This window comes from Mannheimia indoligenes, assembly GCF_036880405.1.
In the GTDB taxonomy this organism is placed as follows: Bacteria; Pseudomonadota; Gammaproteobacteria; order Enterobacterales; family Pasteurellaceae; genus Mannheimia; species Mannheimia indoligenes.
The window spans coordinates 171,491-229,161 of record NZ_JBAJJM010000001.1 but is presented as its reverse complement, the minus strand read 5'-3'; the positions used below and the strand labels follow the sequence as shown (position 1 = coordinate 229,161).

At 39.5% G+C, this 57,671-nt stretch carries 55 protein-coding genes (2 of these 55 running past the window's edge); 22 read left to right on the top strand and 33 right to left on the bottom strand.

Annotated elements, in window-relative coordinates; all coding sequences use genetic code 11:
• A protein-coding gene (gene purD, locus V6W77_RS01190) for a phosphoribosylamine--glycine ligase (RefSeq protein ID WP_334253536.1) crosses the window boundary here: on the top strand, positions 1-943 show its 3' portion. Its footprint begins 344 nt before the window's first position; only the last 943 of its 1,287 coding nucleotides appear in the window; its start codon lies beyond the left edge, outside the window; it ends in the stop codon at positions 941-943.
• 107 nt (positions 944-1,050) lie between these two features.
• A complete protein-coding gene (gene malQ, locus V6W77_RS01185; protein ID WP_334253535.1) occupies positions 1,051-3,069 on the top strand; it encodes a 4-alpha-glucanotransferase in 2,019 nt (672 codons plus the stop codon).
• Between the two features lie 58 nt (positions 3,070-3,127).
• Here malQ and pnuC read toward each other — a convergent pair whose 3' ends face one another.
• Together pnuC and cysZ are read right to left on the bottom strand one after the other, a co-directional pair.
• Positions 3,128-3,868: a nicotinamide riboside transporter PnuC gene (gene pnuC, locus V6W77_RS01180; RefSeq protein ID WP_025236536.1), complete on the bottom strand. Its 741-nt coding sequence runs from the start codon at positions 3,866-3,868 to the stop codon at positions 3,128-3,130.
• Between the two features lie 78 nt (positions 3,869-3,946).
• Positions 3,947-4,825 (bottom strand): sulfate transporter CysZ, encoded by an 879-nt coding sequence (cysZ, locus tag V6W77_RS01175; protein ID WP_334253534.1) that lies wholly within the window; start codon positions 4,823-4,825, stop codon positions 3,947-3,949.
• 114 nt (positions 4,826-4,939) lie between these two features.
• Here cysZ and zipA point away from each other — a divergent pair, with 114 nt between their 5' ends.
• The 5 genes from zipA to adk all read left to right on the top strand — a co-directional run bounded on the left by zipA (position 4,940) and on the right by adk (position 11,225).
• The gene (gene zipA / locus V6W77_RS01170; protein WP_334253533.1) at positions 4,940-5,839 is read left to right on the top strand and encodes a cell division protein ZipA; all 900 of its coding nucleotides are present in this window, start codon (positions 4,940-4,942) and stop codon (positions 5,837-5,839) included.
• Between the two features lie 65 nt (positions 5,840-5,904).
• On the top strand, positions 5,905-7,962 hold the full coding sequence (ligA, locus tag V6W77_RS01165; protein ID WP_334253532.1) for an NAD-dependent DNA ligase LigA: 2,058 nt from the start codon (positions 5,905-5,907) through the stop codon (positions 7,960-7,962).
• A gap of 76 nt (positions 7,963-8,038) precedes the next feature.
• The gene (galE, locus tag V6W77_RS01160; protein WP_334253531.1) at positions 8,039-9,055 is read left to right on the top strand and encodes a UDP-glucose 4-epimerase GalE; all 1,017 of its coding nucleotides are present in this window, start codon (positions 8,039-8,041) and stop codon (positions 9,053-9,055) included.
• 122 nt (positions 9,056-9,177) lie between these two features.
• Entirely contained in the window at positions 9,178-10,476 is a 1,299-nt protein-coding gene (locus tag V6W77_RS01155; protein ID WP_334253530.1) for an AmpG family muropeptide MFS transporter, read from the top strand.
• A gap of 104 nt (positions 10,477-10,580) precedes the next feature.
• Positions 10,581-11,225, top strand: coding sequence for an adenylate kinase (gene adk / locus V6W77_RS01150; protein WP_334228845.1), 645 nt, complete (start codon positions 10,581-10,583; stop codon positions 11,223-11,225).
• Between the two features lie 117 nt (positions 11,226-11,342).
• Here the strand turns inward: adk and V6W77_RS01145 are convergent, their stop codons facing one another.
• Both V6W77_RS01145 and V6W77_RS01140 read right to left on the bottom strand, forming a co-directional pair.
• Positions 11,343-13,613, bottom strand: coding sequence for an NADP-dependent malic enzyme (locus V6W77_RS01145; protein WP_334253529.1), 2,271 nt, complete (start codon positions 13,611-13,613; stop codon positions 11,343-11,345).
• 121 nt (positions 13,614-13,734) lie between these two features.
• Complete coding sequence (locus V6W77_RS01140; protein ID WP_334253528.1) at positions 13,735-14,571, bottom strand: dihydroorotate dehydrogenase; 837 nt, start codon at positions 14,569-14,571, stop codon at positions 13,735-13,737.
• 186 nt (positions 14,572-14,757) lie between these two features.
• On the opposite strand from V6W77_RS01140, the gene V6W77_RS01135 reads away from it, so the two are divergent.
• The gene (locus V6W77_RS01135) at positions 14,758-14,973 is read left to right on the top strand and encodes an HP1242/YdcH family protein (RefSeq protein ID WP_025236545.1); all 216 of its coding nucleotides are present in this window, start codon (positions 14,758-14,760) and stop codon (positions 14,971-14,973) included.
• Between the two features lie 40 nt (positions 14,974-15,013).
• On the opposite strand, the gene uvrD is transcribed toward V6W77_RS01135, so the two are convergent.
• The 3 genes from uvrD to argR form a co-directional block, all read right to left on the bottom strand.
• Positions 15,014-17,212: a DNA helicase II gene (gene uvrD / locus V6W77_RS01130; protein WP_334253527.1), complete on the bottom strand. Its 2,199-nt coding sequence runs from the start codon at positions 17,210-17,212 to the stop codon at positions 15,014-15,016.
• Positions 17,213-17,256: 44 nt separating this feature from the next.
• Positions 17,257-18,153: a TIGR01777 family oxidoreductase gene (locus V6W77_RS01125; protein ID WP_334253526.1), complete on the bottom strand. Its 897-nt coding sequence runs from the start codon at positions 18,151-18,153 to the stop codon at positions 17,257-17,259.
• 80 nt (positions 18,154-18,233) lie between these two features.
• A complete protein-coding gene (gene argR, locus V6W77_RS01120) occupies positions 18,234-18,695 on the bottom strand; it encodes a transcriptional regulator ArgR (RefSeq protein ID WP_334253605.1) in 462 nt (153 codons plus the stop codon).
• Positions 18,696-18,893: 198 nt separating this feature from the next.
• On the opposite strand from argR, the gene mdh reads away from it, so the two are divergent.
• Both mdh and V6W77_RS01110 read left to right on the top strand, forming a co-directional pair.
• Positions 18,894-19,856, top strand: coding sequence for a malate dehydrogenase (gene mdh / locus V6W77_RS01115; protein ID WP_334253525.1), 963 nt, complete (start codon positions 18,894-18,896; stop codon positions 19,854-19,856).
• A gap of 73 nt (positions 19,857-19,929) precedes the next feature.
• Positions 19,930-20,226: a hypothetical protein gene (locus V6W77_RS01110; RefSeq protein ID WP_025236550.1), complete on the top strand. Its 297-nt coding sequence runs from the start codon at positions 19,930-19,932 to the stop codon at positions 20,224-20,226.
• A gap of 38 nt (positions 20,227-20,264) precedes the next feature.
• On the opposite strand, the gene V6W77_RS01105 is transcribed toward V6W77_RS01110, so the two are convergent.
• The 3 genes from V6W77_RS01105 to serB form a co-directional block, all read right to left on the bottom strand.
• A complete protein-coding gene (locus tag V6W77_RS01105; protein WP_162621155.1) occupies positions 20,265-20,432 on the bottom strand; it encodes a DUF5363 domain-containing protein in 168 nt (55 codons plus the stop codon).
• A gap of 79 nt (positions 20,433-20,511) precedes the next feature.
• Positions 20,512-21,003 (bottom strand): YajQ family cyclic di-GMP-binding protein, encoded by a 492-nt coding sequence (locus V6W77_RS01100; RefSeq protein ID WP_025236551.1) that lies wholly within the window; start codon positions 21,001-21,003, stop codon positions 20,512-20,514.
• A gap of 13 nt (positions 21,004-21,016) precedes the next feature.
• Positions 21,017-21,880 (bottom strand): phosphoserine phosphatase SerB, encoded by an 864-nt coding sequence (gene serB / locus V6W77_RS01095; RefSeq protein ID WP_334253524.1) that lies wholly within the window; start codon positions 21,878-21,880, stop codon positions 21,017-21,019.
• A gap of 85 nt (positions 21,881-21,965) precedes the next feature.
• Here serB and V6W77_RS01090 point away from each other — a divergent pair, with 85 nt between their 5' ends.
• Both V6W77_RS01090 and infA read left to right on the top strand, forming a co-directional pair.
• A complete protein-coding gene (locus tag V6W77_RS01090; RefSeq protein WP_283386305.1) occupies positions 21,966-22,625 on the top strand; it encodes a YtjB family periplasmic protein in 660 nt (219 codons plus the stop codon).
• Between the two features lie 105 nt (positions 22,626-22,730).
• Positions 22,731-22,949, top strand: coding sequence for a translation initiation factor IF-1 (infA, locus tag V6W77_RS01085; RefSeq protein WP_025217878.1), 219 nt, complete (start codon positions 22,731-22,733; stop codon positions 22,947-22,949).
• 63 nt (positions 22,950-23,012) lie between these two features.
• On the opposite strand, the gene V6W77_RS01080 is transcribed toward infA, so the two are convergent.
• From V6W77_RS01080 to V6W77_RS01065, 4 genes are all read right to left on the bottom strand, one after another.
• Positions 23,013-24,206 carry a BaiN/RdsA family NAD(P)/FAD-dependent oxidoreductase gene (locus tag V6W77_RS01080; protein ID WP_334253523.1) on the bottom strand — a complete coding sequence of 398 codons (1,194 nt, stop codon included), beginning with the start codon at positions 24,204-24,206 and terminating at the stop codon, positions 23,013-23,015.
• The gene (locus tag V6W77_RS01075) at positions 24,206-24,574 is read right to left on the bottom strand and encodes a DsrE/DsrF/TusD sulfur relay family protein (protein ID WP_334228835.1); all 369 of its coding nucleotides are present in this window, start codon (positions 24,572-24,574) and stop codon (positions 24,206-24,208) included. The genes V6W77_RS01080 and V6W77_RS01075 overlap by 1 nt, the downstream gene beginning before the upstream one ends.
• Before the next feature lie 75 nt (positions 24,575-24,649).
• On the bottom strand, positions 24,650-25,951 hold the full coding sequence (locus V6W77_RS01070; RefSeq protein ID WP_025236556.1) for an NCS2 family permease: 1,302 nt from the start codon (positions 25,949-25,951) through the stop codon (positions 24,650-24,652).
• 103 nt (positions 25,952-26,054) lie between these two features.
• Positions 26,055-27,041: an oxidoreductase gene (locus V6W77_RS01065; RefSeq protein WP_334253522.1), complete on the bottom strand. Its 987-nt coding sequence runs from the start codon at positions 27,039-27,041 to the stop codon at positions 26,055-26,057.
• Between the two features lie 253 nt (positions 27,042-27,294).
• Here V6W77_RS01065 and ybfE point away from each other — a divergent pair, with 253 nt between their 5' ends.
• The 8 genes from ybfE to dnaN all read left to right on the top strand — a co-directional run bounded on the left by ybfE (position 27,295) and on the right by dnaN (position 36,454).
• The gene (ybfE, locus tag V6W77_RS01060) at positions 27,295-27,570 is read left to right on the top strand and encodes a LexA regulated protein (protein ID WP_025236558.1); all 276 of its coding nucleotides are present in this window, start codon (positions 27,295-27,297) and stop codon (positions 27,568-27,570) included.
• 5 nt (positions 27,571-27,575) lie between these two features.
• Positions 27,576-28,100 (top strand): flavodoxin FldA, encoded by a 525-nt coding sequence (gene fldA / locus V6W77_RS01055; RefSeq protein WP_025236559.1) that lies wholly within the window; start codon positions 27,576-27,578, stop codon positions 28,098-28,100.
• Between the two features lie 31 nt (positions 28,101-28,131).
• Positions 28,132-28,572: a ferric iron uptake transcriptional regulator gene (gene fur / locus V6W77_RS01050; RefSeq protein ID WP_006250413.1), complete on the top strand. Its 441-nt coding sequence runs from the start codon at positions 28,132-28,134 to the stop codon at positions 28,570-28,572.
• An 89-nt stretch (positions 28,573-28,661) separates the two neighbouring features.
• The gene (locus tag V6W77_RS01045; protein ID WP_334253521.1) at positions 28,662-31,331 is read left to right on the top strand and encodes a PqiB family protein; all 2,670 of its coding nucleotides are present in this window, start codon (positions 28,662-28,664) and stop codon (positions 31,329-31,331) included.
• A gap of 17 nt (positions 31,332-31,348) precedes the next feature.
• Entirely contained in the window at positions 31,349-31,858 is a 510-nt protein-coding gene (gene luxS, locus V6W77_RS01040) for an S-ribosylhomocysteine lyase (RefSeq protein WP_025236561.1), read from the top strand.
• Between the two features lie 71 nt (positions 31,859-31,929).
• Positions 31,930-33,777 (top strand): ABC transporter ATP-binding protein, encoded by a 1,848-nt coding sequence (locus V6W77_RS01035; protein WP_334253520.1) that lies wholly within the window; start codon positions 31,930-31,932, stop codon positions 33,775-33,777.
• Positions 33,778-33,976: 199 nt separating this feature from the next.
• On the top strand, positions 33,977-35,326 hold the full coding sequence (dnaA, locus tag V6W77_RS01030) for a chromosomal replication initiator protein DnaA (protein WP_334235817.1): 1,350 nt from the start codon (positions 33,977-33,979) through the stop codon (positions 35,324-35,326).
• A 24-nt stretch (positions 35,327-35,350) separates the two neighbouring features.
• Positions 35,351-36,454: a DNA polymerase III subunit beta gene (gene dnaN, locus V6W77_RS01025; protein ID WP_025236564.1), complete on the top strand. Its 1,104-nt coding sequence runs from the start codon at positions 35,351-35,353 to the stop codon at positions 36,452-36,454.
• A gap of 68 nt (positions 36,455-36,522) precedes the next feature.
• Here the strand turns inward: dnaN and V6W77_RS01020 are convergent, their stop codons facing one another.
• The 14 genes from V6W77_RS01020 to V6W77_RS00955 form a co-directional block, all read right to left on the bottom strand.
• The gene (locus V6W77_RS01020) at positions 36,523-37,143 is read right to left on the bottom strand and encodes a YfgM family protein (RefSeq protein WP_334253519.1); all 621 of its coding nucleotides are present in this window, start codon (positions 37,141-37,143) and stop codon (positions 36,523-36,525) included.
• 8 nt (positions 37,144-37,151) lie between these two features.
• A complete protein-coding gene (gene hisS / locus V6W77_RS01015) occupies positions 37,152-38,423 on the bottom strand; it encodes a histidine--tRNA ligase (protein WP_334253518.1) in 1,272 nt (423 codons plus the stop codon).
• A gap of 10 nt (positions 38,424-38,433) precedes the next feature.
• Positions 38,434-39,543 (bottom strand): flavodoxin-dependent (E)-4-hydroxy-3-methylbut-2-enyl-diphosphate synthase, encoded by a 1,110-nt coding sequence (gene ispG / locus V6W77_RS01010; RefSeq protein WP_025236567.1) that lies wholly within the window; start codon positions 39,541-39,543, stop codon positions 38,434-38,436.
• Between the two features lie 95 nt (positions 39,544-39,638).
• Positions 39,639-40,625 (bottom strand): RodZ domain-containing protein, encoded by a 987-nt coding sequence (locus V6W77_RS01005; protein ID WP_334253517.1) that lies wholly within the window; start codon positions 40,623-40,625, stop codon positions 39,639-39,641.
• 184 nt (positions 40,626-40,809) lie between these two features.
• Entirely contained in the window at positions 40,810-42,186 is a 1,377-nt protein-coding gene (gene argH / locus V6W77_RS01000) for an argininosuccinate lyase (protein ID WP_334253516.1), read from the bottom strand.
• 115 nt (positions 42,187-42,301) lie between these two features.
• Positions 42,302-43,465, bottom strand: a complete 1,164-nt coding sequence (gene mnmA, locus V6W77_RS00995) for a tRNA 2-thiouridine(34) synthase MnmA (RefSeq protein WP_334253515.1) — start codon at positions 43,463-43,465, stop codon at positions 42,302-42,304.
• Between the two features lie 132 nt (positions 43,466-43,597).
• A complete protein-coding gene (gene nqrM, locus V6W77_RS00990; RefSeq protein ID WP_006250397.1) occupies positions 43,598-43,843 on the bottom strand; it encodes a (Na+)-NQR maturation NqrM in 246 nt (81 codons plus the stop codon).
• Positions 43,844-43,856: 13 nt separating this feature from the next.
• Entirely contained in the window at positions 43,857-44,897 is a 1,041-nt protein-coding gene (locus V6W77_RS00985) for an FAD:protein FMN transferase (RefSeq protein ID WP_334253514.1), read from the bottom strand.
• A gap of 185 nt (positions 44,898-45,082) precedes the next feature.
• Entirely contained in the window at positions 45,083-46,312 is a 1,230-nt protein-coding gene (gene nqrF, locus V6W77_RS00980) for an NADH:ubiquinone reductase (Na(+)-transporting) subunit F (protein WP_334228826.1), read from the bottom strand.
• A 10-nt stretch (positions 46,313-46,322) separates the two neighbouring features.
• Complete coding sequence (gene nqrE, locus V6W77_RS00975) at positions 46,323-46,919, bottom strand: NADH:ubiquinone reductase (Na(+)-transporting) subunit E (protein WP_334233272.1); 597 nt, start codon at positions 46,917-46,919, stop codon at positions 46,323-46,325.
• A 1-nt stretch (position 46,920) separates the two neighbouring features.
• Complete coding sequence (locus V6W77_RS00970) at positions 46,921-47,547, bottom strand: NADH:ubiquinone reductase (Na(+)-transporting) subunit D (protein ID WP_025236574.1); 627 nt, start codon at positions 47,545-47,547, stop codon at positions 46,921-46,923.
• Positions 47,547-48,320 carry a Na(+)-translocating NADH-quinone reductase subunit C gene (locus tag V6W77_RS00965; protein ID WP_334235809.1) on the bottom strand — a complete coding sequence of 258 codons (774 nt, stop codon included), beginning with the start codon at positions 48,318-48,320 and terminating at the stop codon, positions 47,547-47,549. The genes V6W77_RS00970 and V6W77_RS00965 overlap by 1 nt, the downstream gene beginning before the upstream one ends.
• A complete protein-coding gene (locus V6W77_RS00960; RefSeq protein ID WP_334253513.1) occupies positions 48,313-49,548 on the bottom strand; it encodes an NADH:ubiquinone reductase (Na(+)-transporting) subunit B in 1,236 nt (411 codons plus the stop codon). Before V6W77_RS00960 ends, V6W77_RS00965 begins: the two co-directional genes overlap by 8 nt.
• A 2-nt stretch (positions 49,549-49,550) precedes the next feature.
• Positions 49,551-50,909: a Na(+)-translocating NADH-quinone reductase subunit A gene (locus V6W77_RS00955; RefSeq protein ID WP_334228824.1), complete on the bottom strand. Its 1,359-nt coding sequence runs from the start codon at positions 50,907-50,909 to the stop codon at positions 49,551-49,553.
• A gap of 449 nt (positions 50,910-51,358) precedes the next feature.
• Between V6W77_RS00955 and nfuA the strand changes: the two genes are divergently transcribed.
• Complete coding sequence (gene nfuA / locus V6W77_RS00950) at positions 51,359-51,955, top strand: Fe-S biogenesis protein NfuA (protein WP_025236578.1); 597 nt, start codon at positions 51,359-51,361, stop codon at positions 51,953-51,955.
• A gap of 109 nt (positions 51,956-52,064) precedes the next feature.
• Here the strand turns inward: nfuA and pyrG are convergent, their stop codons facing one another.
• The 5 genes from pyrG to V6W77_RS00925 form a co-directional block, all read right to left on the bottom strand.
• Positions 52,065-53,702, bottom strand: a complete 1,638-nt coding sequence (gene pyrG / locus V6W77_RS00945) for a glutamine hydrolyzing CTP synthase (RefSeq protein WP_334253512.1) — start codon at positions 53,700-53,702, stop codon at positions 52,065-52,067.
• 182 nt (positions 53,703-53,884) lie between these two features.
• Positions 53,885-54,529 carry a hypothetical protein gene (locus tag V6W77_RS00940; RefSeq protein WP_025236580.1) on the bottom strand — a complete coding sequence of 215 codons (645 nt, stop codon included), beginning with the start codon at positions 54,527-54,529 and terminating at the stop codon, positions 53,885-53,887.
• A complete protein-coding gene (gene cysB / locus V6W77_RS00935; protein ID WP_283386323.1) occupies positions 54,530-55,513 on the bottom strand; it encodes an HTH-type transcriptional regulator CysB in 984 nt (327 codons plus the stop codon).
• Positions 55,510-56,193 (bottom strand): pyrimidine 5'-nucleotidase, encoded by a 684-nt coding sequence (yjjG, locus tag V6W77_RS00930; RefSeq protein WP_334233265.1) that lies wholly within the window; start codon positions 56,191-56,193, stop codon positions 55,510-55,512. The genes cysB and yjjG overlap by 4 nt, the downstream gene beginning before the upstream one ends.
• A 60-nt stretch (positions 56,194-56,253) precedes the next feature.
• The gene (locus V6W77_RS00925) at positions 56,254-57,144 is read right to left on the bottom strand and encodes a transcriptional regulator GcvA (protein WP_025236583.1); all 891 of its coding nucleotides are present in this window, start codon (positions 57,142-57,144) and stop codon (positions 56,254-56,256) included.
• 443 nt (positions 57,145-57,587) lie between these two features.
• Here V6W77_RS00925 and rsgA point away from each other — a divergent pair, with 443 nt between their 5' ends.
• Positions 57,588-57,671 carry the 5' portion of a small ribosomal subunit biogenesis GTPase RsgA gene (rsgA, locus tag V6W77_RS00920; RefSeq protein ID WP_334253511.1) on the top strand. 954 nt of this gene lie beyond the right edge of the window, so the window shows 84 of its 1,038 coding nt (coding positions 1-84); its start codon is at positions 57,588-57,590; its stop codon lies off the right edge, out of view.

The following is a 57,671-nucleotide window of genomic DNA, read 5'->3' as shown; positions in this document are numbered from 1 at the left end:
TAATATTCCGACTGCTGAATACCAAAACTTCACCGAAGTTGAACCGGCACTTGCCTACTTAAAAGAAAAAGGTGCTCCGATTGTGATTAAAGCGGACGGTTTAGCCGCAGGCAAAGGCGTAATTGTGGCAATGACCTTACAAGAAGCCGAAGATGCTGTGCGTGATATGCTTTCAGGTAACGCCTTTGGGGAAGCCGGCAGCCGTGTGGTAATCGAAGAATTTTTAGACGGCGAAGAAGCGAGCTTTATCGTGATGGTGGACGGCAAAAATGTGGAGCCGATGGCAACCTCGCAAGACCACAAACGTGTAGGCGAAGGCGATAAAGGTTTAAACACCGGCGGAATGGGGGCTTATTCACCGGCTCCGGTTGTAACCGCTGAAATTCACAACCGTGTAATGGAAGAAATTATCTACCCAACCGTGCGTGGAATGGCGAGTGAAAATAATCCATACACCGGCTTTTTATACGCAGGCTTAATGATTATGCCAAACGGTCAGCCGAAAGTGATTGAATTTAACTGCCGCTTTGGTGATCCTGAAACTCAACCGATTATGATGCGTTTGGAATCAGACTTAGTCGAACTCTGCTTAAAAGCCTGTGAAGAAAAATTAGATACAATCAAATCAAAATGGTGCGAACAAGCCGCTCTTGGTATCGTGCTTGCCGCTGAAGGCTACCCGGGCGATTACCGCAAAGGCGATGAAATCACCGGCATTCCTACCGCAACTGCAAACCAAAAAGTTTTCCTTGCCGGTGTGGAACAAAAAGAGGGTAAATTACTCACCAACGGCGGGCGTGTGCTTTGTGCCACAGCCCTCGGTAACAGCGTGTTTGAAGCCCAACAAAAAGCTTTAAAACTTGCCGAACAAATCCAATGGACAGGCAGATTCTATCGCAAAGATATTGGTTATCGAGCTGTTGCAAGAGAAGAAGGTAAATAAGCTTAAATGTATAGTTAATAAAGGCATACCAAATATTGTATGCCTTTATTTTTACAGTTATTATTGCTGCTTATTTTATAAGCTAAATAATAAAAACTAAGGAAATTATGACAACTACAATCAACCCTTATTTTTACGATCCGAATATTCAAGAATATGCCAATCCGAGTGCATTTGAGAAAATCGAGAAAATTTTAAATGCACCTTTAGATTTGCAAAAAACTCCGAAAATCTTACCGCTTGTAAAAGTGATTAAAGAGAAACAAGCGGTTGAAATTCCACTTTTTTTTGCAAATGACGATAAAGCACGATGGATAATCACTCTTGAAAATGGCGAACAATTAACAGGCGAAATTGAAAAAAGTGAAGAGGCAGTTTTAACCCTGCCAAAAGATCTCCCTTTGGGCTATCACACTCTCTTGCTTAAAACAGAGGAGACAGAGGAAAACTGTTCTCTAATAGTTACCCCTGAAAAAGCCTTTCAGCCTACCCTATTACAACAACAGAAAAAATTATGGGGTGCATTTTTACAGCTTTATACGTTACGCTCAGCACAAAACTGGGGCGTGGGTGATTTTGGTGATTTGAAGCAATTTCTTGCAAAGATTGCTGAATATGGTGCAGATTTTGTCGGTCTAAACCCAATTCACGCTCTATTTCCAGCCAACCCTGAAGGGGCAAGCCCTTACAGTCCGTCATCTCGCTTGTGGCAAAATATTATCTATATTGATATCAATGCAGTTGAGGCATTCAAACAATCGAAAAAAGCCCAAGAATGGTTTAACGCTACAGATATTCAGCAGCAACTTGCTGAATTAAGGGCTAGAGATTACGTGGATTACAGCACAGTAACCAAACTGAAATTAACCGCATTACATTTTGCCTTTGAGCAATTCTCAACCGAAAGCCAAGCCGAATTTAACGATTTTATTGAACAATCGGGAGAATCGTTAAAAATTCAAGCAACCTTTGATGCTTTACACCAACACTTTTCTGAGCAACTTGGTCTGCACGGTGGTTGGCAGGATTGGACAGAAGAATATCAAAATTACCAATCGCCTAAGGTTGCAGAATTTCAGCAAACTCAAGCCCAACTTATCCGTTTTTATATGTGGTTACAATTTATTGCTATTCAGCAGCTTTCAGAATGTGATCATTTTGCTAAATCATTAAACATGCCGATTGGTTTCTACCGTGATTTAGCGGTAGGTGTAACTAATAATGGAGCGGAAACTTGGGCAGATAAAGCATTATTTGTGCAAGAGGCTTCTATCGGAGCACCGCCTGATATGCTTGCCCCAAATGGACAGGGCTGGGGGCTTTCACCAATGCACCCACATATTTTAGCAACCCGAGGCTATCAACCTTTCATTGAGTTGGTGCGAGCCAATATGAAACATTGTGGTGCATTACGCATCGATCATATTCTTGGTTTTGCCCGTATGTGGTGGGTAGCAAATGGTGAATCAGCTAAAGAAGGGATTTACATTCGCTATCCGTTAGACGATCTGCTTTCCATTTTGGCGTTAGAAAGCCAACGCCATCAATGTTTAATTATTGCTGAAGCTCTTGGTACTGTGCCAGAAGGGATTTTAGAATCTCTGGAAGAAAAAGGCATTTTAGCCTACAACATTTTCTATTTTGAAAAAGCAGAAAATAGCTATAAGTCGCTGGAAGATTACCCTTACCAAGCAATGACAACGCTTAGTACACACGATTTACCAACAATTCAAGGCTATTGGAAAGGCTATGACTTTGAGTTAGGCGAAAAATTTGATACTTACCCAAGTAAAGCGGTATTACGCAAGCTAAAAGAAGAGCGATCTTATGACCGTTTAAATATCCGCACAGCAGTGGAAAAGGTAATGGAACTCGAGCCAAATGAAGTGGGCATAACCGTGAAATTCACCCACCAATTGCAACGCTATGTAGCACACACCAACAGTGCGTTATTTGGTACACAACCTGAAGATTGGTTGAATATGCTAGAGCCTGTGAACATTCCTGGAACAAGCACAGAATACCCGAACTGGCGAAGAAAATTATCAGCCACGACGGAGCAGATTTTTGCAAATCCGGATATCCAAAAATTGCTTACAGACATCAACACCATTCGCAAGAAATAATGTAACAAGCGGTTGTTTTTTCGTAAAACTTTACTGAAAAACAACCGCTTGTACTTAATTATCTAATCTCTTGCTGATGATTTCTGTGAAGCTTAATCCAGTTGTAATAACCATAAATAGAGTTACAAAGATACATCACATACATCACTAATAACGGTAAGCTGGTTTCGCCGTTTTGGAAGTACATTGCCGTCCAAAGTGAAATCGTCATAATATTAACGATAATCCACAACGCCCATTGTTCACGGTAACGTAGCACCATTAGGATTTGAGCCACAATTGAAATAACCACTGTTGCTCCATCAAGTAACGGTAAAGCACTATCTAAATATTTCAGTAATTCAACATAAAGGAATGTACCGATAATTGCAGAGATAATCACAATCCCCCACTGCTTCGCGGTTAGGGCTTTTGCAATCACTTCCTCTACCCCTGCATTATTTACCGTATTTTGGCTTGTCATATTTTTACGCCAGAAATAGAACCCGATAAATTGCACCGGTACATAAACGAGTAAATTTAACATCATCTCGCCATAAAGCTGGAAAGTGTATGAAATATAAGCATAAAGCGAAACAGAAATTAAGCCGAAAAAGTAGTTACTGATTTTCCCCTTACCCACAAAAACGACACATAAAATGCCTGTAATTGCTGCAATAGTGGCAATCCAGCTATCTGGTTGGTAAATAAAAATGGCGATTTGTATCGCAAGGAAAGTCAGCAGCCACCCTGCTTCAAATTTAGTCCAACCGCCGAAAAGTTCTTGTTTTAATTTCGTTGAAAATGATGAATCTTGCATATACGCCTCCGATGTAAAAAATATATCTCAAATCATAGAACATAAAAACAAAAAAAGCAAAATTTAGTAAAGGAAATCTTACTTAGATTTGATATCGCCTTTTCTTACTTCTGTACTTACGTCTCCTGAACGCATTTCTGTAGTTACTGCGGTTCCTGAACGTTTAAAGGTATAGTCTGCTTTGCTGAACTCGCCTGTTTGATTATTTAAGAAGAAATGGCGATATTCATTTACCCATAACGCCGTTGCCCCACAGACTGCCACAGGCATCACCACCAAATTCACAAATGGTAGCATCGTAAATAAGCTCACTAACGCACCAAAGGTAAAATTAAGCGTGCGGTATTGTGTAAGTGCATTTCGCATACGCTGAAAGCTGATTTTATGGTTATCAAACGGATAGTCGCAATACTGAATGGCAATTAACCACGCCCCAAACATAAAGGTAAGAATAGGCACAATGGTTTGCCCCACCACAGGTAAAAAACCAAGTACAAAAAGGGCAATTAATCTTGGAATGCTATACATCATTTTTTGCCACTCACGTTTTAGCATTCTTGGCACATCTTTTAATATTGCCCCGAAAGACATATCACCCAATGGCTCGCCCGTGAGTTGCAGTTCAACTTTTTCAGCCAGTAAAGCATTAAAAGGAGCAGCTACAAAGTTTGCTAATGTGGTAAAGGCAAAATAAAAGCCAACTAAAATCATCAAAAAAATCAGCGGAATCAGAATAAAGCTAAGCCATTCCAACCAAGTTGGTAACATTAATGCCAACAACCCACCAATGTTGGCAAAAAATGCCCATATCAGCCCAACCATTAGTACTGTATTAATTAATATCGGGAAAATCACAAAGGGTAAAAATTGGCGTTGCAGCAACAATTTCCAGCCATAAATAAAGTAGTGAAAACCAAGCCCTATCTGAGTTTGTGGCTGTGAAAAAGCAGAAGACATAATCATTCCTTATTTTTTATCAAAAATTTGTTAGAAATATGGTAAGCTACGCACACTATTTTCGCAAATATGAAAATGTATTTTTTACTGATTATTTAAAATAAAGAGGACACAATGGAACTGCATATTATTTTCTTTATTCTAGCCGGATTATTGATTGCGGTCTTAATCGGCTTTAGTATTTGGTCTGCCCGCCGTGAAAAATCGAACATTTTCTCAAACACCTTTTCAAGCAGACCTGTTGTTGTACCTCCTCCAAGTAATGAGCTAAATAACAATATTCCTGCTTCCTTGCAACCACAAGCTAATGAATATCAAGCAATGTCTGTGCCGGAAGAAAATCCACAGCAGATCCAACAGGAAGTGGAAAGCTCATTGCAAAATATCAAAATCAGCTTACCGGGAGAACCTCAAGTTCAAACAACAGTGCAGCTTCAACAACCTATAGCAGAGCCTGTTAGCACCTACGGTCAGCAAATTTCTAATCAGCAACATATTCAAAATACACCTGATTTTGCGAACCCAACGATTAATGTTGTTATTACGCCTGAACAAGAAGTGCAAGTTGCACCTGTAGAAGAAACCGAAGTTGTGCAAACTGAACAGGAAGAAAATCCATTTGTAACGCTTTATGTTTACGCACCGCAAAATGAGCCGTTCCGTGGCGATTATGTGGTTCATTATTTAGAAGAAGTTGGATTACGTTTTGGCGAACACCAAATTTTCCACCGCCACCAACACATTGACGATTCGCTCAGCCCGATTATTTTCAGTGCAGCGAACTTAATGAATCCGGGCACATTTGATTTACACAATATTGCTAACTTCTCCACCGCCGGTTTAGTGCTATTTATGCAGTTACCGACTGAAGGCAACGATATTGTGAATATGAAATTATTACTGAGCAATGCGGAACACTTGGCATCATCACTCGGCGGTTATTTATATGACGATGCTCAACAACCGTTTAGCGAAGAATCTCGCCAGCGTTATATGAAACGTGTAATGCGTTAATTGCAAAAATAATTGTTTTTTCGACCGCTTGTTACAAGCGGTCTTTTTTGTAGAGAATTTTACCAATGTCTTTATTTAGTCAAGGCTCTTTATTTGAAGAAAATGCCACATCTGCATTAGTTGAGCAAATCGAACAACTTCGCCAAACGTTACGTCAATACGAGTATGAATATCACGTTTTAGATAATCCTAGCGTACCGGATGCGGAATACGACCGCTTAATGAATGAACTGAAAAATATTGAATGGCAACACCCGGAACTGATTACCGCAGATTCTCCAACGCAACGAGTGGGTGCAAAACCATTGTCAGGCTTTGCTCAAGTTACACACGAAATGCCAATGCTTTCGTTAGATAACGCCTTTGGTGATGATGATTTAGATGGCTTTTTACGCCGAATGGAGAGCTATATTATCAATAATCCAAATGAGTTAGCATTTTGTTGCGAGCCAAAATTAGACGGTTTAGCGGTAAGTATTTTGTATGAAAACGGCTTGCTCACCCGTGCGGCAACCCGAGGCGATGGCACAACAGGCGAAGATATTACGGCAAATATCCGTACCATTCGTAATATTCCGTTAAAACTCAACACGCTCAATCCACCTGCTCGTTTAGAAATTCGTGGTGAAGTCTTTATGCCTCAAGCAGGCTTTAATGAGTTAAATGAAAAAGCCTTAGCCAAAGGCGAGAAAACCTTTGCTAACCCTCGTAATGCAGCAGCAGGTTCGTTAAGACAGTTAGATCCGAAAATTACTCGCCAACGTCCACTCGTGCTAAATGCTTACGGCATTGGCGTTTATGAAAGTGATGATGAATTGCCGAATACCCAGTTTGAGCGTTTGCAATGGCTCAAATCGCTTGGCATTCCTGTCAATAATGAAATCCGCTTAGCTCAAGGCAAAACAGAACTCTTGGCGTATTATGCCGAAATCCAAGCTAAACGCCCAACGCTAGGCTATGATATTGATGGCACGGTATTGAAAGTCAATGATATTGCCTTACAAGAGCAACTTGGTTTTATCTCTCGTTCCCCACGCTGGGCGATTGCTTACAAATTCCCTGCACAGGAAGAAATGACTATTTTGAAAGAAGTAGATTTCCAAGTAGGGAGAACAGGAGCAATCACGCCTGTAGCTAAATTAGAGCCCGTGTTCGTAGCAGGTGTTACGGTGAGCAATGCAACACTACATAATGGTGATGAAATTGAGCGTTTAGGCATTGTAATTGGCGATACCGTGATTATTCGCCGTGCAGGCGATGTTATTCCACAAATTACAGGTGTAGTTGCTGAACGTCGTCCTGAAAATTCAAAAAAAATTGAATTTCCGACCGCTTGCCCTATCTGTAACTCTGCGGTTGTTCGGGTAGAAGGCGAGGCTGTCGCACGTTGTACTGGCGGCTTATTCTGTGGGGCTCAACGTAAAGAAGCGTTGAAACATTTTGTTTCTCGGAAAGCGATGGATATTGACGGCGTAGGCGAAAAACTGATTGAACAATTAATGGCTCGTGAGTTAATTAAAACTCCAGCCGATCTATTCAAGCTCGATCATACAACCTTAATGCGATTAGAACGAATGGGCGAAAAATCCGCTCAAAATGCTTTAAATAGTATCGAAAAAGCGAAAAATACCACCCTTCCTCGCTTTTTGTTCTCATTAGGCATTCGTGAAGTTGGGGAAGCGACTGCTTTGAACTTAGCTAACCATTTCGGTTCACTTGAAGCAATCCGCCAAGCTGATTTTGAGCAATTAAAAGAGGTACAAGATGTCGGCGAAGTGGTAGCAAACCGCATCGTTAGCTTCTGGCAAGAACCACATAATGTTGAAGTAGTTGAAGATTTGATTGCTCAAGGCGTGCATTGGGAAAATGTGGTTAAAACTGAAATTGCGGATAATCCATTAAAAGACAAAAATGTGGTATTAACAGGCACACTCACTCAGCTGACTCGTGATGAAGCCAAAGCGTTATTACAAAGTTTAGGCTGCAAAGTTTCAGGCTCGGTTTCAAGCAAAACCGATTACCTCATCGCAGGTGAAAAAGCAGGCTCAAAACTGACTAAAGCCCAAGAGCTAGGCATTCAGATTTTAACTGAGCAAGATTTTATTGATCTCACAACGCATTAATATTCGTAAAACAAGGAAAAAACGAGTAAAATACAAGCGGTTATTTTCTTCGTAAATTTTGCAAAAGGAACATAAAATGGCAATTTTAGTAACAGGCGGTGCAGGGTATATTGGTACTCATACAATAGTAGAATTATTGAATATCAACCGTGAAGTCGTAGTATTAGATAATCTACATAATGCTTCTGAAGTTTCATTAGAGCGTGTAAAACAAATTACAGGTAAAGATTTAACCTTTTATAAAGGTGATGTATTAGATCGCGATATCTTACGCAAAATCTTTGCAAATCATAAAATTGAATCAGTTATCCACTTCGCTGGCTTAAAAGCGGTAGGGGAAAGCGTACAGAAACCTTTGTTTTACTATGAAAACAACGTAGGTGGCTCAATTGTTTTAGTGGAAGAAATGCTTAAAGCAGGTGTAAATACTATTGTATTTAGTTCAACAGCGACAGTATATGGTGTACCAGAAATTATTCCTGTAACAGAAGAATCTCAAGTGGGAGCAACAACTAGCCCTTATGCAACATCAAAATATATGGTTGAACGTGTTTTAGAAGATACTGTAAAAGCCAATCCACAATTTAGTGCGGTTATTTTACGCTATTTCAACCCAGTAGGAGCTCACGAAAGCGGCTTGATTGGTGAAGATCCAAACGGTATCCCAAATAATTTAATGCCATTTATTAGCCAAGTAGCTGTAGGTAAATTACCACAACTGTCTGTTTTTGGTGGCGACTACTCTACTCACGATGGTACAGGCGTTCGTGATTATATTCACGTTGTTGATTTAGCAGTAGGTCATTTAAAAGCCTTAGATAAACACCAAGATCAAGCTGGCTTGCATATCTACAACTTAGGTACAGGCATTGGTTATTCAGTATTAGATATGGTAAAAGCGTTTGAAAAAGCGAATGACATTAAAGTACCTTATCAAATAGTAGCACGCCGTGCAGGCGATATTGACTCATATTACTCTAATCCTAAGAAAGCCCTCGAACAACTCGGCTGGAAAACCGAGCGTGGCTTAGAGCAAATGATGAAAGACACGTGGAATTGGCAAAAAAATAACCCGAATGGTTATAAAGGCTAAAGAAATGAAGGGCTATCGAAAGATAGCTCTTTTTTCTTAAATCGCAAATAATTAGAGAAGGTATTCAAGCTATGGTATATTAACCTAATATCATCTTTTCTTTTGCAAAATTTAGGAAAAATATGACCGCTTACACGCCTGAAAATAATGCTACAAAGCCTTCTATTTGGCAGCAGATTTTTACAAAAAATATGCTCCTTTGTATTTACACGGGTTTTTGTTCCGGCTTGCCGTTATTTGTGTTAATTCAATTAATGCCGGCTTGGCTTACCAGTGCGAATTTAGATATTAAAACCATCGCGGCATTTACCCTTACTTCCCTTCCCTACACTTGGAAATTTCTTTGGGCTGCGTTATTAGACCGTTATTTTCCACCATTTTTAGGTAGACGTAGAAGTTGGATTTTTATTTCTCAAATTGGGCTTTTAGTTATTTTAGCCAGCTTTGGCTTGTTTGACCCGGTGAAAGAGATTTCGATTGTGGTAACGTTGTCGGTAATATTAGCGTTCCTTTCCGCTACGCAAGATATTGTTGTTGATGCGTTCCGCCGTGAGATTTTATCGGATAACGAACTGGGTTTAGGTAATTCCATTCACGTTAATGCTTATCGTATTGCAGGTTTAATTCCCGGTGGCTTATCACTATTTTTAGCGGATCACTACGCTTGGGATACGGTTTTCTTGATTACGGCTGCTTTTTTAGTGCCTTGCTTATTTATTACGCTAATCGCTGCAGAGCCTAATCATAAACCAATCGATCGTTCCAAGCCGTTTTATATGGCGTTTGTTGATCCGTTCAAAGAGTTTTTCACTCGCAAAGGCGTTGCTGGTGCAATCGGGTTAATTTTATTTATTTTTCTCTATAAATTAGGCGACTCTCTCGCCACCACACTGCAAACTAAATTTATCTTAGATATGGGTTTTACTAAATCGCACATTGCAGGTATTGTAAAAATGACTTCTCTTTGGTGTAGTATTGGCGGTGGTATTATCGGCGGTATTGCAATGTTGAAATTGGGTGTAAACCGTGCTTTGTGGTTGTTTGGCTTAGTTCAGTTAGTAACCATTTTAGGTTTTGCGTATCTTGCCAGCTTTGGATATTTCCCTACCGAAAGCATTGGAGCTGCGGAACTTTGGAAATTAGGTTTAGTGATGGCGGGCGAATATCTGGGCGTAGGACTAGGCACAGCTGCTTTCGTTGCCTTTATGGCACGTGAAACCAATCCGGCTTATACAGCAATGCAACTCGCCATTTTTACTAGTCTTGCTGCTTTACCAAGCAAAATGTTAGGGGCATACACAGGGCATCTGGTAGAAATGATGGGCTATTATCAATTCTTCTGGCTCTGCTTCTTTATTGGTATTCCGGGAATGTTAATGCTATTTAAAGTTGCCCCTTGGACAGAACAAAACTCAGCTTAGTTACAAGCGGTTAAATTTATAAAAAAATTTGCAATTTTAGGCAGTAATCGGTAAGGTTATTGCCTAAGTTATTTATTCATTTTTTTAGTTATTGAGGTTTACAAATGAAAGTTATTTTATTAGGTGCACCGGGTGCAGGTAAAGGCACTCAAGCTCAGTTTATTATGAACAAATTCGGTATTCCGCAAATTTCAACGGGCGATATGTTCCGTGCGGCTATCAAAGAAGGCACTGAATTAGGCAAACAAGCCAAAGCCTTGATGGACGAAGGAAAACTTGTACCGGACGAATTAACCGTAGCGTTAGTAAAAGATCGTATCGCACAACCAGACTGTGCTAAAGGTTTCTTATTAGATGGCTTCCCTCGTACTATCCCACAAGCTGATGCGTTAAAAGAATCAGGCGTGAAAATTGATTTAGTACTTGAATTTGATGTTGCGGATGAAGTGATTGTTGAGCGTATGAGTGGTCGCCGAGTGCATCAACCGTCCGGTCGTACTTACCACGTAGTGTACAATCCGCCAAAAGTAGAAGGCAAAGATGACGTAACCGGCGAAGATTTAATTATCCGCCAAGACGACAAGCCAGAAACAGTATTAGAGCGTTTAGCGATTTATCACAAACAAACTAAGCCGTTAATTGCTTATTACACCGCTGAAGCAGAAGCGGGAAACACTCGCTATGAGCGTTTAGACGGTACAAAACCGGTTGAAGAAGTAAGTGCTGAATTAGAAAAAATCTTACTTTAATTGAATATAAAAAATCTGCACTATTCAATTAGTGATTAGTGCAGATTTTTTTATTGTCTATGACAAGCGGTCAAAATTTTGCCTTTTTTTGCAAATTTTCAACCGCTTGTTATTTTATTAGGCTGGCGTTTGGGCTTTTACCGCAGCAAATGCCACCATATTAATAATACGGCGAACAGAAGCCACCGGCGTTAAAATATGGGCTGATTTCTTCACCCCCATTAGGATTGGACCAACTGTAATAGCTGTTGTGGTTGCACGCAGTAGGTTATAGCTGATGCGGGCAGATTCCACATTTGGCATAACCAATAAGTTTGCCGAGCCTTTTAAGGTGGTCTCCGGCATATGAGCTAAACGCAACTCTTCATTAAGAGCTAAGTCGCCGTGCATTTCGCCATCAATATTGAGGCTAGGATCACGTTCTTGCACAATTCGTAACGTTTCACGCATTTTCGGTGCACCAAGATAGTTATTTGAGCCAAAGTTTGAATGTGAAAGCAATGCAACCGCCGGCTCAATACCGAAATGTTTGATCTCCTCCGCTGCCATTAGCGTGATTTCTGCTAACTCTTCAGCCGTTGGATCGGCATTAACATAAGTATCGGTTAAGAACACATTTCCTGTTGGCAGCACAAGGCTGTTTAATGCAGCTGGTACTTTTACCCCTTCTTTAGTGCCGATAATATCTTTAATTGCTTCTAAATGGCGACTGTATGAGCCAAACAAGCCACACACTAAACCATCTGCATAGCCCATTTCAACAAGCAATGAAGCAATTACGGTGGTATTTGAGGTGGTTACTCGTTTTGCAATCGCTTCCGTAATACCACGACGGCTCATTAGAGCGTAGTAACGTTTCCAAAGCTCCTCGTGGCGGTCATCTTGTTCGTTATTTACGATTTCAAAATCTCTGCCTGCTAAAATTTGTAAACCTAATTTTTTGATTTTAGCTTCAATAACCGCAGGACGACCGATTAAAATCGGATATGCCAAGCCCATTGAAATAATCTCTTGGGTAGCATGTAGCACTTTAGTTTCTTCGCCTTCAGCAAGTACAATACGTTTTTTATCGGCTTTCGCTTGACTGAAAATTGGCTTCATAAATAAACTCGTTTTGTAAACAAACTGCGTGAGTTTTTCAATATAGCCTTCCCAATCTGTAATCGGGCGAGTTGCAACACCAGAATCCATCGCAGCTTTTGCAACAGCAGGGGCGATACGCACAATTAAGCGAGGATCAAATGGTCGAGGAATAATATAGTCCGCTCCAAATGTTGCCCCTTCGCCTCCATAAGCCGAAGTAACCACTTCATTTTGTTCTGCCAGAGCAAGATCTGCGATGGCATACACAGCTGCCATTTTCATCTCTTCATTAATGGTGGTTGCCCCCACATCTAACGCCCCACGGAAAATAAATGGGAAGCAAAGCACGTTATTTACTTGGTTTGGATAATCTGAACGACCTGTACAGATAATTGCATCAGGGCGAGCTGCTTTTGCTTCAGGCGGAGTAATTTCAGGGTTCGGGTTAGCAAGAGCAAGAATAATCGGGTGAGCAGCCATTGAACGAACCATATCTTGCGTTAATGCACCCGCTGCTGAACAGCCTAAGAAAATATCTGCATTTGGCATAGCATCGCCCAACGTACGCCAGCCGTTATCCACAATTGCATAGGCTTTTTTGGTGTCGTCCATACGATCATCACGGTTTTGATAAATTACACCTTTGGAATCACATACCACAATGTTTTCACGTTTCATACCAAGTGAAACAAGCAGATTCAAACACGCAATTGACGCTGCTCCCGCACCTGATGCAACTAAACGAACCTCTTCAATTTTTTTATCCACAATACGCAGGGCGTTAATGACTGCTGCCGCACTAATAATTGCCGTACCGTGTTGATCGTCGTGGAAAACAGGAATGTTCATTCTCTCACGCAGTTTTTGCTCAATGTAGAAACACTCCGGTGCTTTAATATCTTCAAGATTTACGCCACCGAAAGTCGGTTCTAATGAGGCAATAATATCTACCAGTTTTTCCGGATCGGTTTCATTGATTTCAATATCAAATACATCAATACCAGCGAACTTTTTAAATAGTACGCCTTTACCTTCCATCACAGGCTTACCAGCCAATGCACCGATGTTACCTAAACCCAGTACCGCTGTACCGTTTGAAATTACTGCAACTAAGTTGCCTTTTGCTGTGTAGCGATAAGCTGCTGATGGGTCTTTTTCAATTTCCAAACAAGGCTCAGCCACTCCCGGTGAGTACGCCAGAGCTAAGTCTCTCTGAGTAGCAAGAGATTTGGTTGGGGTAACTTCGATTTTTCCCGGTTTTGGAAACTCGTGGAAATCCAGTGCAGCTTGGCGTAAATCACTCATAGTTCAATCCTTAATTTGGTGGTAAAATTAATTATATTTCAACAACTTAATATTCTTTTCCAGACCTAGAGACCGGAAAAGGTAATTTGCAAAAAATGATATAAATTCAACCGCTTGTTTATTATATATAATGCTTATTCAACATTAAGAAATCATCATAAATCGGTAAAATCAGCACCTCTGGGTTTTCAATTTTAAGCACTTTGGGCTTTTCTTCTGCTTTATTTTCAGAGCTATTCTCATCTTTTTTATTGGCAGTGATATCTTGTTCTTGTTTATCTTGTGGAGGAGCTAGCTCTGCTTTAACATTCGGTTTTGCTTCATTGATATCTATTTTTTTAGCTAATTCTTCCGTTTTATTTTCCGTTTGCGGAGCCTCAATCTTCGTTTCTTGGGTATTAACTTGTTCGGTTTTTTGTTCAGTTGCCACTTGCTCTACAGTCTGCTCTGTACTCTTTTCTTCCACTTTTGGTTTATATGATGGATCTAATAATTGGCGGCTGATATCCATTTTAGAATCGAGCCAGATCGCAACAATAGCATCGCTAAATTTTTTATTAAACACTTCAGATACCACACGATCATTTAAAATAAAGTAGCCGCTATCTTCTAACGCGATATAGTGCAAAGTATCTTCCGGTTTAATATCAGGGAACGTTTTTCTCAGACGAGTAATAACTTCATCAACCTCTTGTTCAGGCAGTTGAATGCCTAAATTATTCCAAGTTCTTGCTAAAGAAACTGCAAAATCACGCCCTTCCCACGGCTTTTTATATTGCAATGTGAGCATTAATGGACGTGTACCTTCATCATAGCGACCCGTTTCGGTAAAAAGTGTGATGTGATAAATATTGAACGGTCCCCAAGTATAATTGACATCGTTAATTTTTTTCCAAGTTGCATTTGCTGTGCCTAAAAATAGAGAGAACAGTGTAAAAAAGACCGCTTTATAACGCATTATTTGGTATCCTAAAGATAAAAGTTATGGTGGCTATTATAGCCTTAAATAGGGTTATCACACATACTAATTTTCGATATAAATTTTGTGATCAAGTTCAAAAAATCAGAAAGATTTATGCGTAGAATCACGAAAAAATGCTAGTATTTTGTTATAAATATGACAAACAACAAATAGGAGTTAAATATGTTTCCGGAATTTCGTGATTTAATTACAGAATTAAAACAAAGCGATGCACATTTTTCTCGCTTGTTTGACAAACATAACGAGCTAGATCAGCGTATCAAAAATATGGAAGCTAATATTGAGATCGCTACCCACGAAGAAGTTGAGACTCTAAAAAAAGAAAAACTGCATCTAAAGGATCAGCTTTACGCTATCCTAAAACAAAAATCTGCTTAATACTTAAAGAAAAAGTCCAGAATTTCTGGACTTTTTTCGTTTATAGCTTCTCTAAATTTGCCATTTTTGCAATCAGCCATTTTATCCCATTACCGACGAATGCCACTTGTAAACGGGTTGCTTCGCCTGAACCTTCCACATTGATAATCGTACCTTGTCCGAATTTGGCGTGATTTACTTTCTGTCCCATTTTCCAGCTATCATCATTTAAGATGGAAGCGGTCGTTTTTGCTGGATTTTTTGCAAATGCAGAAGATTGATTAAAACTCGCCGCACGATTAATTGAACCTCTTAAACGCACTTCACGAATATGTTCTTCCGGTAACTCGGCAATAAAGCGAGAAGGTATATGACGTTCTTCCTTGCCGTATAAACGGCGGGATTCCGCATAGCTGATAGTGAGCTTTTTCTTCGCTCGAGTAATGCCAACATACGCTAAGCGACGTTCTTCTTGCAATCTGCCTTCATCAAAACTCATTCCACTTGGGAAAATCCCTTCTTCCACACCCACCATAAATACACGTGGGAATTCTAAGCCTTTCGCTGAGTGTAATGTCATTAGCTCCACATAATCTTCGTGCTGAGAGGCTTGAGCTTCACCGGCTTCAAGTGATGCGTGAGTTAAAAAGGCGGTTAAATCCGTTAAATCTTCTGCTTCGTCAGGTTTTACGAATTGTTTGGTAGCGGTAACTAACTCTTCCAAGTTTTCAATACGAACTTCGCCTTTCTCGCCTTTTTCTTGCTTATACATTTCATACAAGCCCGATTTCTTAATCACATAATCGGTTTGTTCGGCTAAAGACATCTGCTCGGTTTCTTGATCTAAGGCATTAATCAACTCAACAAAGCGGAGTAATGAAGAGGCTGCTCTGCCTGAAAGTTGTTCTTCCTGCACCGCCACTTGAATAGCTTGCCATAACGTAATTTGGCGATGACGGGTAATTTGGCGAAGCTTATCTAAGGTTCTATCACCAATGCCTCTGGTTGGAGTATTAATGACACGCTCAAATGCAGCATCGTCTTGGCGGTTGGCAATCAAACGCAGATACGCCAACGCGTCTTTGATCTCTTGGCGTTCAAAGAATCGCATTCCGCCGTAAATTCGGTACGGAATATTGGCTTGAATTAAGGCTTCCTCAATCACACGGGACTGGCTGTTGCTACGGTAAAGCACCGCACATTCGGCAAGATCGCCCTCGTCCTCTTTCCATTGTTTGATTTGAGAGGCGACAAAGCGGGCTTCGTCCAACTCATTGAAGGCACAGTAAATATCTACGGGTTCGCCATCACCACTATCTGTCCATAAATTTTTGCCTAAGCGGTTATCATTGTTGGCAATTAATTCATTGGCACAGCTTAAAATGTTGCCTGTTGAACGATAATTTTGCTCCAAACGAATAGTTTGAGCGTTGTCATAATCTTTTAAGAAACGCTGAATATTCTCCACCTGAGCTCCACGCCAACCGTAGATCGATTGATCATCATCGCCCACAATCATTACTTTGCCGACATCACCAGCCAGCAAACGAATTAAGTCGTACTGAATGTTGTTGGTATCTTGGAACTCATCAATCAAAATCTGCTGAAAACGTTGCTGGTAACGCTGTAAAATCGCAGGCTTGTGTTTGAATAACTCATAAGCTCGAATAAGCAGCTCGGCAAAATCCAATAAGCCTGCACGGTCGCACGCCTCTTGGTAGATCTGATAAATCTCAACCAGTTTTTTCTCATTTGGATCGTTATGGTGTTCGATATCTTTGGCTCGTTTTCCCTTATCTTTTTGAGCATTGATATACCAAGCAACGTGTTTCGGCGGGAAATGTTTTTCATCAATATTGTGTAATTTCAACAAGCGTTTAAGTAAACGCTGCTGATCCTCGGTATCCATAATTTGGAAATCTTTCGGTAAATCGGCATCTAAATAATGGGAGCGTAATAAACGATTAGCAATACTATGAAAAGTGCCTACCCACATACCAAACAGGCGGTTATCTCCTGATTGGGAAAGGGTATGCTCAATACGGTGCCGCATTTCTGCGGCGGCTTTATTGGTAAAAGTTACGGCGAGAATGTTTGATTCCGGTATATTTTCCACGCCAATTAACCACGCAATGCGGTGAGTTAAAACCCTTGTTTTGCCCGAACCGGCTCCCGCCAGAACCAAATAATTGCCGATTGGTGCAGCAACAGCTTCTCGCTGCTTGTCATTTAAACCGTCTAATAATAATGAGAAATCCATAATCACCTTTTAATCTGTGCTTTTATACAGCATTATAGCCTAAACTATGGGTTTAAGAAAATGTTCTCCGTTAAAATGGGATCTTGGAATTCAAAACCGGCTGCGAGGAGTTTTTCTGGAATGAGTTGTTGGTTATCTAATACTAAGCAAGCTCGTTCACCTAAGCCTAATTTCAACGCAAATTCAGGCACAGCAAAGAAAGCGGGACGATTAACGGCATTCGCTAGAATACGATTAAATTCCTCATTTCTTACGGGATTTGGTGCAACAAAATTGTAAACACCCGAACAATTTGTATTTTTTAGTAAAAAAATGACCGCTTGTACATGATCTCGGCGGCTAATCCACGCCCAATATTGCTTTCCTGAACCGAGTTTTCCGCCTAATCCGCATTTATAAATCGGTAAAATTTTCTTTAATGCCCCACCTTCCGGCGAAAAGACCGTCCCTGTACGAATTAAACAAACTCTGGTTTTATCGCTTTCAGCTTTTAATGCAGAGGCTTCCCACTGCTCGCAAAGGTAGTTAGTGAAGCAATCTTGATAACAAGCGGTCGATTCTGTATAAAAATTTGCAGATTTCGGTAAATCGCCATAAATTCCGATTGCCGAACCTGAGAGAAAAGTATGCGGAGGATTAACACTCGCATTAATTAATTCGCTGAGCTTATTGGTCATTTTAACTCGGCTTTCAATGAGTTTACGCTTTTGTTGCTCCGTCCAACGCTTATCAAAAATGGGCTCACCGGCAAGGTTAATAACCGCATCAAAGTCGTTCAAATCGGAAAACTCATCGAGTGAATAGCAATATGTAATCCGTTTATCATCACTTTTTTTGTCTTTATTTCTAACTAAAAGTGTAAAGTGATGATTTTCAGATTTTAACTTTTTAATTAACTCAGTACCAATAAAGCCCGTACCACCCGTAATAAGAATATTCATACGTTATCTCCTTATAAAGAAATGGCAAACTTGCCACGCTACTGCCTTAATTATTTACAATTTAGTTATCTACCATCTAGCTACAATGATGTTTCAAATAGCTCCGTGATATTTTTAATTAAATCTTCCACCAAAACCTGACGGACAGGGGTAATAAAAATGGTGTCATCGCCTGCAATTGTACCTAAAATGCCTTCAGCTTTTCCCATTGAATCCAGTAAGCGTGCAATAAGTTGGGCTGCTCCCGGGCTGGTTTTCACTACAATTAAGGCGTCATTGTAGTCAATATCCACAACTAAATTTTTAAGTGGACTTGATGTTGTTGGTACACTTAATTCTACAGGGAGCTGATAGACCATTTCCATTTTGGTGTTACGTGTTCTAACCGCACCAAATTTAGACAACATTCGAGAAACTTTTGATTGGTTAATGTTCTCAAACCCCATTTCTTGTAATGCGGTTACAATTTCACTTTGTGAGCTGAATTTTTCTTCTCGCAGTAGTGATTTAAACGCTTCTGATAAATTATCTATCTTATCCACATTCATTCTCTTATTCATAAAAAAGCTAAAATTATTCATCATTCTTGCTTATTTATGCAAATAAATCAATAAACCAAGAAAAAATCCAATAAAAAATTTGCTCTATGTCTCAAAAATGAGATTTGCTGTTTGAATCCCGAAAAAATTTGCCTTACACTAAAATTAATCTAAACTTCCATAACTTATTAGGAGAAATTTATGTGTAAAAAAGTCGCTCTTTTAGGTGCAGCAGGTGGCATTGGTCAATCTCTCGCATTATTATTAAAACTCAATTTACCTGCTAAATCTGAATTATCTCTTTATGATATTTCCCCTGTTACACCCGGTATTGCGGTTGATTTAAGCCATATTCCAACGGATGTTAAAGTAACAGGTTTTGCAGGTGAAGATCCGACTGATGCACTTAAAGATGCTGATGTGGTTGTGATTTCTGCAGGTGTTGCTCGTAAGCCAGGTATGACACGTGCTGATTTATTCAATGTCAACGCAACTATCGTACATAACTTAGTGGAAAAAGCAGCAAAAGTTTGCCCGAAAGCGTGTATCGCAATTATCACTAACCCGGTTAATACAATTATTCCTATCGCGGCAGAAGTACTGAAAAAAGCCGGTGTTTACGATAAAAACAAACTCTTCGGGGTAACCACATTAGATGTAATTCGTGCTAATACCTTTGTGGCTGAAGCAAAAAATGTGAATGTGAAATATGTGAGAGTACCTGTTATTGGTGGACATTCAGGCACAACTATTCTTCCATTACTTTCACAAGCAACCGTAAATGGCTTAAAACTTGAATTCACTCAAGAGCAAATTGAGCAATTAACTCACCGCATTCAAAATGCAGGCACGGAAGTGGTTGAAGCGAAAGCAGGTGGTGGCTCAGCAACCTTATCAATGGCACAAGCAGGTGCAGAATTTGCACTTGGCTTGGTAAAAGGATTAATTGGTGAAGATGTTCTTCGTTATGCTTATATTGATAACACAAACGGAGAAACCTCTCCGGCATTCTTTGCTTACCCAATTCGCTTAGGTAAAGATGGCTTAGCAGAAGTGCTACCAATTGGCAAATTAAGCGATTTTGAGAAAAAACAAGTAGAAGATTTAATTCCGATTTTAAATGAAGAAATTGAATTAGGTCAAAAATTCAATAAAGATGCTTAATTAAAATATGAGGGCTGATCAATCTGTCAGCCCTTTTTTTATCTAATTTTATTATTATCAGAAGGAAATGATTATGTTAAAACACAAGATTATTATTAGTTTAATGGCATTTTCTATTATCGCTTGTTCATCTAATAAGCCAGTGAAAGTCGTAAGTGGTGATAATAAATTAGATTATGCACAACAAAAGAATATTCATATTAGTGAATCAACATTAGCAAATAACACGACGACTACAAATCAGAATATGCAAAAGCCGAAAAATGCAACGGCACTTTGCTTTAATGGGATTTATTCAACAGATATACAAAATCCTTGTGCAAATCAAGGCGGAGTAAAAGAGAAATATAGCCATTACTATGCTGATTAAATAGAGAATCGCAATACGCCCATTTTATGGGCGTATTGTTACTCTTTCTTTTCGGCTTTTTGCTCTTTTTCAGGTTCAGGGTCAAATTTCACTACTGGCACACAGCCTCGACAAGCACCTTGATTTACACCTAATTCATCACAAAATTGGTCGTACTTTTCAAGGGCTTTTTTAAACCAGCTTTTCTTTTCGGTTTGTTCGCTCATTGTCTTTCTCCACTAGAAGAAATGACAAGCGGTTGTTTTTGGTAAAAAATTTGTAAAAAACAACCGCTTGCCTACTTAATTAATCACGGAAGTTATTGAATTGGAAAGGCTGTCCTAAATCTGCCCCTTTCACTAATTGAATAGCTGCCTGTAAATCATCACGAGATTTACCCGTTACACGCACTTGTTCGCCTTGAATTTGAGCTTGCACTTTGATTTTCGAATCTTTAATCAGCTTAGTAATTTTCTTCGCCATATCCGATTCAATCCCTTGTTTGAGCTTAATCTCTTTGGAGTAAAGTTTACCGTGATGCTCACTTTCAGTTGGAATATCAAGTGAGTTATGCTCAATGCCACGTTTTACGCAAGAGCCGATTAAAATTTCAATTAACTGTTCTAATTGGAAATCCGATTCGGTGGTAAGCTTAATAGTTTCGTTTTTCTCGTTTAACTCAATCACCGCTTCAACACCACGAAAGTCATAACGGGTGCTTAACACACGGTTTGCATTTTCAACCGCATTACGCACTTCGTGCATTGTGATTTCAGATACAATATCAAATGATGGCATTTTTTCTTCTCCATTAATTTTGAAATAAATTCTTCGCATTCAGCAGCAAGCACAATGCGGTTAAGTCGCCAAAGTTTACCACAAAATTCGCCTGTTCTTGTACTTTTGGTTTGGCGTGTAAGGCAACGCCTAAGCCGGCGGTGCTTAACATTGGCAAATCGTTTGCTCCATCACCTACCGCAACCCATTGATTTTTTGGAATATTAAATTCTGTCGCAAGCTGTTGTAGTGTATCGACTTTATGTTGAGCGTCCACAACCTTACCCAATACATTACCGGTTAATTTGCTATCAATAATTTCCAGTTGGTTCGATACGGCAAAATCTAAGCCATATTTTTCTTTTAAGTAATCAGCAAAATAGTCAAATCCACCGGAGGCAATTGCCAATTTCCATCCTTTGCTTTTCAAAAGCGACACCATTTGCTCAAAGCCGTCCATAAGCGGTAGATTTTCTCGCACTTTTTGCAAAATAGCTTCAGGTGCATTTTCAAGTGTAGCAACACGTTTGCGTAAGCTTTGCTCAAAATCCAACTCGCCACGCATTGCACTTGCGGTAATCGCAGACACAATTTCGCCCGTGCCGGCAAGTTTAGCGATTTCATCAATACACTCAATTTTAATGGCGGTTGAATCCATATCCATTAATAATAAACCGGCTTGATTTAAATTTGGAATAATATTGAGATCGCTAATATCCGCATTGACTTGTTGAGCTGTTTCACGCAATTCACAAGCGGTCAAATTTGTCGAAAAATATGCAATTTTATAGTCTAAATAGACCGCTTGTTTCAGCAAATTTGCCCCTGTTTGCTTTGAAAACTGCTCAATTTCACGCTCATTTAACGTTTTTGAATAGATAAAAATTGTATTTGCCATAGTCTTATTTTAGGTTGTTTAAATTTACTGCATTAATCTAACAGAAAACCGTGCTACAATCACGCATCATTTTAAGAGGAATGTTATGTATATTACTCGTGAAAAAATAGCTAAAACGCTTTTACTGGCTGGGATCACTGCTCTCTGCGTAGCGATTGTGGCGGTTATTTTAACGGGCGTAAATCAATTTAAATTAGGCTCTCAATTAGCAAGCATTAACCAAGTATCAAATCTGTCGCATTTATTGGTTCGCCAACAAGCAAATATTTTCTCGTTTTTATTAGTTAAAAATGCAAAAACAGATGAACTGGTTGATGCACTGGATAGTTTTGCAAAAGAAGATTTTATTATTGATGCAAATATTTATTCACCAAAAGGCGTACTGCTCGCACAAAGTCAAAATGCAAAAGACTTAAAAACACAATTAACCACTGAACAGGCAGAAAAAACCCAGCAAATTGTTGAACCTATTTTTGCTCAACAAGCATTGGTTGGTTTTTTACGCGTTACGTTTGATGCCGAATACGGACAAACTACAAAAGCCCGAGTAGAGCAACAATTCCATCAACTTTATGGCGAGATGATTATTTTGCTTTTAACAGGTGTATTGCTGGCAAGCAGCGTACATTATTACTTCCGCCGTAAAATTCATCAGCTACAAATCGCTCCAAAACCAATGATGAGTGAAGTAAAAACACAAACCCAGCGTTTTCATTCACGTCGTCGATGGATTAAGCGGAAATAGCGTGTTATCAAAGAAACGATTGTAATTTGAACGAATAAGCGTATAATATCCGCCGTTTTTCGCCAAATGGCATAGCAAAGAAAATTAAAATTTAAAGAGGAATAAATGGCTAAAGAAGATAGCATTGAGATGCAAGGTACAATTTTAGAAACCTTACCAAATACAATGTTCCGTGTGGAATTAGAAAACGGGCACGTGGTAACTGCTCACATTTCAGGCAAAATGCGTAAAAATTATATCCGCATTTTAACCGGCGACAAAGTTACCGTTGAAATGACACCATACGATTTAAGCAAAGCACGCATTATTTTCCGTGCGAGATAATTTGTATAATCAAAAAATAGAGGCGAATACTTAACAGGTTCGCCTTTATTTTCAGATTGAAGTTTAACCTTTCTCAATAATTGCTTCTGCACAAGCAAAAGCGGATGACCACGCCCATTGGAAGTTATACCCACCAAGCCAGCCTGTTACATCTAGCACTTCGCCGATAAAATAAAGACCTTCCACATTTTTAGCTTCCATTGTTTTAGAAGAAATATAATGGGTATCTATCCCACCTTTTGTTACTTCAGCGGTACGGTAGCCTTCTGTGCCGTTTGGCAAGAACTGCCAGTGATGGATAAATTGTTCTAGGTTCGTTAAATCCGCCTTGCTAAGTTGGGCTATCACTTTATCTGTTACTAGATTTTGCTCTAGCCATAGATCCACCAACTTTTTCGGGAAATAACGACCCAATACGGTTTTTAGCTGCAATTTCGGCGAAGATTGACGAAGTTCATTCAATATATTGAGAATGGATTCACTTGGAAGTAAATCAATTTCCACCGTTTCGCCCAATTCCCAATAATTCGAGATCTGTAAAATAGCAGGACCAGACAATCCTCTATGAGTAAACAACATTTGATTACTAAAACTTTTTCCATTTTGACTGGAAACGGTAACAGGAATGGCAATACCGGAAAGTTCGGTAAAGTATTTATCAGTTTCTTTCCAAGTAAAAGGCACAAGGCTGGCACGAGGAGCAATAACAGGAATGCCAAACTGTTCGGCAATTTGATAACCAAAAGGGCTTGCACCTAATGCCGGCATTGATAATCCACCTGTGGCAATCACTAAATGTTCAGTTTGGAACTGCTCACTAGCGGTCAAAATTTGGAAAAAATTTGCAAATTTTTCGACGGAAATGACCGCTTGTCGTAAAAAGATCTCAACTTTACCTTTCTCACATTCGGCTTGTAATAAATCGACAATCTGTTGCGAGCTTTCATCACAGAAAAGTTGCCCAAGCTCTTTTTCGTGATAGCTTATGCCGTAACTCGCCACAAGGGAAATAAAATCCCATTGAGTGTAACGAGAGAGAGCCGATTTTACAAAATGACGGTTTTGGCTAAGGTAATTCCCGGCTCCAATCTCTAAATTGGTAAAATTACAAAAACCACCACCCGACATTAAAATCTTACGTCCGATTTTCTTGCCACTATCTAGCACCGCAACCTTTTTGCCCGCTTGTCCTAGTTGGGCGGCACAAAATAGCCCAGACGCCCCTGCACCAATAATGATGACATCAAATTTTTGCATTAGAAATTGAGTACCTTATCTGCTTCTACTGTCCAATCTGCAAGCTCAATGAGTGTCCCTATCTCCACGCCATCTACCAAAGTTAAATGGGTAATGCCACGTGCATTTGTGCAAGTTTTACAGAGTTTCACTATTGCTCCCTGTGCAGTTAAAATTTCCAGCATCTGCTGAACGTGATACCCTTCTACAGGATTTTGTTTGGCAAGCCCAGCAGTAACCGCATCAGACATTAAAAAAATCCGAATTTCGGCTTTTTCTTTGTGTTGCTCTTGAATTTGTAATGCCAAACGCAAACCACTAAAGAAGGTTTCATTACCGTAAGGTGCTGAATTGATAATGAAAAGTAGTTTTTGAACTTGATTAGACATAGTTTTACCTCGGAATACACGAAACACATAGATAATTTAAAAGTTCCCTCTCACAGAAGAGGGAAACCTACAAAGTTAATGAGCATCTGCCCAAATAAATTTGATCATAAAGAGCAATGAAATCACTAACACAGACGGGCTGATTTCTTTCCAACGCCCGGTGAATGCTTTCATTACACAATAGCTGATAAAACCAAAGGCAATTCCTTCGGTAATTGAGTAAGTAAATGGCATCATTGCTGTAGTAATGAATGCCGGTGTAGCTTCAGTTAAGTCGTCCCATTTTACCTCAATCAGGCTTGAAGCCATCAAAATCCCGACGAATACCAACGCACCTGCGGTTGCATAAGCAGGCACTAAACCAGCTAATGGTGAGAAGAAAATAGTCAGTAAGAATAAAATCCCTACAACAACCGCAGTTAAACCGGTACGACCGCCAACAGAAACACCTGAACCACTTTCAATGTAAGTTGAGATCGCCGATGTTCCCATATAAGAACCCGCCATTGCTGCGGTACTATCTACTAATAGAGCCTGTTTCATTCTCGGGAAACGACCTTGCTCGTCGGCAAAACCCGCTTTAGTGGTTACTGCAATCAACGTACCTGATGAGTCAAACAAGTTTACTAACATAAAGGAGAAAATAATGCCAAGTAAGGCAACATCAAAAGCTCCGGCAATATCAACCTGCCCGACAACAGCACCTAAACTTGGCGGCATAGACATTATACCGTTGAATGTTACAGCAGGATCGAAAATTAAAGCTAAGCCTGTAACTACTACAATCGATACTAATACACCAGAGTGAACGCCCTTAGCCGCTAACACAACGATGATAAAGAAACCTAAAATCCCCATTAATACTTTAGGATCGTGTAAGTTACCTAATGCAACTAAGGTCGCTTCATTTGGTACAACAATACCCATATTTTTAAAGCCGATTAACGCAATAAATAAGCCGATACCTGCCCCAATGCCTACTCGTAAACCAAGTGGAATCGCAGACATAAACCAGTAGCGAACTTGCAATACGGTTAATAGGAATAAGCCCACAGAGCCTAAGAAAATTGCCCCCATACCTACTTGCCAAGAATAGCCTAATTTTTGCACTACTACAAAAGCAAAAAAGGCATTCAACCCCATTGCGGGTGCAAGTGCAATCGGTAGATTACTGAATAAGCCCATTGCAATAGTACCAAATGCAGCAATTAAACAGGTGGTTACGAATACGACTTGAGTATCCATTCCTGCTACACCTAGAATGGACGGATTAACGAAAACAATGTAAACCATTGTGAAAAAGGTAGTAATCCCCGCGATGATTTCGGTTTTAGCATTACTGCCTTTTGCTTTAAGCTGAAATAATTTTTCTAACATAAGACCTTCGTAACTTAATAAATTGTGAAAATGACAACGCCCAAGCAATCGGTTGCTCGGGCGTTGGTGATTTTTATCACGGAATGAACCGTTTGGCAAGTATTTAATATTCTAAAACTAATTTTAATAGTTCAACCGATAACAATGCCAAACTAAAACGTTGCTCATCAGCCACAGACCAGAACTGAATTTCTTGTTCTGATTTTGCTAATAACTGGCTGATTTCTAATGCATTTCGCTCTTCATTTTCACCATTTTTTACCGCAGTAATCACTGAATTTTCATTAAAATTAATCCAACTTGTTGCTTTCCATTCCGTACTTAAATTTTCAGCATCTAGCGGATACTCAGATTGTACCGAAACCATTTGCGACACACCATAAAATACCGGCACTTGAATAGTGTGGAAAGTAATACAAGCGGTCAAATTTGGTAAAACTTTTGCAAGTTGCAGTTCAAAGGCTTTAGAGAAAGGCAACTTTTTCTCCTCACCTTGCACATTAGCAGGCACAACATCAAACGCAATACGCTCTGCATTTTCATCAAACGGAATGCCATTTAATAAACGTGCGGTTTGCCCGGCTAATTCTTTAACTTTCTCATCGCCAAAATAAGCTGAAGGTAAAAGTGAAGTTACAAATACTTGATTTAAAGGCTGAGCTAATAACGGCTTTAATGCCAATGCCAGTTGCGAAACTTGTGGATTGGCTAGGGCTACAATATTTCGCTCACGCACATTTGCCACATTTTCATCATTTACACTTGGCACAATTACAGGTACATCGCTAATCAATGCGGTAATGCCATATAAATCTAAAATCACACAGCCCGCTTTCACCGCTTCAGCCAACACTTCTGCTTGAGCCATTTTGCCTGCAAATAAAACGTGAGTAAATTCAGCCCAATTCACTTCATCTAACGCATATTGTGCAACGGCTTTTGCTCCTAAGCGTAAGTTTTGCTCTTCTCCGAAAGGCTCTAATTCTACTGCCGAAATTTTCTCAATGCCTAAATCTTGGGTTTCTAATACTTCAAGTAGTTTTTCTGCAAGCGTAAAATCGCTCGCAATAGCTAAATGGATAATTGACACATTTTCTCCTTTTCATCATTTTCGTTTCAGAATTATAGTGCAATTTACCTTTCTTCGCTATTCTGAATAGTAACGGCAGGTTATACCCACAACGAGTTAATTGCAACTTTTTAGCAAAAAAACACCGCTTGTTTTCCGACTGATTTACTTTTCAAATGTTTGGATTTTTGATATAGTTCACACTTTGGAAAGTAGCTTCTCATTCTCATTAAAATGGAAAGTGAATGGAAGTCAAAAAGCCCGATATAAAGAAATGGCAAAACAAGATTCAGATTGTATCACATTAGATCTGTTTGCGACTGTACCAAAAGTTGGGCGTCCTCGCACTAATCCTCTTGATAGAGAACAACAAATTCGAATCAATAAACGTAATCAGCTAAAGCGAGATAAATCGTCGGGTTTAAAGCGGGTTGAACTTAAATTGCATTCTGATTTAGTCAAACTTTTAGAGGAACAGGCAGCCGAACAAGGTATTTCACGCGGGCAGTTGATTGAAATAATTCTAAATAATTATATCAAAAATAGGTAGTAGCAATGGCAGTTGTAGGTTTATTTTACGGTAGTGATACCGGCAATACAGAAAATATTTCTAAAATGATTCAGAAAAATTTAGGTGCTGAATTAATTGATATTCGTGATATTGCTAAAAGTACGAAAGAAGATATTGAAGCATACGATTTTCTAATGTTTGGTATTCCGACTTGGTATTATGGAGAATCTCAAGCAGATTGGGATGATTTTATGCCAACGTTAAAAGAGATTGATTTTAACGGTAAAGTGGTAGCAATTTTTGGTTGTGGAGATCAAGAAGATTACGCAGAATATTTCTGTGATGCAATGGGTACAGTGCGTGATATTATTGAGCCAAACGGTGCGGTTATTGTTGGGCATTGGTCAACTGAAGGTTATAACTTTGAGGTTTCACAAGCTTTAGTTGATGATGCAACTTTTGTCGGTCTTTGCATTGATGAAGATAGACAACCTGAATTAACCACTGAGCGTGTTAATAAATGGTGTGCACAGTTAAAAGAAGAAATGTGTTTAGACCAACTTGCATAAGGTTTTAAGTAAAGATAATTAGGTGGCAGATATGTCTGAAGCAAATATTAAACGTTTAAAAGAGGTAGGCTTAAAAGTTACCGAGCCTCGTTTAACCATTCTTGCATTAATGCAAGACATTCGTGATGAAATGCAACATTTTGCAGCGGAAGATATTTATAAGATTCTGTTAGAAAAAGGTTCAGATATTGGTTTGGCAACTGTTTACCGTGTATTAAACCAATTTGAAGAAGCGGGCATTTTAACTCGTCATAATTTCGATGCAAACAAAGCGGTATTTGAATTAAATATGAACCACGAACACGATCACATCATCTGTATGGATTGCGGTAAAGTATTTGAATTTAAAGATCCGGATATGGAACGCCGCCAACGTGAAATCAGTGAAAAGCACGGAATGGAACTAACCAACCACAGTTTATATCTCTACGGTAAATGTAGCAATTTAACCAATTGTGATGAGAAAAAATAAGAGCTCTTATTTAACTTAATTATCTATTACCGAAGCCCCTTTTTGAGGGTCTTCGGTATTGTTCTATATAGGTTTCGTTAATTAATATTATGATGGAAGAACAGACACAACCCGTAATGGATGCCCAAATCAGGCAACCTCGCAAAATATCGCCTTTTTGGCTCTTGCCAATTGTCGCTTTTATTATTGGGGCTTTACTTTTTTTCCAGATCTTAAAAGAACAGGGCGAAACAATCTCGATCCGATTTGCTAAAGGCGATGGAATTGTTGCAGGAAAAACCATTGTTCGTTATCAAGGTTTAGAAATCGGGCGAGTAAAACGTGTTTATTTTGTTGATAATTTAAGAGAAGTTGAAGTTTTAGCAGAGATCAATGCCGAGGCAAGAAGCCTATTACGCCAAGATACTAAATTTTGGCTGGTTCAACCCTCTGCTTCATTAGCAGGGGTTTCCGGGTTAGATGCGATTGTTTCGGGTAACTATATTACTCTCTTACCCGGCGAGGGCGAGTCTGCCGATGAATTCATTGCTGAAGAAGATCCCCCGGCTGTTACCGTAAGTGATGGCGATTTACTTGTCCGTCTCGTTTCTGATGATATCGGCTCAATTAATGTAGGAGCAAGCGTTTATTTCCGTAAAGTGCCTGTGGGAAACATTGCCGACTACCGTTTTACCAAAGATCAGAAGAAAATAGAAATCGACGTTATCATTCAGAAAAAGTACGCTCATTTGGTGAAAAAAGAGAGCCGTTTCTGGAATATTAGTGGTATTAGTGCCGATCTTAATTTACAAGGCATAAGAGTTAATATGGAAAGTCTTGCCTCTGTAGTGCAAGGAGCGGTTGCCTTCGATTCGCCTGATAATATGGAAGCTGCCGAACAAGGGCAAAAATTTGAACTATATCCGGATTTAAAATCGGCAAAACGCGGTATTGAAATCAAGGTTAAAGTACCTGTTTCGCCTAATTTAAAGGTAAATGAAACCTCCGTTTTTTATCAACGTACGCAAATTGGTACACTTTCTCAGCTAAAATTACCAGAAGTAACCGATAACGGTTTACCGCAACAAAATTTGGAGCAAGATAAATTAATTGATGGTATTTTATTAATCGATCCAAGTTACGAAAATTTACTGCGTTCACAAACGAAAATATTGCTGAAAGAACCCAAATTTGCATTAAATGCGGAGCAATTAACTAAAATTGGCGAGCTTCTGCGTGGCATTTATTTTGATGTTCAACCCGGAGAAGGAGAAGGAGAGCCTCAATCTGAGTTTATCGTACAAAATGAAGCCGATTACTTATTAAGTTTACCAAATTTACTGAGTTTCAGCCTAACTGCACCGCAAGCCTATGGGGTTGATGTAAATCAAGGTATTTACTATAGCGATGTGCAAATTGGCGAAATTGTTAAACGTTCATTAGATTTAGAGAATATTCGCTTTGATGCGATTATCTATCCGCCTTATCGTAATTTAATTGGCAGTAACAGTAAGTTTGTTGCCATTTCCAATCTGGATATGTCAGTCGGTTTAGATGGCTTACGTATACACGCAGGCTCGACCTCTGATTGGTTAAAGGGAGGGATTCGCTTAATTAATGGTAAGAGTGAAGGTAATCCTAAAAAGCAGTATCCGTTATATAAAGATATAGAAAGTGCGGAATCCGGCATTTCAACTTTAAGCAAAAACGCAACTATTACACTTTCTGCCGAATCATTATCAGGTATTAGTGAAGGTTCAGTTGTACTCTATCGAGATTTTCAAGTCGGCGAAGTTTTAAAAGTAACTCCTAAGCAAAATCGCTTTGATGTTGAACTCTTTATTCAGCCTAATTATCGCCATTTATTAACAGAAACAAGCCGTTTCTGGATTGAACCTGCAACCAATGTTGATGTGTCATTAAAAGGTGTAAACATCACTACATCACCTTTAATGCGAATATTAAAAGGAGCAATTAGCTTTGATAATGGTGGCTCAAAAGGCAATAAAACCCTTTACGCAACAAAAGAGAAAGCAACTTCAGGTAATACTTACATTACTCTCATTGCAAAAGACGGTAGCAAACTCAGCGAGGGTATGGATATCAAGTATATGGGCTTAACAGTGGGTCGAATTGAAAAACTGGAATTGCAAAATGCCAAAAAACAGATAAAAGCGACCGCTTACATTCAAGGCAAATATTATCCGTCTATTGCTAAAGCTGGTGCAAAATTTAGTGTGGTTTCGCCTGAAATTAGTACGGCTGGCTTTAAAAATTTAGATGCTGCATTGCAAAACTATATTACCGTTGATGCGGGTTCTGGCAAAGCTCAAAACTATTTTGAGCTATCACAAACCGATACAGTAAAAACAACCTACGCAAGCGGCTTCCCAATTATTGTGGAAACCACAAATGCCAATGGTATTCAGCCGGAAGCACCTGTACTTTATCGTGGAATGCAAGTCGGTATTGTGAGCCACTTAAGCTTAAGTGAACTCAACGACAGAGTGTTAATTCACCTTAAAATTAACAATAAATACAAACACTTAGTCAGAACTAATACCCAATTCTGGCAAGCGTCAGGCTATACAATGGATATCAGCTTACAAGGTGTGAGTATGAATTCCGGTACGATGTCGCAATTATTAAACGGCGGTATTGAATTCTCTACCCCTTACACTAAAGTGGTGAAGCCACAAGCCCAAGCCAATAGAAGATTTTTCTTACAACGCAAACTTCCTGAAGACGCCCCAGCGTGGGAACAAGGAATTGCAGAATAATATTATGGAGTGAAAAAATGCCTTTATTAGATAGTTTTAAAGTTGATCATACTAAAATGAATGCCCCTGCGGTGCGTGTTGCTAAAACAATGACAACACCAAAAGGCGATACTATTACCGTGTTTGATTTACGTTTTTGCCGCCCGAATATTGATATTCTTCCTGTGCGTGGTATTCACACAATGGAGCATCTGTTTGCTGGCTTTATGCGTGATCACTTAAATAGCGAAAACGTGGAAATTATTGATATTTCACCAATGGGTTGCCGCACAGGCTTTTATATGTCGCTAATCGGCTCACCTTCTGCACAAGAAGTTGCAGATGCTTGGACGGCTTCTATGGAAGATGCGTTAAACAAAATTCCAGATGTTTCCGCAATTCCGGAACTGAATGAATACCAATGTGGCTCTTATAAAGAGCATTCATTAGAAGAAGCTCACAAAATTGCTCGTGATGTTTTAACTGTAGGAATTGGTATTAACCGTAATGAAGATTTAGCATTAGATGACAAATTGTTAAATCCGTAATTTTTATTAAAATCTTACTGGGGCAAATTGCTATTTGCCCCTACTTTTTTATACTCGGAAATCATTAGTTTATGTTTGAAAAACTCTTTAGATGGTTTGAGGCAAGGGTGGAAACCTACCCAAATGAAATGCCGAAAACGCCAAAATCAGGTTTAATTCCTTTTATTTTTGATGCTACAAAAGGAATGCGAATTTATATTCTAATTCTGACAATCTTTGTAGCAGCAGTCGGCGTTATTGAAGCCATTCTGTTTCAATTTATGGGCGATTTAGTCGATTGGATCAACAAATACACACCTGCTGAACTCTGGGCTGAAAAAAGTTGGACAATTATAGGAATGTTTTTTATTGCGATACTCGCCGTTGTATTCGTTTATCTCGCCAGTAGCATTCGCTTCCAATCTTTACAAGGCGTTTTTCCAATGCGTTTGCGTTGGAACTTCCACCGCTTAATGCTAGGGCAAAGTCTAGGCTTTTACCAAGATGAATTTGCAGGGCGAGTATCCGCAAAAGTAATGCAAACTGCCCTCTCCGTGCGTGATGTGATTATGACTTGTGCGGATATGTTGGTTTATGTATTAGTGTATTTTACCACCTCAAGTGTGATTTTATTGCAACTGGATAGCTGGTTATTTATCCCCTTTATCTTATGGGTGATTTCACTTGCTGCCACTATTATCTATTTCGTGCCTAAACTGGCTCAAGCAGCCCAAGAACAATCTGATGCTCGAAGCCTTATGACCGGTCGAATTACAGATGCTTACTCAAACATTGCAACTGTCAAGTTATTCTCTCACGGTAATCGTGAATCTGCTTATGCGAAAGAATCAATGGAAGAATTTATGGTTACGGTACATAAACAGATGCGTTTAGTTACCGTGATAGAAACCGTAACCAACCTAACCTCTATGGCATTAATTATCTCCACCGCAGGTATCGGTTTATGGCTTTGGGGGTCAAGCGTAGTAACTGCTGGGGCTATTGCCACCTCAACTGCGTTAGCATTAAGAATCAAAGGATTATCGCAATGGATTATGTGGGAGTTTGCCCGTCTATTTGAAAATTTAGGTACCGTACAAGACGGTATGATTACCCTTTCCAAACCGCACAATGTGGTAGATAAAGAGAATGCTCAACCGTTAAATGTAACCAAAGGCGAAATTAAATTTGAGAACGTAGATTTTGCCTACGATGTCAAAAAACCATTACTGAAAGATTTTGATTTAACCATCAAACCGGGTGAAAAAGTGGGCTTAGTAGGTCGTAGTGGTGCAGGTAAATCAACGCTTACCAACTTACTATTACGTTTTTACGATATTCAAGACGGCTCAATTACGATTGATGGTCAGAATATTCGAGATATCACACAAGAAAGCCTCCGTTCACAAATTGGCTTAGTAACGCAAGATACCTCACTACTCCACCGTTCTGTGCGTGAGAACCTAATGTATGGTCGCCCAACTGCCACAGAGGAAGAGATGATCAAAGCCGTCGAGCAAGCCGCTGCAAGTGAATTTATTCCAAACTTGCAAGATGCCAAAGGCAGAACAGGTTTTGATGCACACGTTGGCGAACGTGGTGTAAAACTTTCAGGCGGACAACGCCAACGTATTGCAATTGCCCGTGTGATGTTAAAAGATGCCCCAATTCTGTTATTAGATGAAGCAACCAGTGCCTTAGATTCTGAAGTGGAAGTGGCAATTCAAGAAAACCTCACCAAACTGATGGAAGGCAAAACGGTAGTGGCGATTGCTCACCGCCTCTCTACCATTATGGCAATGGATAGATTAATTGTGCTAGATAAAGGCGAAATTGTTGAGCAAGGTACACACGAAGAATTACTTGCTCAAAATGGCGTTTACGCAAGACTTTGGGCCCATCAAAGTGGTGGATTCTTACCGGAACATACCGATATCTAAACGTAGATCTCACCTTATCTTTTAAGATCAAGCGGTCATTTTTAGTGAAAAATTTGCAAATTTTCAGCAAAAAATGACCGCTTGTTCACCAATTAAAATGTCCTTGAAATTCATACCGAACCTATCAAAATTTTGACAAAAATTTTCAAGATTTCTCCCCTTTTTTCAGGTATCATTACTACCTTTATTAACAATAATTTTGGAGCAAATTGTGTCTTCCCTTTGGTCTGATTGCCTTAATCACTTACAAACGAAAGTATCGCCAACTGATTACAGTACTTGGCTACGCCCTCTGCAAGCCGGGTCTGATAATGGGGAACTCACTCTTTATGCACAAAATCAATTCGTTGAAAATTGGGTTAAAGATAAATTTTTATCGGAAATTACGGAATTAGCTCGTTTTTTATCTAAAAATGACAATTTGGTTGTAAACCTAAAAGTAGGTATTAAGCCTGCGGAACAAGCAAAACCGCAAATTAGCTCAAAAAACGAACTTTCTGAATTTAGCAATACAGGCTTTAAAACAGGGTTAAATCCACACCAAACTTTTGATAATTTCGTACAAGGTCGTTCAAACCAACTGGCAAAATTAGTTGCTCAACAGGTGGTAGATAATCTTGGCGAGAGCCACTGTAATCCACTTTCATTCTATGCCGGCACTGGTTTAGGTAAAACCCACTTATTGCACGCTATCGGTAATGAATTGGTCAAACGCAATCCAACGGTTCGTGTGCTTTATATTCATCTTGAGCGTTTTTACCGTGATATTATTAAAGCCATTAACAGTTCAAATAATGATGCGGAAAAAATCAAGAAATTCTATCGCTCGCTTGATGTGTTGATGATTGATGATATTCAATTTCTTGCCAACAAGCCAAAAGTACAAGAAGAGTTTTTACATCTATTAAATGCCCTGTTTGAGCAGAAAAAGCAGATTATTCTAACTTCTGATGTTCTGCCGAAGAATATTGATAAAATTGATACCGCAATTAAATCACGCTTAAGTGGTGGTATTAGTGCCACTATTGAGCCGCCTGAGCTGGAAACCCGTGTAGCAATTCTCCGCCAAAAAGCCTTAGAACGTGGTGCAGATTTACAAGAAGATGCCGCTTATTTAATGGGGCAAAAACTTCGCACCAATGTGCGTGAATTAGAGGGGGCGTTAAACCGCGTAATTGCGTGGCAAAAACTCACGCTTCGCCCCATTACCGTTGATGCAGTACGTGAAACCTTACAAGACTTATTTGCCTCTTTCGATTACTTAATTACAATTGAAAATATTCAACGCATTGTGGCGGAATATTACGGCATTAAAGTGGCTGATATTAAATCAAAAAGCCGAGCGAGAAGTGTTGCTCGCCCTCGTCAAATAGCAATGGCGTTAGCAAAAGAACTCACTAACCATAGCTTGCCTGAAATTGGCAGAGAATTTGGCGGACGAGATCACACCACCGTGTTACACGCTTGTAAAACCATTAGTGAATTGCGTGATACCGAAAGCGGTATTCAAGAAGATTATATAAATTTAACGCGTAAATTATCATCTTAAGCTGTTAAGAATAAAGGAATGATTATGCAAATTACGATTACCAGAGACCAATTACTCAAGCCTTTGCAACAGGTATGTGGCGTGTTGAGCAGCCGCCCGACATTGCCTGTGATTAACAATATTTTATTAGAAATTGAAGGCGATCGTTTATCTTTAACCGGCACGGATTTAGAAGTTGAATTAACGACTCAAGCTCAGCTGCTACAAGCGGTCGATTTTGCAGGAAAATTTACTATTCCAGCCAAAAAATTCTTAGACATTAGCAAAAGTCTGCCTGATGATAGCGTTATTTCAGTAACGTTCGAAGAAGATAAAGCCATTATCAAAGCAGGTCGCAGCAAATTCAGCTTAGCAACTTTACCTGCCAGCGACTATCCAAATTTAATGGATTGGAAGCCTGAAGTGGACTTTTCTATTGAGCAGGCAACTCTTGCTCGTCTTATTGATGCAACACAATTTTCAATGGCAAACCAAGATGCACGTTATTTCTTAAATGGAATGAAGTTTGAAACAGAAGGCAATTTATTACGTACCGTTGCCACAGACGGACACCGTTTAGCCGTTTGCACAATGGTGCTAAATCAAGAGCTTTTAACCCATTCGGTTATCGTACCACGTAAAGCAGTGCTTGAGCTTTCACGTCTTGTATCTGCCAGCAATGAAGAAGTGCGTTTAGAGATTGGCTCAAGCAATATCCGTATTACAATGAACGGCATTGTCTTTACATCAAAATTAATTGACGGCAGATTCCCTGACTACCGCCGAGTTCTTCCTCGCAACGCAGATCGCATTTTAGAAGCGGATACCGAAACGTTAAAACGTGCATTAATGCGTGCGGCTATTCTTTCAAACGAGAAATTCAGAGGCGTGCGTTTAACGCTAAGCAACAATCTACTTAAAATTACCGCCAATAACCCAGAGCAAGAAGAAGCAGAAGAAATTATTGATGTTGCCTACGACAGTCCGGAAATGGAAGTGGGCTTCAATGTCAGCTATGTGCTAGATGTACTCAATACGCTAAAATGCCAACGAGTACGCTTCAGTCTTGTGGATTCAAGCTCAAGTTGCTTAATTGAAGATTGCGATAACACTTCCGCAGAATATGTGATTATGCCGATGCGTTTGTAATACGAAAAAGCCCTGTTAAAACAGGGCATTAGCGAAAAATAAAGCCTGATTTACATCAGGCTTTTTAGTTATAAATTATTCAAACGCACATCAATCAAAGTTTGTTCTTGAGGAGCTGCATTTGCTTTGGCTTGTTCGTAAGCAGATTTTGCTGCCGGAATATCGCCTTTTGCTGCAAGAATATCACCTGTTAGGATTTGCTTACGTAGTTCCCACGCTTTATCTTGAATTTGAGCAAGACTCGCAAGAGCTTCATCGTAAGATTTTAATTGGTAATCCACCTGTGCTAAACGGAAACGCACCACTGTTTGTAACGTGGAATCCGAGTGTGTTAAAGCCGATTGTAATGTAGCTCTTGCTACAGAAAAATCACCTTTTTCGACCGCTTGTTTTGCTGATTCTAACTGTGCAAATATCGCATAGCTTGAATCTTTATTATCTGCAATAAATTTCTCAACAAGCGGTTGATTTTTGCTTGGATTTTGCAAATAGCTTTCCATCACGCTTTGGTATGAAGCAGAGGTTCTTTGTGCCGTTTCAAGTTGATGATTTTTCCAGAAGTTCCAGCCTGCAGTTGCAGCACAAGCTAAAATAATCGCGACTAAAATCGGTGTGCCATTCTCTTTGAACCAGTTTTTGGCATCTTCAAACTGCTGTTCTTCGGTTTTATTTAAATATTCGTTGCTCATTTTCTCTCCTAAAATCGTTTATTAAGCTCAGCAATCAGCTCTGATTGAGCAATAGTGATTTGCTCCGCACCTGAACGTAAGTCTTTAATCACAACTTGCTTTTCCGCCACTTCACTTTCGCCGATAACCAATGCGATCTTGGCTTCCACTTTATCAGCTCGTTTGAATTGTTTTTGGAATTTACCGCCTGAGCAGTGCGTCATTACACGCAGTTGCGGTAACTCGCTACGAATTTGCTCGGCAAGTTGGAACGCATTAACGGTTGCCCCTTCGCCAGAGAATACCAAATAAACATCCACCGCTTTCGGTAAATCAATCTCTTTATTTACCTCTTGAACTAATAATACTAAACGCTCTAAGCCCATCGCAAAGCCTACGCCTTGAGTTGCGTGTCCGCCAAGTTGTTCAACTAAGCCATCATAACGACCACCGCCACAGACTGTGCCTTGCGAGCCTAATGCTGAAGTTACCCATTCAAATACAGTTTTATTGTAATAATCTAAACCACGTACCAATTTTGGGTTGATTTCATAAGTAATACCCATTGCATCAAGTAATGAACAGAGTTGTGAAAAATGCTCACGGCTGTCATCATCTAAATAATCAAGTAGTTTCGGTGCATCGTTTAACACTTGTTGTAAGGCTTCGTTTTTAGTGTCTAAAATACGCAGCGGATTTTTTACCAAACGCTCTTTCTCTTCTTCACTCATTAAAGTGGTGTGATTTTGTAAAAAATTTACCAATGCAGAACGGTAATTTGCACGAGCTTCTAACGAACCTATTGAGTTTAGTTGTAAAGAAACGTGCTGATCAATGCCTAATTCTTTCCACAAGCGAGCAGTTAAAATAATTAATTCTGCGTCAATTTCCGGATTAGGGATCCCAAATACTTCCACACCTGCTTGGTGGAATTGGCGGTAACGCCCTTTTTGTGGACGTTCGTGGCGAAACATTGGTCCCATATACCATAAACGCTGTTCATTATTGTAGATCCAACCACGTTCAATCGCAGCACGCACGCAACCTGCGGTACCTTCAGGACGGAGCGTTAATTGCTCATCATTATCCCAAAAGGTGTACATTTCTTTTGAAACCACATCGGTAACTTCGCCAATCGCACGAGCAAATAAAGGTGTACTTTCCACAATCGGCATACGTACTTCTGAATAGCCATAACTTGCCAGTACATCACGTACTTTTTCTTCAACCCATTGCCATAATGGAGATTCTGTTGGAGAGCAATCGTTCATTCCACGAATTGCTTGAATTGTTTTTGCCACTATCTTATTCCTATTTATTTACAATATCTATACGGTTATTTTGCTGTGCTACTCTAGCACGGATTTTAGCTTCTAATTGGTCGATTAATTTTGCATTATCAAAACGCTCTTTTTGACGAACACCATCTAAATAGAAGCCGCTCATTTTATTACTGCCGGTTACACCCAAATCGGAAATTAATGCCTCACCCGGTCCGTTTACCACACAACCAATAATGGAAACATCCATCGGGGTAATAATATCTTCTAAACGCTGTTCTAGCTCATTTACCGTTGCAATCACATCAATTTCTTGGCGTGAGCAAGTCGGACAAGCAATAAAATTAATACCGCGTGAGCGAATACGCAGCGATTTCAAAATATCAAAACCCACTTTAATTTCTTCAACAGGATCTGCCGCTAATGAAATACGCAAAGTATCGCCAATGCCCTCGGCTAATAATAAACCCAAACCTACCGCAGATTTAACCGAGCCAGCTCTTGCTCCGCCCGCTTCTGTGATCCCTAAATGAAGAGGTTGCTCAATTTGTTTTGCAAGAAGTCGATAAGATTCGACCGCTAGGAACACATCTGAGGCTTTCACACTTACTTTGAATTGATCGAAGTTGAGACGATCGAGATGATCAACGTGGCGTAATGCCGATTCTAATAACGCTTGCGGCGTGGGTTCACCATATTTTTCTTGTAGATCTCGTTCAAGTGAGCCTGCATTTACGCCGATACGAATTGGAATATTTTTATCTCTCGCACAATCCACTACCGCCCGAATACGCTCTTCATTACCGATGTTACCCGGATTAATACGTAAACAATCTACACCATATTCCGCTACTTTTAACGCAATACGGTAGTCAAAATGAATATCTGCCACTAATGGCACATTGACTTGCTGTTTGATTACTTTAAAGGCTTCTGCCGCATCCATTGTTGGCACAGAAACACGTACAATATCCGCCCCCACACGCTCTAAAGACTTAATTTGAGCGACAGTTGCTTCCACATCGGTAGTGCGGGTATTTGTCATCGATTGTACCGAAATTGGAGCATCGCCCCCGACAGGCACATTACCAACATAGATTTTTTTCGATACCCGACGTTTAATTGGAGATTGATGTATCATATTTTTAAATAGTCATTAAAAGTTATAAAGCAGAAAACGCTCGTAAAATAAAAGTGCTAAGCAATTATTTTACGTGCGTTTTTATTCTTAAAAAATTATTGCAATGGCAAACGAATACGAGCGACGCGACCATCAATTTTTAACGGTACTTCCTGTCCTTTATAGTAAATTTTTACATTTGCCGGTGCACCGATGGTTAAACGATATTGCTCATTCTCATTAAAGGTTAATACTTCACCATTATTATAGAGCTTTTCAGCTAGGCGTTTATTTTTAGCATTTCTGACCGTAATCCAACTTTGTGAGCCTGTAATTTCAATACGTAACTCATCGTTGCCTGCCGTTGCCGGTTGCTCTGTCGTGGCTTCAGGTTCTGTTGTTGTCTGCTGGAGAACATTCGCCGGCTCAACAGTGGTTTCCGTTTCAGGTTTTGGTGGCTCAACGGTCTGCGTTGTTGTACTTTCCTGCTGGTTTGGCTCTACTGTTTGAGATGATGTAGGCTCTACAACTGTAGCCGTTTCAGGCTGTGGTTGAGCTTGGGGCTCTTGCACTTGAATTGGCTGTTGAACAGGCTCAGAAACTTGATTACCAGACTCAACAGATGCAACATTTGTTGTTTCAGCAATATGGGCAGAATTAACAAGCTGTTCACGGTTTTCCTGCTCTTTCTGATAACCTTGCCACCACCATAAAAGCGTCATACCTAATGCCGCTAAAAGCACAAATATTGTTAAATATTTCAACGCTTTGCCCTGTGAATTAGACGACGGTTTTACAGGCGAAACTTTTGTAATCTCTTTTGGAATGATTACTTCGCCATAATTAACAGAAGAAACCAATGATTCCGGCAAACGTAAAAATTTCACATAATTACGCACATAACCACGCACAAAGGTTGGAGCAACATTTTTTAAAATAAAAATATCATTTTCAATTGACTCAATATGTGATTTTTTTAGATTTGTTTTTTGAGCAACATCTGCAATTGAAAGATTTAATGCCTCACGAGCAGCTCTTAATTGTTGCCCTAATGTGAGAGCTGAATTAGGCTGTTCCTGAATAGGATTCACTGATTCGGTCATACAACACTCTTGAAATAAAATAGTGGAAATAAAAATTCAAAAAATTATTCGAAAGTTTAAAGAGGTAATGCCCATTTTGCAATCTTAACGAGCAAAAATTTGAAAATTAAATGTGTAAGCGGTCATATTTACAAAATTTTTTGCAAATTTTGTTAAAAATACGACCGCTTGTATCTAAAAATAATTAAGAAGCTAACGAAGCTTTTGCAGCTGCAATCGCTTCTGCCACACGTTGTGGATTTACCCCACCTTTGGCACAACGTTTTTCTAAGCAAGATTCTAATGACAAAATCGGGTAAACATCATCATTAATTGTGTGATGGAATTGCTGGAACTCGCTAATGCTGAGTGCCTCAAGCGGCTCTTTTTTGCTGATTGCATACACGACCGCTTCGCCCACAATATGATGTGCTTCACGGAATGGTACGCCTTTCGCAACTAAATAATCGGCTAATTCTGTCGCATTCGCATAACCTTGCTGAGCCGCTTCACGCGTACGTTCAGTATTTACTTGAATATCCACCAACACCAATTCTGCAATTTCTAAGCAAGCCTGCCACGTTTCTAACGCATCAAAAATACCCTCTTTATCTTCTTGCATATCTTTGTTATAAGCCAGCGGTAAACCTTTTAACGTGGTCAAAAGCCCTGTTAATGCCCCAAATACACGTCCTGATTTACCACGAATGAGCTCGCAAGCATCCGGGTTTTTCTTCTGTGGCATTAACGATGAACCAGAGGTTACGCGATCAGACATTTCAAGGAAACCCGATTCACCGCTGTTGAAAATAATTAGATCTTCCGCAAAGCGAGATAAATGCACCATACTGATTGAAGCCGTTGAAAGCAGTTCCAAAATATGATCTCGGTCCGACACACTATCTAAACTATTACGTGTGGCTTCTTCAAAGCCTAAATCACGGGCAAGTAGATCACGATCAATACCATAAGCCGTACCAGCCAAGGCTCCCGAACCAAGCGGACAAGTGCTCATACGTTTATTGGCATCGGCTAAACGGCTGAAATCACGCTCAAGCATTTCATAATAAGCCATACACCAATGAGCAAAAGTAACAGGTTGAGCACGTTGTAAATGAGTGTAACCCGGCATTACTGAGCCTTGGTTTTCATCCGCGACAGATACCAAACGTTCTTGTAAAGCACGAATACGCTCTTGTAAGGCGACAGCTTGCACTTTGCACCACATTTTAATATCCACCGCTACTTGGTCGTTACGGCTACGCCCTGTATGAAGTTTTTTGCCTAAATCGCCTACTTTTTCGATTAGTTTAGATTCTACCCAGCTATGAATATCTTCCGCATCATCTTTTAAAATAATGGCAAGGTTTGATTCTACTTCTGCTCGAACTTCGTTAAGTGCTGCGATTAATTGCTCTAATTCACTTTCAGTTAAGATACCCACCGAAGTAATCGCTTTCGCCCAGCCGATAGAACCTTCGATATCTTGGATTGCCAAGCGGTAGTCAAAACGTAGTGAGTCATTAAAATATTTAAATTTTGCATCTGCTTGTTGTGTGAAACGTCCACCCCAAAGAGCCATAGTGTATTCCTTGTATATTCTTTTTGTATTTAGCCAAAATGAAAAAGGCGTTTTACCGCCTTAATTTCCCTCTATTTTGCATAAATATGCAAAATATTTCAATATTTATTTACAACTATTTTAGTTGTTCTTCAATAATTCCACCACCTAAGCAAACTTCGCCTAAATAAAACACGGCAGATTGCCCAGGCGTTACCGCAATTTGTGGCTCATCAAATATCACTCGAATAGTTTCATCATCAATCACTTGAATTTCACACGGAATATCAGCCTGACGATAGCGAGTTTTCACTGTACAACGTAAATTTTCACGTAGTGGCTGCATATCTACCCAAGTGAGCTGCTTTGCAATTAAACCTGTTGAAAGTAGTGCTGAATTATCGTGCCCTTGAGCAACCACCAGAACATTATTAATAAGATCCTTTTCTACCACATAAAATGGATCTTCACTCAAGCCTTTCACACCGCCAATACCTAAGCCTTTACGCTGACCGAGAGTGTGATACATTAAACCATCGTGGCGACCAACTACTTTACCATCAACAGTGCGAATTTCTCCCGGTTGAGCTGGCAGGTAGCGAGCCAAGAAATCTTTAAATTTACGTTCACCGATAAAGCAGATCCCCGTAGAATCCTTTTTCTTCGCCGTTGCCAATCCTAAATCTTCCGCAATCGCTCGCACAATCGGCTTTTCAATTTCGCCCACCGGGAACAAGCTTTGACCAACTTGCTTTTTATTGATGGCATATAAAAAATAGCTCTGATCTTTATTTTCATCTAAACCACGCAATAATTTTGCGTTTTGATCATCTCCACTACGGCGAACATAATGCCCTGTGGCAATATAGTTCGCCCCAAGATCTTCTGCCGCATATTCCAAAAAGGCTTTGAATTTGATCTCTTTATTACACAAAATATCGGGGTTTGGCGTACGTCCTGCTTTATACTCTGCAAGGAAATATTCAAACACATTATCCCAATATTCTGCCGCAAAATTAATTTTATGCAGTTTCATTCCGAGCTTATCGGCAACCGCTTGAGCGTCTGCCAAATCAGCAGCAGCAGTGCAGTAATCGGTGTCATCATCTTCTTCCCAGTTTTTCATAAACAAGCCTTCCACTTGATAGCCTTGTTGTTGAAGGATAAAAGCGGAGACGGAGGAGTCCACTCCACCTGACATTCCGATAATCACTTTTTTGCGACCATTTTCAGCCAGCTGTTCAGGAGTAAGTTGAGGGAAATGGGTGTCGTAAGTTTTTGAGGTTAATTGAGTTGTCATAAATCTCCCGTAACTTCGGTTAAGGCGAAGCACATTTGGTTAGTTATAAAAGCAACAAGCGGTTAAATTTGCAAAAAATTTTGCAAATCGTACCGCTTATATAGATAGTAAAATTTAGCGTGTGAAAATAAATTACTTCACTTCGTAAAACTGTGGCTCTTTATTAAAACGTGCCACTTCTTCAGGATCTGCCGTGCCGTCTGCAATTTTTGACTTTAAGTTATCGCACGGTTCTTCACAATCGCACATTTTTTTCATACCTAAAGCGGTAATACCACCACAACTGCCTTTAATAGTTTTGCCTTTTACAATAAAGCCTATCGACATTGCAAAAATCACGGCAACAAAAAATCCGAAAGTTAATAATACAGTTTCCATTTTTCCACTCCAACTATTGTGATTGAGTTAGTTTTTTAAATTCGCTCGACATTTGTGTTTCAAACTTGTCGCCGCTTTTAACAATTAAAAATATCGCTAATTTTTCACGTTCTGCAAGGGCTAACGCTTTTTCTGCTCCCAATACAAATAAACCTGTTGATAACCCGTCTGCCGTCATCGTTGTTGGGGCAAGGACGGTAATTGAAGCTAAGTTGTGGCTCACCGGGCTTAATTTTTTTGGGTCAATAATATGTGAAAGGCGGTTGCCATTTTCATCTTCAAAATAATTACGGTAATTGCCCGATGTTGCCATTCCTAAATTATGTAAAGGCACGGTAATTTGTACAGATTGTGCTTGCTCCATTATAGGCTGTTCAATCGCAATTCGCCAATCTAAACCTTGTAAATTTTTGCCTTTGCCACGCAACTCACCACCAATTTCAACTAAGTAGTTGCTCAAACCTATTTTTTCAAGATGTTCCGCCAATTTATCTACTCCAAAACCTTTCGCAATAGAGGATAAATCTAAATAAAGATTAGGCTCGCTCTTAGTGAGCATTGGCTTACCGTCTGTTTTTAGGCTAATTTTATCAATTCCCACATAACTAGAACGCTCTTTAATCTGTTCATCAGAAGGGACTTTATTTAAGCGTTTATCGGGTCCAAAACCCCATAAATTAACCAAAGGTCCAACAGTAACATCTAATGCTCCTTCTGTCATTTTGTTTAAGCGTACTGCTTCCGCCACTACTTTTGCAAAATCTTGCGAAATTTCGACCGCTTGATTAGCTTCTTTTAACTGATTGAAGCGGCTAATTTCAGAATTCTGCTGGTAAGTAGACATTTGGTTGTTCACTTCTACCAATAATCCGTCTAACTCACTCTTTATTTTTTCGGGATTAGCTAAGCTTTTAACCTCACCATTATCAATATACTTGACAGTGTAAGTCGTTCCCATCGTTTTACCTTGTAGGGTAATTTGCTCGGGAGCTTTTTCACAGGCAGTTAAAAATAGCGAAAAGATGGCAAAATACAGCACTTTTTTTAATTTCACAAGAACTCCATTAGGGCATAACTTTTGCCCATTTTTATATCTAGGGTGAATATCATTCCATTCCCCTACAATTCATATTATTAAATTCCTTAAAGAGAAACTTGATGATATGAACTAAATCAAGCGGTGCATTTTGCAAAAAATTCTGCAAAACGCACCGCTTGTCATTATGTGGAAGTTAAGGATTAACCACCGAAGTCATCTAATAAGATGTTTTCGTCTTCAACACCTAAACTCTTCAACATACCGATTACGGCAGCATTCATCACCGGTGGACCACACATATAGTATTCGCAGTCTTCAGGTGCTTCATGATTTTTGAGGTAATTTTCATAAAGCACATTGTGAATGAAGCCACGGTAGTAGTCTTCACGGTCGCCCGGTAATGGGTCAGAAAGTGCCACATACCATTTGAAGTTTTCGTTTTCTGCTTGAAGCATATCGAAGTCTTCGGTGTAGAACATTTCACGCTCTGAACGAGCACCGTACCAGAAGGTCATTTTGCGTTTTGATTTTAGACGTTTTAATTGGTCGAAAATATGTGAACGCATTGGTGCCATACCTGCACCACCACCGATAAATACCATTTCGTTGTCGGTATCTTTCGCGAAGAATTCACCGAATGGACCTGAAATCGTTACTTTATCACCTGCTTTTAATGACCAAATGTAAGATGACATTTGACCCGGCGGTACGTCTGGATTACGAGGTGGAGGCGTTGCGATACGCACGTTTAGCATAATAATGCCTTTCTCTTCTGGGTATGAAGCCATTGAGTAAGCACGGATAATATGCTCGTCCACTTTTGACACATAACGCCATAAGTTAAATTTATCCCAGTCTTCGTGGTACTCTTTTGGAATATCGAAGTCTTTATAATTAACTGTGTGTGGCTCCGCTTCAATTTGGATATAACCACCGGCACGGAATGGTACTTCTTCGCCTTCAGGAATTGCCAATTTAAGCTCTTTGATGAAAGTCGCTTTGTTGTCGTTAGAAATAACAGTACATTGCCATTTTTTCACACCAAAGATTTCTTCAGGTAATTCAACATCCATTGAAGATTTTACGTTTACTTGGCAAGCTAAACGCCAGCCTTCTTTCGCTTCTTTCTTCGAGATGTGAGATAACTCAGTTGGTAGAATTTCGCCACCGCCTGATTTCACCTGTACTTTACATTGACCACAAGAGCCACCGCCACCACAAGCTGATGAAACGAAAATCCCTTTGCTCGCTAAAGCACCGAGTAATTTTCCGCCAGCCGGTAAGGTAATGCCTTTTTCCGGGTCGTTGTTAATTGATATTGTGATGTCGCCTGAATCTACTAATTTAGATTTAGCGAAAAGGATAATCACCGCAAGCACTAATACCAGAGCCGTAAATGCGATAATACCGAAAATAAAATTACTATCCACGATATGCTCCTTATAATTGAATGCCTGAGAACGACATAAAGCCTAACGCCATTAAGCCTACTGTGATGAAAGTAATACCTAAACCACGTAAACCTGCTGGAACATCGGAATATTTCATTTTCTCGGTTAAACCTGCAAGTGCTACGATAGCTAACATCCAGCCTGTACCGGCACCAACACCATATACCACAGATTCTACGAAGTTATATTCGCGTTGTACCATAAATGATACACCACCGAAGATCGCACAGTTTACCGTGATAAGTGGTAAGAAGATACCTAATGCACTGTATAATGCTGGGAAGAACTTATCCAATACCATTTCTAGAATTTGAACAAGTGCCGCAATCACACCGATGAATGTAATGAAGTTTAAGAAACTTAAATCCACACCTTCAACAAGTGCACCGTCTTTTAAAACGTGAGTGTAAACTAATTGGTTAGCCGGTACGGAAATACCTAATACTACGATTACCGCAATACCTAAACCAAAAGCTGTCGAAACTTTCTTAGACACCGCAAGGAATGTACACATACCAAGGAAGAAAGAAAGTGCCATATTTTCAATAAATACGGACTTAACAAAGATACTAAGAAGTTGTTCCATCTTATTTCTCCACTTGTTCCGGTTTCCACGTTCTAATACCCCAGATTACAAATCCGATGATAAAGAACGCACTTGGTGCTAATAAGAATAAGCCATTTGCTTGATACCAACCGCCATTTTGTACAGTTTCAAGAATAGTGATACCGAAAATTTTACCTGAACCGATTAATTCACGTAAAAATGCCACAATGATTAACATTGCTCCGTAACCTAAACCGTTACCGATACCATCAACAAAGCTTTCAACCGGACCTGATTTCATTGCGAATGCTTCTGCACGCCCCATTACGATACAGTTAGTAATAATCAAACCAACGAATACCGATAATTGTTTTGATAGGTCGTAAGCATAAGCTCGTAAAATTTGGTCTACCAAAATTACAAGTGATGCAATAATTGCCATTTGTACAATGATACGAATACTATTTGGGATATAGTTACGGATCATTGAAATGAACATACTTGAGAATGCGGTTACTAAACTTACCGCAATCGCCATTACTACTGCCGTTTGTAATTGAGTAGTTACCGCAAGTGCAGAACAGATACCTAAGATCTGTAATGCAATTGGGTTGTTATCTGCGATAGGCGATAACAATAATTTTTTAAGATTGTTATTGTCTGCCATTAGTTAGCTCCCATTGCTGCTTTAAATTTTGCTAAATATGGACCAAAGCCGTTTTGACCAAACCAGTATTTGAATGAGCCATCAACACCGTTTGAGGTTAATGTCGCACCAGATAAACCATCCACACCGTGATCTTTATCTGCTGATGCCCCTTTACCTACTCTTAAAGCAACTTCATTGTTCTCATTGAATAATTTTTTGCCTACAAAGTTCTTTTGCCAGTTTGGGTTAGCAATTTCGCCACCAAGACCCGCAGTTTCACCTTGTTCATAGTAAGTAATACCATTTACTGTGTTTGCATCTGGTTGAACCGCTACAAAACCGTACATAATTGACCACAAACCATTACCGTGCATTGGTAATACAACTTGCGTTGTTTTACCTGCTTCATCTTTTACTAAGTAAACTTCAGCATATTTTGCACGCACTTTGATGTTTGCTTTATCATCAGCCGGATTAATTGCAACACTGGTTTCCGGATCTTTCGCTGCTGCACGAGCATCAAAGTTTTGAATACCTTCAACATAATCACCTGTTGCTAAATCAACGATTTTCGGCTCAATAAATTTGGCATAGGTTTCTTGCACGTTAGTTTTTTCTTGCATTAAACCGGCCGCTTGTAAGATATTTTTCTGTTTATCAAGCTGTTTCTGAATATCTTGCGTTGGTTTTAACAACACCGCAGCACCTGCTACGATAAGAGAACAGATCAAACTTAATAGAACTACAACGGTTAGTGTGCCACCAACGCTATCTTTATTAAATTTAGCCATTGTTTGCTACCCTCGCTAATCTGCGTTTGATATTGCCTTTAACCACTAAGTAGTCGAAGATCGGAGCAAATAAGTTAGCAAATAAGATCGCTAACATCATACCCTCTGGGTATGCCGGATTCACTACACGGATTAAAACGCACATAAAGCCAATCAAGATACCGTAAGCCCATTTACCTTTGTTGGTAAATGCAGCAGAAACAGGATCGGTTGCCATAAAGAACATACCTAATGCAAAACCACCTAAAACTAAGTGCCAGTGCCAAGGCATTGAGAATAATGGGTTTGTATCTGAGCCGATAACATTAAATAATGTTGCCGTTGCAGCCATACCAACCATTACACCTGCGATGATTCTCCACGATGCAATGCGAGCAAAGACAATAATTGCCGCACCGATGATCAACATTAGGGTAGAAGTTTCGCCGATTGAACCCGGGATATTACCTAAAAATGCATCCATCCAAGTGATCGTTTCGCCTGTTGCAACGTGTTTTAATGCACCTTGTCCACCTACAGCCCATTGAGAAAGTGCTGTTGCACCTGAGAAGCCATCTGCCGCAACCCATACAGCATCACCGGAAATTTGACCCGGGTATGCGAAGAATAGGAATGCACGACCCGCTAAGGCAGGGTTCATAAAGTTTTTACCTACACCACCAAACACTTCTTTTGCCACAACAACACCGAAAGTCGTTGCAAGTGCAGCTTGCCAAAGCGGTAATGTTGGAGGAACGATAAGTGCAAGCAAGATAGAGGTTACAAAGAAGCCTTCGTTAATTTCGTGCTTACGCACCATTGCAAACACAACTTCCCAGAAACCACCGACTGCAAATACGGTCAAGTAGATTGGTAGGAAATAAGTTGCACCCAATAACATTTTGGTTCCCCAACCTGCATCTTGAACTGAGCCTAAACTATCAGCCAAGCTATAGTGCCAGTTGTTAGCAATTAAATCAGATAATGTACCCATTTTAAGTGCAGCTAAAATGCCTTGTGCACCCACGTTATACATACCGTAGAACATCGCAGGGAATAATGCCAACCATACAATTAACATCATACGCTTAGAGTCAATCGCATCACGCACGTGGGCATCTTTGCGAGTTACTGTACCCGGCGTATAGAAAATGGTGTATGCCGCCTCAAAAAGCGTGTACCATTTTTCATACTTTCCACCTTTATGGAAAGCGGGTTCCATTTTTTCAAAAAGATTTTTCAAACCCATTTTTAACCATCCTTCTCGATCTTATCTAACGCTTGGCGTAATAATGGTCCCCAGTTGTTTTTCCCTGAGCACACAAAAGTACATAACGCTAAATCTTCTTCGTCTAACTCTAAACAGCCTAATGCTTGTGCAGAGTCAGTATCGCCTGCAGCCAAATCACGGAGTAATAAAGTTGGAATAATATCCAACGGCATTACACGCTCATAAGCACCTGTTGGCACCATTGCACGCTCACTACCGTGCACTGCGGTAGTGAAATTAAATAATTTCTTCGCAAAATGACCTAAGGTTGTACGAGTGATGGAGTATTTATCTGCATAAGGTGCGATCATACCAAAGAAAGCTTTCTCACGACCTTCTAACAACGCAGAAACTTGTAACGCGTAGCGACCTAAGTAATCGTGAACGCCTGTAGCCGTTGCACCACTTAATACAGAACCCGAAATCACACGGTTTTCGCCTGCGTTTAATTCATTTGCAGTAAGCTGAGAAAGATTAGCACCTAAACGGGTACGGACTAAACGTGGATTTTTCACTTGCGGACCGGCTAAAGCAACCACACGATCGGTAAATAACTCACCGGTAGTGAATAATTTACCAATGGCAATCACATCTTGATAGTTTAAATACCAAACCTGTTTAGTTGCACCAACTGGATCAATAAAGTGAATATGCGTACCGGCAAGACCAGCCGGGTGCGGACCTTTGAAACGGTTGGTTTCCACATTTTGGATTTGACGGCTTTGTGCCGCATTTAAAATATTAGAATCAGCTGCACCACAAAGGTGAATTGTCTTTTTACCTTCAAATAAACGACTTAACACTGTTAAACCGTCAAAGAAAGCTTGCTGATGTTCTGCGATAATCACTTCAGGATTTGCCGCAAGTGGATTGGTATCCATTGCATTGACAAAAATAGATGAAGGATTTGCATCTAATGCAGGCACTTTGCTAAACGGACGAGTACGGAATGCTGTCCATAAGCCTGATTCTACTAAGTTTTGTTTGACTTGCTCTGAAGTTAATGAAGCTAATTGAGCAGCTTCATAACGAGCAAAGGTAATTTGCTCATCACCCTCAACTTTAATTACTACCGATTGAAGAACGCGTTTTTCGCCACGGTTGATTGCCGTAACGGTTCCGCTTGCAGGAGCAGTAAATAACACGCCCGGATTCTTTTTATCTTCAAAAAGAACTTGACCTTTCTTCACTACATCACCTTCACGCACCTTCATTGAAGGACGCATACCCACATATTCTTCACCAAGCATAGCAACTTCAGTAACGGTATTCCCGTTATGGATTACTTGCTCAGGTTGTCCCGCAATTGGGAGATCTAAGCCTTTTTTGATTGTAATCATATTGTTTGCACTACTTTTCTTTTGGGTTAAAAATATGATTGCGTATCACGCAATCGCTTCTATTGAGCCGCAGCTAATTTAAAAATAAACGAATTCCCCCACTTATTTTTAAACGCCACATTAAGTTCTCAAATCTGTTTTTTGCCTTTGTCTAATTTTTGTAACAAAAGGTTAATAAAAAATAATCCTGCTATTTTACCTAAAAACCGCCCCTTATGGCTAGAAAAACCCCTCAATTTTTCTCTTTTCCCCTGCTAAAATTTGAAATAAATCAAGATTTCCACAGCACATTACCAAAAGATAACCCAAAATAGTTAAGCATCTTTCAGCACAAGCGGTTAATTTTTGTTAATAATTTGCAAAAATTTTTTTAGCTAGGCAATTATCAAATTCAGGCGTAAAATAGTTGATAGATTTTGTAAAATATTTTAATTACAGGACAAGATAAAATGGAAGAACAAACTATTCATATTTCAATTTCAGATGCGGCACAAGCCCACTTTACAAGACTCTTAGAGCAACAAGAAGAAGGCACAAATATCCGCATTTTTGTGGTAAATCCCGGTACGCCCGGTGCAGAATGTGGAGTATCTTACTGCCCACCAAATGCGGTAGAAGAAACCGATACTGAATTTACTTTTGACCAATTTTCCGCCTTTATTGATGATGTGAGTTTACCGTTTCTTGATGAAGCGGAAATTGATTATGTAACTGATCCAATGGGTTCACAGCTAACCCTCAAAGCTCCTAACGCTAAAATGCGTAAAGTAGCTGATGATGCCCCTTTCATTGAGCGTTTAGATTATGTTATTCAAACTCAGGTAAATCCCCAACTCGCCAGCCACGGTGGTAAAGTAACCTTAATTGAAGTAACCGAAGATAAATACGCTATTCTACAATTTGGTGGTGGCTGTAATGGTTGCTCAATGGTTGATGTAACTTTAAAAGAAGGGATTGAAAAGCAACTCTTAATGCAATTCCCTGATGAATTGGTTGGTGTAAAAGATATTACCGAGCATCAACACGGCGAACACTCTTACTACTAGAATGATAAAAAGGATAAATCAATTTGATTTATCCTTTTTAAATCTTGTCATTCACAAGCGGTTATTTTTTGCAAATTTTTTACAAAAGACGACCGCTTGTAAAATTCAATTAAGCCATACGGCTGTCTTGATAATCTTTAGCTGCTTTTACAAAACCGGCAAATAATGGGTGTCCATCACGCGGGGTTGATGTAAATTCAGGGTGGAATTGAGCCGCTACAAACCACGGGTGGTTTGGTACTTCAATAATTTCCACTAATTTACGATCCGCTGATAAGCCCGTTACTTTTAAGCCTGCCGCTTCGATTTGAGGTAATAAATTATTATTTACTTCATAACGGTGGCGATGACGCTCTTCAATCGTTTCTGCTCCGTACAATTCACGGGCTTTAGAACCCTCAATTAAGTGGCATTGTTGCGAACCTAAACGCATTGTGCCACCTAAATCTGACTCATCTGTTCGTGTTTCTACATTGCCATCGGCATCTTGCCACTCCGTAATTAAGCCGATAACAGGTTGTGAGCAATCTTTATCAAATTCAGAAGAATTTGCTTCGGTTAAACCAGCCACATTACGTGCATATTCAATTAAGGCAATCTGCATACCTAAACAGATACCTAAGTATGGAATCTTGTTCTCACGAGCATATTGTGCGGTGCGGATTTTGCCTTCCACCCCACGATAGCCAAAGCCACCCGGCACTAAAATACCGTCTAAGCCGGCAAGTAACTCTGTGCCTTTGGTTTCAATATCTTGCGAGTCGATGTATTTAATATTGACAGTTAAACGATGAGTTAAACCTGCGTGTTTTAATGCTTCATTGACTGATTTATAGGCATCCGGCAACTCAACATATTTACCCACCATACCGATGGTAACTTCGCCTGTTGGGTTTGCTTGGCGATATAACACTTGCTCCCACTCTGAAAGGTCGGCTTCTTTACAATCTAAACGGAAACGCTCACATACAAATGAATCTAAGCCCTGTGATTTCAATAATTCAGGAATACGGTAAATGGAATCTACGTCTTTTAGTGAAATTACCGCACGTTCCGGCACGTTACAGAATAATGCGATTTTTTTCTTCTCATTTTCAGGAATCGCTCGATCTGAACGGCAAATTAACACATCCGGCTGAATACCGATTGAAAGCAACTCTTTCACCGAGTGTTGGGTTGGCTTCGTTTTCACCTCGCCGGCGGTTGGAATATAAGGCACAAGCGTTAAGTGCATAAATAAGGCTTTCTCACGCCCGATATCCACTGCTAATTGGCGTAATGCTTCTAAGAATGGCAATGATTCGATATCGCCAACTGTGCCGCCAACTTCGACAATAGCTACATCACGCCCTTTACCACCTTCAAGAACGCGTGCTTTAATTTCATTTGTGATGTGTGGAATAACTTGAATGGTTGCACCTAAATAGTCGCCACGACGCTCTTTACGCAACACTTCTGAATAGATTTTACCGCTCGTAAAGTTGTTCGCCTTGCTCATTTTTGAACGGATAAAACGCTCGTAATGACCTAAGTCTAAATCGGTTTCCGCACCGTCTTCCGTTACAAACACTTCGCCGTGCTGAGTTGGACTCATTGTACCCGGATCAACGTTGATGTAAGGGTCGAGCTTCATAATGGTTACATTTAACCCACGAGCTTCAAGAATAGACGCAAGAGAGGCTGCCGCAATACCTTTACCTAAAGAAGATACAACACCGCCCGTTACGAAAATATAATTCGTTGTCATTGTTATTGCCTTTGCTGATTAGTTTGATTGGAAATTAAGAATATAAGTTTTCTTTTCATAAAAAGAAACTATTAGGACGGGATAGTAGTTTACATCAAATCAATTTTTTTTGCTAATCCAAAATCTGCAAGCGGTCGATTTTGCAAAAAATTTTACAAAATCAACCGCTTGTAAATTACATTTTACTTCACAAAACCATCGAAGGTTAGCTCGTAGTTATCACCATCTCGGCTGTAGGAAATATAACGTGGGAATTTCTCTCCGTCATATTTTTTAACCGTGATATCTTTTTTATCGCTGGTTCTAAACTTATAAGTGATTTCTTGATACGTTTTCCCACCCGATTTTACTTCTTTTTGTGATTTGCGTAGTTGCACATTTGGCGTTGGATAAAGTTTTTTACCGTTCGTAGTTTGGAAACTTGTTGGTAATTTATCGTAATAGCTCAGCTGGAATGCGGTAGTAAACAAATCATAAGTTGGCATTGTTAATGCTTCTTCTTTTAATGGCTCTTTTACTTTTCCATATTTTACTGTTTTAGAATCAATTTCTGCCATTGCATAAGTTTTACCGTTACGCGTATCGCGGTAACTTAACATATCAAACTGCCCATTTTTTTCTGTTCCTTTTGCAGTAAATACAATATTGTACAAAGGTACGTTGATTTTAGCTTGAATATTATATTTTCCTCCGCCATTATTGAAGTTAATGTAGGCTGGCATTAAATAATTTGAGCTATATTTAATATTGTAGCTATCTGCGTAAGCGGTGGAAATTAACCCTGATGTTGCAATAATAACAGTGGTAAGTTTCTGCCAAATTTTCATCTACTTCTCCTCTAAAGATACACGTTCAAACAATCTTGAGATTGCATTGTTATCTCGCAATTGTTCTGCTTTCTCCACTTGCACTCGTGTTAAATGTGGCGAAAAATAATGAATAAAATCATACATATAATTACGAAGGAATGTCCCTCGTTTAAATGCGATTTGAGTCATACTTGGTTGGAATAAATGACTTGCATTGATTGCGACTAAATCTTTATCCGCCTCAGTATATGCCATTGATGCCATAATTCCGACCCCTAAACCTAAACGGACATAAGTTTTAATCACATCTGCATCGGTTGCGGTAAACACAATATTTGGCAAAATGCCTTCCTTATTGAAAGCGTGATCTAAATCTGATTGCCCCGTAAACCCAAAGGTATAGGTGATCAAATCATATTTACCTAGTTCTTCGACAGTTAAATTTTGACTTTGGTTCACAAAAGTTGCCAATGGGTGATCCGGTTTAACAATAACTGAACGATTCCACCAATAGCAAGGCAGCAATATTGCTTCTTCAAATAAGTATTGTGCTTCTGTAGTAATGGCTAAATCCACCTCGCCTGCCATTAACGCATCGTAAATTTGATTTGGCGAACCTTGATGCAAATGCAAACTCACTTCCGGATAACGAGCTTTGAACTTTTCAATGACTTCAGGCAACATATAGCGAGCTTGAGTATTAGTGGTCGCAATTCTTAACACTCCTTTATTCGGGCGAGTTTGTTCCTCTGCTACAGATTTAATACTCTGAGCTTTAACCAATAACTCACGGGCAATTGCTACGATTTTCTCGCCCGCAGGTGTTAATCCTTTAACGTGCTTACCATTACGTTCAAAAATATTAATCCCCAACTCACTTTCTAATAAGCGAACCTGCTTACTAATGCCCGGTTGAGAAGTGTAAAGCACTTCTGCGGCTTCAGTAATATTCAAATTCTGATTTACTATTTCCACAATGTAACGTAGCTGCTGTAGTTTCATCCCTGTGTTCCTTCTACAATCTCAATAATTTGATTAATCGTGTTAATTTCATAAGTTGGCTTGATATTCGTTTCATTTTTTAGATTGAGTGTATTGAGCCAACAAGTATCAATACCTGAATTATTCCCACCTAAAATATCAGAAGCGAGTGTATCGCCCACCATCAATACTTTAGTGCGATCGAATTCGTCCATTAAAGCAAAAGCATAGTCAAATACTTGGCGATCAGGCTTGGCTGCTCCAATCTGCTCTGAAATCACTACAATATCAAAAAAATGCGAAGTTTGAGTATTATCTAAACGCTTTTGCTGTAATTCGGTAAAACCATTGGTGATAATGCCCATTTTTACTTTGCCGTACAAAGCGTTTAATGTCTCAACTACCCCTGCTAACGGCTGGCTAATCAACGCCATTTCCGCCATTAATTCTTGGTTTAATCTGAATGGTTCAACACCCGTTTGTTCCGATAATTTCGCAAAACGGCGTGTTTGAATATCTTGTGCCGTAATTTCATTATTCTGATAAGCAACCCAAAGTGGCTTATTAATGGCTTGGAAATCTTGATAATCTTGCTCGCTGAAATCAATTTGATAACGAGCTAACATTGCTTTCAAGCCAAAATAAGAATTAAATGAAAATAAAGTTTCATCAGCATCAAATAATACCCATTGGTATTTCATAATCTTCCTTTTATTACTACAAGCGGTGAAAATTTTCAAAAAATTTGCAAATATGGCAATTTATTCACATTCTGCCATTTTTTGTTGTATCCACTCTACAAAAAACTTCACTTTTGGCACTTGAGCCGATTGAAATGGATACACCACATAAAACGATTTCTCATCAAATAATGCCGTTGGGAAAGGTTCAATTAACGTGCCCTTTTCAATTTCGTGTTGGGCTAGAACTTTATTCGCAATCGCTACACCTTGCTGGTGCATAGCTGCTTGTAATACCATAAACGTATGGCTAAAAATAGAACCTGTTTCTGCATCAACTTTATCTGCTATATTGAGATGCTCTACCATTCTTTTCCATTTATTATGAGTAGAAGAGTGTAACAAATGCTTATCAACTAAATCTTTTGCCGACTGAATGCGATTTTTCGATAAATACTCTGGCGAGGCTAAAATCACAATGCGAGATTCCGTTAAACGGATAGATTCCAAGTCCTGCCAATCGCCTTTACCATAATAAATGGCTACATCGGTTTCTTTACCAAGTAATCCCTCATCTTGATCCACACCTTTAATACGCACTTCAATGTCCGGGTATTTATCGTGAAAATCAGCTAAACGTGGCACTAGCCAGTGCATACCAAAGGTTTGTGGCACACTGATAGTCAGAATTTGGCGACAGCTCTGCTGACGAACTTTATCAGTTGCTAATGCAATTTGTTCCAATAAAGGTTGTACCTCATAGAAATATTGTGCCCCTAACTCCGTTAATTCTAATAAACGGTTACGACGATGAAATAACGAAGCCCCTAAAAAGTCTTCTAATAACTTAATTTGATGACTAACAGCGGCTTGAGTTACAAAGAGATCTTCTGCCGCTTTGGTAAAATTCAAATGGCGGGCAGCAGATTCAAATGCTTTTAATGCATTGAGCGGTGGAAGTTTTCTGTTCATAGTATTTCAAATATAATTAACTGCTAAAATAAAGCAATTCCATTATTTTTTCTGATGGTTAAAATAAAAAAAATTCGCTTGATGACTGAAAGTAGAAACAATAAAATATTCTCCATACTTAATGGATAGTCGTAGAATTTATTCTATTCCTAAATTTTAAGTATGATGTTGTGTTTGCATATTGGTCTAGGAAACTAGACTGGAGTAACGAAAGTTACTCGTTTCACTTCCTGTATATTTTGAACCGTATTGGTTTATAACCGCCCACTTTGGGCGGTTTTTTCTATCTAAAGGTAAATATAAAAGATTGGTTGCCATTCTATATTATTCGTTATCTTTATTCTAGCGTTTATACTCTTTTATTCTTTCACTTTCATCTGTTATAAACATAGGTTTTATAGTATTCTAACACCATAACTATTTTTTAATAGCAGAGTATCCTTTTGAGTAAACCAAAACTAACCCACAATCAACAACGTAGAATTAAGTCTAATCATCATAAACGCATCAATAAAAAAGAGATTGAA

Coding starts and splice junctions, on each gene's coding strand:
- dnaN (WP_025236564.1), top strand. CDS start 35,351: ATGCAAATTACGATTACCAGAGACCAATTACTCAAGCCTTTGCAACAG.
- V6W77_RS01045 (WP_334253521.1), top strand. CDS start 28,662: ATGATGGAAGAACAGACACAACCCGTAATGGATGCCCAAATCAGGCAA.
- uvrD (WP_334253527.1), bottom strand. CDS start 17,212: ATGGATTTCTCATTATTATTAGACGGTTTAAATGACAAGCAGCGAGAA.
- V6W77_RS01080 (WP_334253523.1), bottom strand. CDS start 24,206: ATGCAAAAATTTGATGTCATCATTATTGGTGCAGGGGCGTCTGGGCTA.
- fldA (WP_025236559.1), top strand. CDS start 27,576: ATGGCAGTTGTAGGTTTATTTTACGGTAGTGATACCGGCAATACAGAA.
- fur (WP_006250413.1), top strand. CDS start 28,132: ATGTCTGAAGCAAATATTAAACGTTTAAAAGAGGTAGGCTTAAAAGTT.
- argH (WP_334253516.1), bottom strand. CDS start 42,186: ATGGCTCTTTGGGGTGGACGTTTCACACAACAAGCAGATGCAAAATTT.
- pnuC (WP_025236536.1), bottom strand. CDS start 3,868: ATGCAAGATTCATCATTTTCAACGAAATTAAAACAAGAACTTTTCGGC.
- V6W77_RS01035 (WP_334253520.1), top strand. CDS start 31,930: ATGTTTGAAAAACTCTTTAGATGGTTTGAGGCAAGGGTGGAAACCTAC.
- V6W77_RS01125 (WP_334253526.1), bottom strand. CDS start 18,153: ATGAATATTCTTATTACGGGTGGTACGGGCTTTATTGGTACTGAGTTA.
- V6W77_RS01020 (WP_334253519.1), bottom strand. CDS start 37,143: ATGAGCAACGAATATTTAAATAAAACCGAAGAACAGCAGTTTGAAGAT.
- nfuA (WP_025236578.1), top strand. CDS start 51,359: ATGGAAGAACAAACTATTCATATTTCAATTTCAGATGCGGCACAAGCC.
- nqrM (WP_006250397.1), bottom strand. CDS start 43,843: ATGGAAACTGTATTATTAACTTTCGGATTTTTTGTTGCCGTGATTTTT.
- V6W77_RS01090 (WP_283386305.1), top strand. CDS start 21,966: ATGTATATTACTCGTGAAAAAATAGCTAAAACGCTTTTACTGGCTGGG.
- V6W77_RS00940 (WP_025236580.1), bottom strand. CDS start 54,529: ATGAAAATTTGGCAGAAACTTACCACTGTTATTATTGCAACATCAGGG.
- V6W77_RS01140 (WP_334253528.1), bottom strand. CDS start 14,571: ATGCGTTATAAAGCGGTCTTTTTTACACTGTTCTCTCTATTTTTAGGC.
- adk (WP_334228845.1), top strand. CDS start 10,581: ATGAAAGTTATTTTATTAGGTGCACCGGGTGCAGGTAAAGGCACTCAA.
- V6W77_RS01075 (WP_334228835.1), bottom strand. CDS start 24,574: ATGTCTAATCAAGTTCAAAAACTACTTTTCATTATCAATTCAGCACCT.
- V6W77_RS01100 (WP_025236551.1), bottom strand. CDS start 21,003: ATGCCATCATTTGATATTGTATCTGAAATCACAATGCACGAAGTGCGT.
- zipA (WP_334253533.1), top strand. CDS start 4,940: ATGGAACTGCATATTATTTTCTTTATTCTAGCCGGATTATTGATTGCG.
- V6W77_RS00965 (WP_334235809.1), bottom strand. CDS start 48,320: ATGGCTAAATTTAATAAAGATAGCGTTGGTGGCACACTAACCGTTGTA.
- V6W77_RS01135 (WP_025236545.1), top strand. CDS start 14,758: ATGTTTCCGGAATTTCGTGATTTAATTACAGAATTAAAACAAAGCGAT.
- serB (WP_334253524.1), bottom strand. CDS start 21,880: ATGGCAAATACAATTTTTATCTATTCAAAAACGTTAAATGAGCGTGAA.
- V6W77_RS01145 (WP_334253529.1), bottom strand. CDS start 13,613: ATGAGTGATTTACGCCAAGCTGCACTGGATTTCCACGAGTTTCCAAAA.
- malQ (WP_334253535.1), top strand. CDS start 1,051: ATGACAACTACAATCAACCCTTATTTTTACGATCCGAATATTCAAGAA.
- V6W77_RS00970 (WP_025236574.1), bottom strand. CDS start 47,547: ATGGCAGACAATAACAATCTTAAAAAATTATTGTTATCGCCTATCGCA.
- luxS (WP_025236561.1), top strand. CDS start 31,349: ATGCCTTTATTAGATAGTTTTAAAGTTGATCATACTAAAATGAATGCC.
- cysB (WP_283386323.1), bottom strand. CDS start 55,513: ATGAAACTACAGCAGCTACGTTACATTGTGGAAATAGTAAATCAGAAT.
- mnmA (WP_334253515.1), bottom strand. CDS start 43,465: ATGACAACTCAATTAACCTCAAAAACTTACGACACCCATTTCCCTCAA.
- V6W77_RS01105 (WP_162621155.1), bottom strand. CDS start 20,432: ATGAGCGAACAAACCGAAAAGAAAAGCTGGTTTAAAAAAGCCCTTGAA.
- V6W77_RS01005 (WP_334253517.1), bottom strand. CDS start 40,625: ATGACCGAATCAGTGAATCCTATTCAGGAACAGCCTAATTCAGCTCTC.
- V6W77_RS00955 (WP_334228824.1), bottom strand. CDS start 50,909: ATGATTACAATCAAAAAAGGCTTAGATCTCCCAATTGCGGGACAACCT.
- V6W77_RS01110 (WP_025236550.1), top strand. CDS start 19,930: ATGTTAAAACACAAGATTATTATTAGTTTAATGGCATTTTCTATTATC.
- nqrE (WP_334233272.1), bottom strand. CDS start 46,919: ATGGAACAACTTCTTAGTATCTTTGTTAAGTCCGTATTTATTGAAAAT.
- V6W77_RS00925 (WP_025236583.1), bottom strand. CDS start 57,144: ATGAACAGAAAACTTCCACCGCTCAATGCATTAAAAGCATTTGAATCT.
- ispG (WP_025236567.1), bottom strand. CDS start 39,543: ATGATACATCAATCTCCAATTAAACGTCGGGTATCGAAAAAAATCTAT.
- yjjG (WP_334233265.1), bottom strand. CDS start 56,193: ATGAAATACCAATGGGTATTATTTGATGCTGATGAAACTTTATTTTCA.
- V6W77_RS00960 (WP_334253513.1), bottom strand. CDS start 49,548: ATGGGTTTGAAAAATCTTTTTGAAAAAATGGAACCCGCTTTCCATAAA.
- cysZ (WP_334253534.1), bottom strand. CDS start 4,825: ATGTCTTCTGCTTTTTCACAGCCACAAACTCAGATAGGGCTTGGTTTT.
- ybfE (WP_025236558.1), top strand. CDS start 27,295: ATGGCAAAACAAGATTCAGATTGTATCACATTAGATCTGTTTGCGACT.
- mdh (WP_334253525.1), top strand. CDS start 18,894: ATGTGTAAAAAAGTCGCTCTTTTAGGTGCAGCAGGTGGCATTGGTCAA.
- ligA (WP_334253532.1), top strand. CDS start 5,905: ATGTCTTTATTTAGTCAAGGCTCTTTATTTGAAGAAAATGCCACATCT.
- infA (WP_025217878.1), top strand. CDS start 22,731: ATGGCTAAAGAAGATAGCATTGAGATGCAAGGTACAATTTTAGAAACC.
- V6W77_RS01070 (WP_025236556.1), bottom strand. CDS start 25,951: ATGTTAGAAAAATTATTTCAGCTTAAAGCAAAAGGCAGTAATGCTAAA.
- V6W77_RS01155 (WP_334253530.1), top strand. CDS start 9,178: ATGACCGCTTACACGCCTGAAAATAATGCTACAAAGCCTTCTATTTGG.
- galE (WP_334253531.1), top strand. CDS start 8,039: ATGGCAATTTTAGTAACAGGCGGTGCAGGGTATATTGGTACTCATACA.
- pyrG (WP_334253512.1), bottom strand. CDS start 53,702: ATGACAACGAATTATATTTTCGTAACGGGCGGTGTTGTATCTTCTTTA.